Source organism: Bradyrhizobium sp. 33ap4 (assembly GCF_032654765.1).
GTDB classification, from domain to species: domain Bacteria; phylum Pseudomonadota; class Alphaproteobacteria; order Rhizobiales; family Xanthobacteraceae; genus Bradyrhizobium; species Bradyrhizobium australafricanum.
The window spans coordinates 1-56,274 of sequence record NZ_JAUMTJ010000059.1; the positions used below are offsets into that span (position 1 = coordinate 1).

The following is a 56,274-nucleotide window of genomic DNA, read 5'->3' on the forward strand; positions in this document are numbered from 1 at the left end:
CGTAGCCATGTCGTTCTGTGAGCCAAGGAGTTGAGTGTTATAGTTGTCTTCCTAAGACCGCTTGGCCTCCGACTTGATCTTGCTGTGCTTGAACAACAGCCCGAGCGAGGCGGTTGCCTTGCGGTGACGTCCCAGGACGAGGCAGCCCGAGGTGTCCTTGTCCAGCCGATGCGCCAGCACCGGCGGCCGCGGCAGGCCGAACCGCAGCGCTTCGAACGAGGCCTCCAGATTGGGGCCGCCCTTGGGACCGCGATGCACCGGCAGGCCGGCCGGCTTGTCGATCACCAGCATCAGGCCGTCGCGGTGGAGCACCCGGCCCAGGATTTCTTCCGCGGTTAGTTGGGGAACATCGATCAATTCGTCGAGACTTTCGTTTATGGGCCGAAACGGCTAACACGTCCGCGCCATGAACGATACCACTGCGGGAACTCCAAAACAGAGCTGGTGGCAGCGGCTGAAGGGCGGCCTGAAGCGGACCTCGAGTTCGATCGGGACCGCGGTCGCCGACCTCGTCACCAAGCGCAAGCTCGATTCGGCCATGCTCGATGACATCGAGGATGTGCTGCTGCGCGCCGATCTCGGTACCGATGTCGCGGTCCGCATTGCGGAGGCTGTCGGCAAGGGGCGCTACGACAAGGCGATCTCGGCCGACGAGGTCAAGGACGTCGTCGCGACCGAGGTCGAGAAGGTGCTGTCGCCGGTGGCGAAGCCGCTCGAGATCGATACCGCGAAGCAGCCGTTCGTCATCTTGGTGGTCGGCGTCAACGGCTCCGGCAAGACCACGACGATCGGCAAGCTGGCCGCGAAATTCTCCGCCGAGGGCCGCAAGGTCATGCTGGCCGCCGGCGACACCTTCCGCGCCGCGGCGATCGAGCAGCTCAAGGTCTGGGGCGAGCGCACCAAGTCGCCGGTCATATCAGGCGCCCAGGGCTCGGATTCGGCGAGCCTTGCCTTCAGCGCGCTGACCGCGGCCAAGGAGCAGCAGCGCGACGTGCTGCTGATCGACACCGCCGGCCGCCTGCAGAACAAGTCCGAACTGATGAACGAGCTGGAAAAGGTCGTGCGCGTCATCAGGAAGGTCGATGCGTCGGCGCCGCACGCGGTGCTGCTCGTGCTCGACGCCACGGTGGGACAAAATGCGTTGTCGCAAGTCGAGGCGTTTCATCGTACGGCAGGCGTCACGGGGCTCGTGATGACCAAGCTTGACGGCACGGCGCGCGGCGGCATCCTTGTCGCGCTGTCGGAGAAGCACAAGCTGCCGGTGCATTTCATCGGCGTCGGCGAAGGCGTCGAGGACCTCGCGCCCTTCGCGGCGAAGGATTTTGCCAAGGCAATTGCTGGAATCGAGGCATGACCCCGACCCGAAGGGCCGCGTTAGCGCAAAGTGGACACCGGTTTTCGGATCGGGTCATGCCTCAAATCAAAGTAGAGAGTTGATGGACAAGACCCAGCCGCATCCGCTGTTCAAGCTGGCGACCGAACTCGGGCCACTGCTCGTGTTCTTTATCGCCAACGCCAAGTACCATCTGTTCGTCGCGACCGGCGCGTTCATGGTGGCGATCGTGGCCGCGATGATCGCATCCTATGTGGTGACCAGGCACGTGCCGATCATGGCGCTGGTGACCGGCGCGATCGTCTTGGTGTTCGGCACGCTGACGCTGGTGCTGCACGACGAGACCTTCATCAAGGTCAAGCCGACCATCATCTACGGGCTGTTCGCGGCCGTGCTCGGCGGCGGGCTGTTGTTCGGCCGGTCCTTCATCGCCATCATGTTCGACCAGGTGTTCAACCTGACGCCGCAGGGCTGGCGCATCCTCACCCTGCGCTGGGCGCTGTTCTTCGCCGGCATGGCGGTGCTCAACGAGCTTGTCTGGCGCACGCAGACCACGGATTTCTGGGTGAACTTCAAGGTGTTCGGCGTGACGCCGCTGACCATGATCTTCGCCATCGCCCAGATGCCGCTGACCAAGCGCTATCACCTTGAGCCGGTCTCGCTGGAGGCGAGCGAGGCCGACGCGGGCGACGTGCGGAAGGGGTGATCAGCACTCTGCTCCCTCGCCCCGCTCTCTTGTCCGCCGAAGCCCGCCTTCGGGCGAAGGCGGATGCGGGGAGAGGGTTGGGGTGTCTCCACGGATAGGCTCGGAGTTTGTTACAAACACCGTCCAAAGCCCCTCACCCGAAATTCCCGCTTCGCGCGAATTTTCGACCTCTCCCCGTAAGGAACGGGGAGAGGTGAGGGCCAATAAGCCGCTGTCGCTAACTGCCCGCCGCGAGCGCCTTCTCGATCTCGGCCTTGAGCACGCGGTTGACGTTGTCCGGCGTCACCGGGCCGACCAGCTTGTAGACGATGGTGCCCTCGCGCCCGACCAGGAAGGTCTCGGGCACGCCATAGACGCCCCATTCGATCGAGGCGCGGCCGTTGCCGTCGACGCCGACGATGCCGAACGGATTGCCGTAGCGGCCGAGGAAGCGCCGGGCATTCTCGGGCGAGTCCTTGTAGTTGATGCCGATGATCTGGAAGCGCTTGTCCTTGCCGAGCTCGGTCAGCAGCGGCGCCTCGTCGTGACAAGGCACGCACCACGACGCCCAGACATTGACGACCGAGACCTTGCCCTTGAAGGCGGCGGGATCGAGCCCCGGGACCGGCGCGCCGTCCCGCACCAGGCCGTCGAGCGCGGGCAGGGCGGTCTGCGGCGCCGGCCGGCCGATCAGCGCCGACGGGATTTTCGAGGGATCGCCGCCATAGAGCCGCAGCAGGAACAGCCCGGCGAGGCCGAGGAAGATCAGCAGCGGCAGCACCACCAGCAGGCGGCGGGCTTGCGGCGGGCTGTTGGTTGCCTGATCGCTCATCTTATATCCGCCGCGCTGCGGCCGGAGCGACGCGTCACGCCGCTGGCCTCGATCTCCCTGAGGCGCGCCTGTTGCCGGCGATAGTCGGCGATGATCCAGACGATCAGCAGCAGCACGACCGCCGCGACCAGCGCGTAGGAGGTCACGATGAAGGAGGCGTAGGGACCAAGCGCCATCGTGTCACGCCGCTCCAATTTCGTTTGACGCGCTTTGATCGCGCGAACCGGTCGTGAACGAGACGCGGCTGGCCTGTATCATCTGCAGGCTGCGCACGCGCCGGCGCAGGATCTCGTTGCGCATCGCCGCCAGGTGCAAGGTGATGAACAGCAGCGAGAACGCGATCGCCATCACCAGCAGCGGCCACAGGAACGCCTTGTCGAGCGTCGACCCGCCGGCGCGAAACACCGAGGCCGGCTGATGCAGCGTGTTCCACCAGTCGACCGAGAACTTGATGATCGGGATGTTGATCGCGCCTACCAAGGTCAGCACCGCCGCCGCCCGTGCCGCACGTGACGGATCCTCCACCGCGCGCCACAGCGCCATCAGGCCGAGATACATCAGGAACAGGATCAAGACCGAGGTCAGGCGCGCATCCCACTCCCAATAGGTGCCCCACATCGGCCGGCCCCACAGCGAGCCGGTGACGAGCGCAAGGAAGGTGAAGGCGGCGCCGATCGGAGCGGCGGTCTTTCCGGCGACGTCGGCGAGCGGATGCCGCCAGACGAGCGTGCCGAGCGCGGCCACGCTCATGACGCCCCAGACGAACATCGACAGCCACGCATTCGGAACGTGGATGAACATGATCTTCACCGTGGCGCCCTGCTGGTAGTCGTCGGGCGCCATCGCCGACTGGTAGAGCCCGATCGCGAGCAGGATCGCGGTCACGCCCGCGAGCCACGGCAGGATGCGCGCGGTCAGCGCCAGAAACTTGGTCGGGTTGGCGAGGTCGGTCAGCGTCATGGCACCCTGATAATCGTCCGACGTGTCGCAGGCAATTGGCCGATTTCCTCCGGGCGAGATTTGATCGGGCTCATTTCAGTCCAGCCCGTGCCGCAGGCTCGCGGCGGCGGCAAAGGGGCCGATCACGAGGCTGGCAAGCGACAGCGCGCAGAGGATCGAGAACGGCGTTCCAAACGGCAAAGGGCCCGATATCGCCGCCTGCGAGGCCGCAACCCCGAAGATCAGCACCGGGATCGACAGCGGCAGCACCAGCACCGCCAGCAATAGCCCGCCGCGATGCAGCGTCACCGCCAGGGCCGCGCCGATCATGCCGGTGAAGGTCAGCGCCGGTGTTCCCGCCAGCAGCGTCGCGGCGACCGCAAGCGTCGCGGTGCCGTCGAGATTGAGCAGCAGGCCGAGCACCGGGGTTGCGATGATCAGCGGCAGGCCGGCGGCGATCCAGTGCGCCAGTGCCTTGGCGGCGCAGGCGAGTTCCAGCGGCGTCCGGCTCATCACGATGAGGTCGAGCGAGCCGTCCTCGTGGTCGGCCGTGAACAGGCGGTCGAGCGTGAGCAGGCTCGCCAGCAACGCGCCGAGCCAGAGGATGGCGGGCCCGAGCCGCGACAGCAGCGCGAGATCCGGTCCGACCGCGAACGGCATCAGCACCGTGACGGTGAGGAAGAACAGCACGCCGATCAGCGCACCGCCGCCGACGCGCAGCGCGATGCGGATGTCGCGCCGGATCAAGGCGCCAAGCGCGCTCATGCCGCGCCTCCCATCCGCAGATCGCGCGCATCGATGCCGAGCGGCAGATGCGTCGCCGCGACGATCAGGCCGCCCCGTGCGAGATGGTCGCGCATCAGGTCGATGAACAGCGCCTGTCCGGCCGCATCGAGCGCCGATGTCGGCTCGTCCAGCAGCCACACCGGTCGCCGCACCGAGAGCAGGCGCGCGATCGACAGGCGGCGGCGCTGCCCGGCGGAGAGGTAGGCCGCCGGCAGATGCGCGGCGTGGTCGAGCGCCACGGCGGCAAGGCACTGCCCGGCATCCTTGGTCTCGCCGCCGAGGAATTCCCGCCAGAAGGACAGATTTTCCGCAACGCTCAGCGCCGGCTTCAGGGCGTCGCGGTGGCCGAGATAGTGGGCCTGCTCAGGCAGGCTGAGCTCGGCGTCGCCGCCTTCGAGCGCGACCACACCCTCGGCGGGAACCAATAGCCCGGCGAGGACGCGCAGCAGCGAGGTCTTGCCGGCGCCGTTAGGGCCGCTGATGGCGAGCGCCTCGCCTGACGTGGCCGACAGATCGAGGCCGGAAAACACCTCGCGTCCGCCGCGCACGCATTTCAGATTTCGTCCCGAGAGCCGCATGGTTCGTCTTGTCACAGCCCTCTGAAATCTTTCGCTACCGCGTGAGAATTTTTGGGTCGCGCAACGCTGTCGCACGCTTGTCGGTGTGGCGGCGCTTCTAGAAAGGTTCTATAAGCCCGGAACTTGATGCAGCACACACAATCGGCGGCCGCAACCCACCCCAGGCCATCCCTTGGCCAGTGTCGATCGCCGGTGTTTAGTTACCCTTGCCGGGTATAACTGAGAATTGGGATTCCTCGCATGACCTCGCTCGACAGCTTCAAATGCCGCAAGACCCTGAAGGTCGGCGGCAAGTCCTACGTCTATTACAGCCTGCCCCAGGCAGAGAAGAACGGACTGAAGGGGATTTCGAAGCTGCCGTATTCGATGAAGGTTCTGCTGGAGAACCTGCTGCGCAACGAGGACGGCCGCACCGTCAAGAAGGAAGACATCGTTGCGGTGTCGAAGTGGCTGAAGAAGCGCCAGCTCGAGCACGAAATCGCGTTCCGCCCGGCGCGCGTCCTGATGCAGGATTTCACCGGCGTCCCGGCCGTGGTCGACCTCGCGGCGATGCGCAACGCGATGCAGAACCTCGGCGGCGATGCCGAGAAGATCAACCCGCTGGTGCCGGTCGATCTCGTCATCGACCACTCGGTGATCGTCAACTTCTTCGGTGACAACAAGGCGTTCGCGAAGAACGTCACCGAGGAATACAAGCAGAACCAGGAGCGCTACGAGTTCCTCAAGTGGGGCCAGAAGGCGTTCTCGAACTTCTCGGTGGTGCCGCCCGGCACCGGCATCTGCCACCAAGTCAATCTCGAATATCTCGCGCAGACGGTGTGGACCAAGAAGGAGAAGATGACGGTCGGCCGGAAGACCGGCACCTTCGAGGTCGCCTATCCCGACTCGCTGGTCGGCACCGACTCGCACACCACGATGGTCAACGGCCTCGCCGTGCTCGGCTGGGGCGTGGGCGGCATCGAGGCGGAGGCCTGCATGCTCGGCCAGCCGCTGTCGATGCTGCTGCCCGAAGTGGTCGGCTTCAAGCTCAAGGGCCAGCTCAAGGAAGGCGTCACCGCGACCGACCTCGTGCTGACCGTCACCCAGATGCTGCGCAAGCTCGGCGTGGTCGGCAAGTTCGTTGAATTCTTCGGCCCGGGCCTCGACTATCTCTCGGTCGCGGACAAGGCGACCATCGGCAACATGGCGCCCGAATACGGCGCGACCTGCGGTTTCTTCCCGGTCGATGCCGCGACCATCGATTACCTGAAGACCTCGGGCCGCAAGGCCGATCGCGTCAAGCTGGTGCAGTCCTACGCCAAGGCGCAGGGCCTGTTCCGCACCGCCAAGTCGACTGACCCGGTGTTCACCACCACGCTGACGCTCGACCTCGGCGACGTCGTGCCGTCGATGGCCGGGCCGAAGCGCCCCGAAGGCCGCATCGCGCTGCCGGCGGTGTCGACCGGTTTCGCGACCGCGCTGGTCGGCGAATACAAGAAGCCCGAGGGCGAGCAGAAGCGTTATGCGGTCGAGGGCCGTGACTTCGATCTCGGCCATGGCGACGTCGTGATCGCGGCGATCACCTCCTGCACCAACACCTCCAATCCGAGCGTGCTGATCGGCGCCGGCCTGCTGGCGCGCAAGGCGGCCGCCAAGGGCCTCAAGGCCAAGCCGTGGGTGAAGACCTCGCTCGCGCCGGGCAGCCAGGTGGTGGCGGAGTATCTCGCCAATTCTGGCCTGCAAGCCGATCTCGACAAGGTCGGCTTCAACCTCGTCGGCTTCGGCTGCACGACCTGCATCGGCAATTCCGGCCCGCTGCCGGAAGACATCTCGAAGTCAATCAACGAAAACGGCATCGTCGCCGCCGCCGTGCTGTCGGGTAACCGCAACTTCGAAGGCCGCGTCTCGCCCGACGTGCAGGCGAACTACCTCGCCTCGCCGCCGCTCGTCGTCGCGCATGCGCTCGCCGGCACCGTGACCAAGGATCTCGCGGTTGAGCCGCTCGGCATCGGCAAGGACGGCAAGCCGGTGTTCCTCAAGGACATCTGGCCGACCGCCAAGGAGATCAACGCCTTCATGAAGAAGTACGTCACCGCGACGATCTTCAAGAAGAAGTACGCCGACGTGTTCAAGGGCGATACCAACTGGCGCAAGATCAAGACCACGGAAAGCGAGACCTATCGCTGGAACATGAGCTCGACCTATGTGCAGAACCCGCCCTATTTCGAGGGCATGAAGAAGCAGCCGGATCCGGTCACCGACGTGGTCGACGCGCGGATCCTCGCGATGTTCGGCGACAAGATCACCACCGACCACATCTCGCCGGCCGGTTCGATCAAGCTGACCTCACCCGCCGGCAAGTTCCTCAGCGAGCACCAGGTGCGTCCCGCCGACTTCAACCAGTACGGCACGAGGCGCGGCAACCATGAAGTGATGATGCGCGGCACCTTCGCCAACATCCGCATCAAGAACTTCATGCTGAAGGGTGCCGACGGCAATATTCCGGAAGGCGGTTTGACCAAGCACTGGCCCGACGGCGAGCAGATGTCGATCTACGACGCCGCGATGAAGTACCAGCAGGAGAGCGTGCCGCTGGTGGTGTTCGCCGGCGCCGAATACGGCAACGGCTCGTCGCGCGACTGGGCCGCAAAGGGCACGCGCCTGCTCGGCGTGCGCGCGGTGATCTGCCAGAGCTTCGAGCGCATCCATCGCTCCAACCTGGTCGGCATGGGTGTGCTTCCGCTCACCTTCCAGGACGGCACGTCGTGGTCCTCGCTCGGCCTCAAGGGCGACGAGAAGGTCACGATCCGCGGGCTGCAGGGCGACCTGAAGCCGCGCCAGACGCTAACGGCCGAGATCGTCTCCGCTGACGGCGGCAAAAAGGATGTCCCGCTGCTCTGCCGGATCGATACGCTGGACGAGCTCGACTACTATCGCAACGGCGGCATCCTGCATTATGTGCTGCGCAAACTCGCGGCCTAAGGCCCCTTTGTTTGAGCATGGTCTGTCCGGAAAACCGTTTCACACTTTTCCGGACCATGCTCCAACGCGGATTTGTGATCGGTGCCTCACTGCTTAGTGAGTAGCGGCTAAAAAGAAGGCGGCCTATGAAAAGGCCGCTTTCTCGCGTTTTGGGGCACGCAAGTTCAGGGACAGACTTCATGCTCCGTACAATTACGGATGGAAATCATCACGACTGGTTCGCAGTATGACAGCGATGATGGCCTATAACTGTATCTCGCGATGGTCCAGCGCCCTTGGTATCTGCGCAATCGTCGCGATCATCCGCCCCGCCCACGCCGATCCGCGTGCCGTCGTCGAACTCTTCACCTCGCAGGGATGCTCGTCCTGTCCGCCCGCGGACAAGATCATCGGTGACCTCGCGAAGGACCCCAACGTCATCGCGCTGAGCATGCCGATCGACTATTGGGACTATCTCGGCTGGAAGGACACGCTGGCCGATTCCCGTTTCAGCGCGCGCCAGAAGGCCTATTCGCATGTTCGCGGCGACCGCGACGTCTACACGCCGCAAGCCGTGATCAATGGCTCCGCGCATGTGATCGGCAGCGATCGCGCCAGTATCGAGGACGCCATCAAGGACACCGAAAGGAGCGGCAGCGTGATGTCGGTGCCCGTGACGATGACGCTGAGCGGCAAGCAGATCAACGTGTCGGTCGCCGCATCGAAGTCGCCGGCCGTGTCGCGCGGCGAGGTCTGGATCTGCTCGATCTCGAAGTCGGTGCCGATCTCGATCGCGCGCGGCGAGAACCGCGGCCGCGAGATCACCTACCACAACGTCGTGCGCAATCTCCTCAAGGTCGGTGACTGGAACGGTTCGTCCGGGAGCTGGACCGTGCCGCTGGAGAACATCACGCGTGACGGTGTCGATGCTGCGGCGGTGTACGTCCAGGACGGCAACCGCGACAAGCCGGGCCCGATGCTCGGCGCTGCCTTCACCTCACTTCACTAGCGCCTCGCTGCGGTAAGGCGCGATGCGCTGGCTTCCGCCGGTCGCACGCATGTTTTCGTGCAGCCGCATGGCGACAAACCTGCATTCAGTGATCTGCCGAAAGGAAGGCGCCGGTGCTTGGCGCGCGCGTCTTGCTTGCGCAGGTCCCAAAACAAAAAGGACCAACTTTCGTTGGCCCAGTGTTGGGATTTGACTCCCCTGCGAACAGGCCCGATCCCGACGGCCCCGGGGGGCTGGGGGCTGAGGAATCCGGAACCGAAAGGACCGGGCCAACGCAGGATTTCCTTTTCGCAGGGCAGCGGGGCGGGCGATGGGCGGAAGTGGGGCAGCAATATGATTCCGCTAACGTTCCCGTGACTCTGCGGTTTTTCGGACAATCCGCCGCGCGCGGCGGTGGTTAAGGCCCGGTTGCATTGCGATTGGCCCCTTGCGGGCCCGCGCGCTTAGCGCGATCATGTTACTCTCGTGACGATCCCGAAGAGGGGCCTTCGGAACCCGATCGCCACCGAGGTGACAGGAGGCGCTCGATGAGTTTGATCTCGGAGGACACTGATCCGAGCGGGAGTCGTGCCGCGGCGCGCACCGCCGCCGCGACCCCTCAGCCCAATCGCGTGACTTTCAATCGACTTGAACTCAACCGCATTCTCAATCTCTACGGCCGCATGGTCGCCGACGGCGAGTGGCGCGATTATGCGATCGACTTCCTGAAGGACCGTGCCGTGTTCTCGGTGTTCCGGCGCGCGTCGGAAGTGCCGATCTACCGGATCGAGAAGGACCCCCGGCTTGCGCGCAAGCAGGGCATGTACAGCGTGATTTCCGCGACCGGCCTGATCCTCCGTCGTGGCCATGAACTCGAACGCGTGCTGTTCGTGATCGATCGCAAGCTGTCGCTGGTGTAAGCGCGTCAGGTCAGTCCGCTTGTAGCCCGGATGGAGCCAAGGGGCCGCGCGAACGCGCGCCCGATGACAGGCTCCGCGCAATCCGGGGAAGCTGTACTCGCGTGGTAAGACCGTCCCGGATGTCGCTTCGCTCATCCGGGCTACAAATCCGCTGATCCGGCGGCACAGTTGTGCCCGAGTTTCGTAGCCCGGAGGAGGCAACAGGGCGCGCGAACGCGCTCGATGGCAGGCTTCGCGCAATCCGGGGCCGTTGAAGCCCGGATGAGCCTGTCCCGGATTTCGCTTGCGCTTCATCCGGGCTACATCACATCTCGCCTCGCCCAAAAGAAAAGCCCCGGCGGAATGGCCGGGGCTTGGATTTGATCGGCTCGCTCGAGGCGCTTAGTCGCGCTGGCCGAGCAGCTGCAGGAGCAGCGTGAACAGGTTGATGAAGTTCAGGTAGAGCGACAGCGCACCAGTGATTGCCGCACGCTCTGCCATCACGCCACCCTGCGAGGCGTAGCCGTAGATGTAGTCGTTCTTCAGCCGCTGGGTGTCCCAGGCGGTGAGGCCCGCGAACACCAGCACGCCGACCACCGACACGATGAACTGCAGCGCCGAGCTCGCCAGGAACAGGTTGACCAGGCTCGCGATGATGATGCCGATCAGACCCATGAACAGGAACGAGCCCATGCCGCTCATGTCACGCTTGGTGGTGTAGCCGTAGAGGCTCAGCGCACCGAACGTTGCCGCGGTGATGAAGAACACGCGCACGATCGAGGTGTGCGTGTACACCAGGAAGATCGACGACAGCGACAGACCCATCAGCGCCGAGAACACCCAGAACAGGAGTTGGGCGGTCGCGGGCTGCAGGCGGTTGATGCCGGCCGAGATGACGAACACCATCGCCAGAGGGGCGAGGATGAACAGCCACTTCAGCGGGCTCACGAACATCGCGTAGCCGAACTGCGTCAGATAGGCGTTGCCGAACTTGGCGACGGCGGCCGACTGGTCGGTCGTCACCGCACCCATGTAGACGCCGAGCGCGGCGAGGCCGGTGATGGCCAGGCCGATACTCATGTAGTTGTAGATGCGCAGCATGTAGGCGCGCAGACCGGCGTCGACGGCCGCAGCGTCAATGCGCCCGGCGGCCCGGCCGAAAGGAGAAGCGTAGTTGCGGTCTAGGTCCGACATGGTCGAATTCCCGTGGTTGGTCCCGGTGGAGCGCAAGGGATTTGCGGCGCCGGTCGTAAATCTATCTCAGATGGCTCGGTTTGCGGAACATTAATTCCGTGTCATTCAAACCGACTATCCGACCCGATTGGTATGTGGGAAATTAACACATCCGACGCAAGCTTCCACGCGCGGCCGAATGTCGCTCTGCCCTAGCATCATAGGCAAAAACGGCGCTCGCGCCGCTACATTTTGTCACAAATTCCGCAACACTGAGGCCGGCTTCTGGTTTAGCGCGAGCAGCGTCCCGGCGAGCCCCAGTCCGACCGTGACGACCAGCGCGGCGACCACGACCAGCGCGGCGCTGCCGGCCTGCCAGATAAAACTCAGCGTCATCAGCCTAGTCACGATCAGCCAGGCCGCGATCGAGCCGGCGATCACCCCGAACACCGCGGTTGCAAAACCGATCATCAGATACTCCAGCGCGTAGGCGCCGAGCAGTCGCACCCGCGTGGCGCCGAGCGTCTTGAGAATCACGGCGTCATAGACGCGGTGGCGGTGTCCGGCGGCGAGCGCGCCGCCGAGCACCAGGATCGCGGAGATCAGCGTCACGGCGCTGGCGCCGCGGATCGCCAGCACCAGATTGCTGACCACGCTGCCGACCGTCTCCAGCGCCTCGCGGACCCGCACGCTGGTCACCATCGGGAACGCGTCGGCGACCTGCTTGATGATGCGCGCGTCGTCGGCGGAATCGGCGTGTGGTTCCGTCAGGGTCGCGACATGGCTGTGCGGCGCACCCCTGAAGGCATTCGGCGAGAACACCAGCACGAAATTGATGCCGAGGCCCTGCCAGTCGATGTTGCGCAGGTTGGCGATTTTCGCCGGCACGTCGCGTCCGAGCACGTTGACGACGATCTCGTCGCCGATCTTCAACGACAGGCCGTCGGCGATCTTCTTCTCCATCGAGACCAGCGGTGGCCCGCTGTAGTCCGGCCCCCACCATTCGCCCTCGACGATCTTCGAGCCCTTGGGAATTTCGCCGGTGTAGGTCAGGCCCCGGTCGCTCTGCAGCACCCACTCCGAATCGACCGACGGCTTGAGCTGGTCGGCCTTGACGCCGCGCGCGGCCACGATCCGTCCGCGCAGCATCGGTACATCCTCGACGGTCGAGCCGGCGGCGACCTTCGCCAGGAAGGCATTGAAGCGGTCGGCTTCGGTGGAGGGGATGTCGATGAAGAAGAACGACGGCGCCCGCTCCGGCAGGGCGGCCAGGAATTGCCGGCGCAGATTGCCGTCGATCTGGGTGATGGTGACGAGCACCGCCAGCCCGAGCCCCAGCGACAGCACCACCGACGGCGTCAGCGCGCCCGGCCGGTGGATGTTGGCGATCGCGAGCCGCAGCATGGTCATGCGGCTGCGCGGCAGCCGCCGCGCCACCGCCATCAGGAGCTCGGCGATTCCGCGCAGCAGCAGGAACACCGCGATCGACGAGGCGACGAACACGGCAGCGACCCGCTTGTCATAGGCAAGCCCGATCGCGACTCCGATCAGGAGCGCGATCACCACGGCCATCAGCGCCAGATAGCTCCAGCGCGGGCGATGCCACTCGCTGGCGACGGTCTCGCGGAACAGCGCGGCGACCGGCACGTCATGGACACGGCCGAGCGGCCACAGCCCGAACGCCAGCGCGGTGAGCTGGCCGTAGAGGAAGGACAGCGCGAGCTCGTCGGGATGCAGCGCGGGCACCACCGGCAGCGGCAGCAGCTTGCCGAACAGGCCGACGATGACGAGGGGGAGCGCGGCGCCGAGCACGAGCCCGATCACCGAGCCGATCCCGGCCAGCACCACCACCTGCGTGCAGTAGATCGTGAAGACGTCGCGGCCGGTGGCGCCGAGCGCCTTGAACGAAGCGATGACGTCGCGGCGCCGGTCGATATGGCTCTTCACCGCGTTGGCGACGCCGACACCGCCGACCAGTAGCGCCGCGAGGCCGACCAGGGTCAGGAACTGGGTGAAGCGGTTGATGGTGCGCTCGAGCTGCGGCGAGGCATTGCTGCGGCTGCGGACCTCCCAGCCGGCCTCCGGCGCGGCGGTCCGCGCGCCGTCGATCAGCGCGGTGGTGGCGCGATCGTCGTTGGCGCCGTCAGGCAGCTTCACGCGGTAGATCCAGCGCACCAGGCTGCCCGGTTGCAGCAGGTCGGTGGCGTGCAGGCTGGCTTCGCTGACCAGGAAGCGCGGCCCGAGGCCGACGCCGCCGGCAAGCTTGTCGGGCTCGGCCACCACCACGCTGCGGATCTGGTAGGTCGCACTGCCGATGGTGACGCGGTCACCGAGCTTCAGGTCGAGCCGCGCCAGCAACGTCGAATCGGCGGCCGCGCCGTAGACGCCGTCGCGTTCGGCAAGCAGATCGGCGACCGGCATGTTCGGCTCGAGCGTCAGCTCGCCGAGCATCGGATATTTGCCGTCGACGGCCTTCAGCTCGACCAGCGCCAGCTTGCCGTCATTGCTGCGGGCCATCGCGCGCAGCGTGGCCGCGATCGAAACCTCGCCGCGCGTGCGCAGATAGGCGACCTCGTTGGGTTTGGCCTCGCGCGAGATCAGCGAGAATGCGACGTCGCCGCCGAGCAGCGTACGTCCCTCGCGGGACAGGCCGTCGCCAAGGCTCGCGGCGACCGAGCCGACGCCGGCAATCGCCATCACGCCGAGCGCGATGCAGGCGATGAACACGTAGAAGCCGCGCAGGCCGCCGCGCAATTCGCGCAGCGCATAACGGAAGGCAAGCGACGACGCGCGGCTCTGCACCGCGGCTTCGGACGCGATGCTCATGTCGTGGATTGTCCGTCGATGCGGCCGGAGCGCAGCCGCACGACGCGGTCGCAGCGCTGCGCGAGCGCGAGATCGTGCGTCACCAGCACCAGCGTCATGCCGCGCTCGGCGTGCTTGGTGAACAGCAGGTCGACGATCTGCTTGCCTGTCGTCTCGTCGAGATTCCCGGTCGGCTCGTCGGCAACGAGGATCGCGGGATCGGGCGCGAGCGCGCGCGCGATCGCGACGCGCTGCTGCTCGCCGCCGGAGAGTTGCGTCGGATAATGATGCAGCCGCTCGCCGAGCCCGACCGATTGCAGCTCCTGCGCGGCGCGCGCAGCGGCATCGGGATTGCCGGCGAGCTCGAGCGGCACCGCCACGTTCTCCAGCGCCGTCATGGTCGGGATCAGATGGAATGACTGGAAGACGATGCCGACCTGGCGGCCGCGGAAGCGCGCCAGCGCATCTTCGTCGAGGGCATTGAACGAGGTGCCGTTGACGACCACTTCTCCACTGTCAGGACGTTCGAGCCCCGCCATTACCATCAGCAAGGTCGACTTGCCCGAGCCCGACGGGCCGATCAGGCCGATGGCCTCACCCGCTGCCACACGAAGGCTGATATCTTTGAGGATATGGACCCGTGCCGCGCCGGTGCCGAGCGAGAGATTGACGTTCCTGACGGCAATGGTGTCCGGCTCGACGTCGGTCAGTGAAGAGGATTCGATGAGACTGTCCATGGTTCGGTCATATGGCACTTCCGCGTCTGCGGTCGAGGGCCGGTTGAGAATCTTCGTGCACATACTCGTGTTGCTTATGGGCTTGATGACGGCGGCCAGCGCGCAGACGCCAAGGCTGGAGAATGGCCCGGAGAAGGGCCCGGCGAAGCCGATCAAGATGGTGGTTCTGGGCGATTCCCTGAGCGCCGGGTACGGCCTCCCGGGCCCGGCGGCATTCCCGATCCGGCTGCAAAAGGCGTTGGAAGCCAAGGGGATAAAGGTCGAGATGAGCAATGCCGGGGTGTCCGGCGACACCGCCTCGGGCGGCCGCGAGCGGCTCGACTGGTCGGTGCCTGATGGAACCGATGCCGTGATTGTCGAGCTTGGCGCCAATGATGCCTTGCGCGGCATCGATCCCGCCGTCACGCGTGCCGCGCTCTCCGACATCATCACAAAGTTGCAGGCGCGCAAGATCGCCGTGCTCTTGTGCGGCATGCTCGCGCCACCGAACTATGGCAGTGAGTATGCAGCGAAGTTCAACGCGATCTATCCGGATCTCTCGAAGACCCTTGGCGTGCCGCTCTATCCGTTCTTACTCGATGGGGTTGCCGCCGACGCGAAACTCAACCAGGCCGACGGCATGCATCCGACGGCAGCAGGTGTGGACATCGTTGTGAAAAATATCCTGCCCACAGTGGAGGCATTTCTCGGCGCAATATCAGGGCAACGCAGTTGAAGCGCAGGCAGTGAGCCGTGCCGTGTCCGTAGGTTTACGAGCTGTTAACGGGTCATGCTTCGCAGAGTCACATATCTCGGGTACAAATAGGCATCGGTGATTCGTCGCCGGGCCGTTACAGGGTGCGGGCTCCCAAAACCCGCGCCAAGCATCGAGGATTATTGCGATGCCGCGTCTGTTCACTGGACTGGAAATTCCGGCCGATATCGGCCAAACCCTCTCCAGCTTGCGTGGCGGCCTTCCCGGCGCACGCTGGATCGATCCCGAAAATTATCACGTCACTCTGCGCTTCATCGGCGATATCGATGGCATGTGGGCCAACGAGATCGCGACGATGTTGTTTCGGGTAAACCGCAAGCCGTTCGAGGTCAAATTGCAGGGCCTGTCGAGCTTCGGCGGACGCAAGCCGCGCGCGGTGGTTGCCGCCGTCGAGCCGAGCCGGCCGCTGATCGAACTGCAGGCCGAGCTCGAGCGGATGATGCAGCGGATGGGGCTCGATCCCGAGGGCAGGAAATTCACGCCACATGTCACGCTCGCTCGTCTGCATGACGCTTCGAGCCAGGACGTCGCGGATTATCTGTCCGTGCGCGGCTACTTCCCGAGCCGCAGCTTCCTGGCGGACCGCTTCGTGCTGTTCTCGTCGCGCGCGTCGACAGGCGGCGGCCCCTATGTGGTCGAGGATTCCTACGCGCTCTGCGCGTGAGCCTCTTCACCTCGCCCCGCTTGCGGGGAAAGGTCGGATCGCATCGAAGATGCGATCCGGGCGAGGGGGTACGGGTCCGTCGATAGAGCGCGTCGGGTGGTGAGAGCCCCTCACCCCGGCCCTCTCCCCGCAAGAGTGGGGCGAGGGAGAGGAAAGTGCATACCCCACTGGCACAATTCACGGCTTGCAATTTGCCGCACACTAGGGCCGTAAGGTGGGCTCATGCTGTCCACCTCGCCCAGTTCCTTTCTCGAGCTCTACAAATCCCTGGTCGCCTCCGGCGCGATCGAGGCCGATCCCGCCCAGGCCCGCGCCGCCGAGGCATTCGGCGCGCTGGATGAGCGGCTCGCGAGCTACAAGCCGCAGCGCAAGCAAGGCCTGTTCGGGCGGCTGTTCGGCGGCGACAAGGACGACAAGCCGCCGCGCGGGCTCTACGTCCACGGCGAGGTCGGTCGCGGCAAGACCATGCTGATGGATCTGTTCTTCCAGCAGAGCCCGGTCGAACACAAGCGCCGCGCGCACTTCCACGAATTCATGGCCGAGGCGCATGAGCGCATCTACGGCTACCGTCAGCAGATCGCGCGCGGCGAGATCGCGGACGGCGACGTGATCGCGCTCACAGCGCAGGCGATCTTCGACGAAGCCTGGCTGCTCTGCTTCGACGAATTTCACGTCACCGACATCGCCGATGCGATGATCCTCGGCCGGCTGTTCGCCAAGCTGTTCGATCTCGGCACCGTGGTGGTCGCGACCTCGAACGTTGCGCCTGACGATCTCTACAAGGGCGGGCTCAATCGCGCGCTGTTCGTGCCGTTCATCGCGCAGATCTCCGACCACATGGACGTGCTGCGGCTCGATGCGCGCACCGACTTCCGGCTGGAGAAACTCGTCGGCGTCAAGATGTGGCTGGTGCCCGCGGATGACGCGGCCGATGCCGCGCTCAACGCGGCCTGGCGGAAGATGACCGGCAATGCCCCGTGCAAGGCACGCCTCATTCCGATCAAGGGACGCATCCTGAACGTGCCCTGCTCGGCGCACGGCGTCGCGCGCTTCAGCTTCATGGACATCTGCGAGAAGCCGCTTGCCGCGTCCGATTATCTCAGGCTCGCGCACGACTACCACACGATCCTGATCGACCACATTCCGGTGATGGATTACGCCGAGCGCAATGCCGCCAAGCGCTTCATTTCGCTGATCGACACGCTCTATGACAATGCCGTGAAGCTGATGGCCTCGGCCGAGGCCGATCCGGTGTCGCTGTACCTTGCGACCGACGGCGTCGAGGCGATGGAGTTCAAGCGCACATCCTCGCGCCTGATCGAGATGAGCTCGGAATCCTACCTGGCGCTGCCGCACGGCCGGAAGGACTCCTCGGCGAGCGGCGCGTCGACTGGCCTTGTCGAGACCTGAATTCAGTCTCGATATTTCGTCTTGCGCGCGGTCCGGTTCGGCGCAACTTTTCGTGTCTCCGGGGCGGATGTTGCTGGCATGCCTGATCGAATTCCAGGCAGGGCCCGCAATCGGGCAGGCCGTGACTTGAATGGATCATTCGAAAGGGATAACCACCCTTGCAACCGACTTCCCTCCCTCCCGTACACAGTTCAAAGGACTGATTTCCCATGGCACGCGACAAGATTGCTCTGATTGGCTCCGGACAGATCGGCGGAACGCTGGCGCACCTCGTCGGCCTCAAGGAACTCGGAGACGTCGTGCTGTTCGATATTGCCGAGGGCGTGCCGCAGGGCAAAGCGCTCGACATTGCGCAGTCGTCGCCGGTCGACGGTTTCGATTCCAATCTGGTCGGCGCCAATTCCTATGAAGCGCTCGACGGCGCCAAGGTCTGCATCGTCACCGCCGGCGTGCCGCGCAAGCCCGGGATGAGCCGCGACGATCTCCTCTCCATCAACCTCAAGGTCATGGAGCAGGTCGGCGCCGGCATCAAGAAGTACGCGCCCGACGCCTTCGTCATCTGCATCACCAACCCGCTCGACGCCATGGTGTGGGCGCTGCAGAAGGCCTCGGGCCTGCCGCACAAGAAGGTGGTCGGCATGGCCGGCGTGCTCGACTCCGCGCGTTTCCGCTATTTCCTGGCCGACGAATTCCACGTCTCGGTCGAGGACGTCACCGCCTTCGTGCTCGGCGGCCACGGCGACACCATGGTGCCGCTGACCCGCTACTCGACTGTCGCCGGCATTCCGCTGCCCGACCTCGTCAAGATGGGCTGGACCTCGCAGGCGCGCATCGATGAGATCGTCGATCGCACACGCAACGGCGGCGCCGAGATCGTCAACCTGCTCAAGACTGGCTCCGCCTTCTACGCGCCGGCTGCGTCCGCGATCGCGATGGCCGAGAGCTACCTGAAGGACAAGAAGCGCGTGCTGCCCTGCGCCGCCTATCTCAACGGCGAGTACGGCGTGAAGGACATGTATGTCGGCGTGCCGGTCGTGGTCGGCGCCAAGGGTGTCGAGCGCATCGTCGAGATCGAACTGGCGGGCAAGGACCGCGAGGCTTTCGACAAGTCGGTCGGTGCGGTGCAGGGCCTGGTCGACGCCTGCAAGAAGATCGCGCCCGATCTGCTCGGCAAGTAATCTCGATTGGCAATGGCCCGATAGGCGGTTTCAATCGCCTGTCGGGTGCAAGGCGATGAAATTCCGGCGGATTTTTTAGTTGCGCGAGCTTTGGTATATGGTATGCCAGTCTCAAGGCTGACGTAAAAGGTCGCCGCACGAGGGTTTGGGAGCGTCTTTCCATGAATATCCATGAATACCAGGCCAAGGCTTTGCTGCATGAATTCGGCGTGCCGATCTCGCGCGGCGTGCCGGTGCTGAAGCCGGAAGAGGCCGACGCGGCGGCCAAGCAGCTGCCCGGCCCGATCTGGGTAGTGAAGAGCCAGATCCATGCCGGCGGCCGCGGCAAGGGCAAGTTCAAGGAAGCATCGGCCGGCGACAAGGGCGGCGTCCGCATCGCCAAATCGGCCGCCGAGGTCGCCGAATTCGCCAAGCAGATGCTCGGCGCGACGCTGGTCACGGTGCAGACCGGTCCGCACGGCAAGCAGGTCAATCGCCTCTACATCGAGGAAGGCTCCGACATCGACAAGGAGTTCTACCTCTCGATCCTGGTCAATCGCGAGACCTCCGAAATTTCCTTTGTGGTGTCGACCGAAGGCGGCGTGAATATCGAAGAGGTCGCGCATTCGACCCCGGAAAAGATCGTCTCGTTCTCGGTCGATCCCGCGACCGGCATCATGCCGCATCACGGCCGCACGGTTGCCAAGGCGCTGAAGCTGACCGGCGATCTCGCCAAGCAGGCCGAGAAGCTGACCGGCCAGCTCTATGCCGCCTTCGCCGCCAAGGACATGGCGATGCTCGAGATCAATCCGCTCGTCGTCACCAAGCAGGGCCAGCTGCGCGTGCTCGACGCCAAGGTGTCATTCGACAGCAACGCGCTCTATCGTCATCCGGACGTGGTCGCGCTGCGCGACGAGACCGAGGAAGACGCCAAGGAGATCGAGGCGTCGAAATACGACCTCAACTACGTCGCGCTCGACGGCACGATCGGCTGCATGGTCAACGGCGCCGGGCTCGCCATGGCGACCATGGACATCATCAAGCTGTATGGCATGGAGCCGGCGAACTTCCTCGACGTCGGCGGCGGCGCCAGCGTGGAGAAGGTCGCGGCCGCGTTCAAGATCATCACCGCCGATCCGAACGTGAAGGGCATCCTGGTCAACATCTTCGGCGGCATCATGAAGTGCGACGTGATCGCCGAGGGCGTGGTCGCCGCGGTGAAGCAGGTCGGCCTCAAGGTTCCGCTGGTGGTGCGCCTCGAAGGCACCAATGTCGAGCAGGGCAAGAAGATCATCCGCGAGAGCGGCCTCAACGTCCTGCCCGCCGACAACCTCGATGACGCTGCACAGAAGATCGTGAAAGCCGTCAAGGGAGGCTAACGATGGCCGATCATCTCGACGCTCCGACACCGCTGGACGAACACCGCAAGCTCGCGGCGTTTGCGGGCGAGTGGAGCGGCGAAGAGATGGTCTATCCGTCGCGCTGGACCGCGGGCGGTCCGGCCACCTCGCAGGTCGTTGCGCGCATCGCGCTCAACGGCTTCTACCTGATCCAGGACAGCGTGCAGACCCGCGACGGCAAGGAGAGCTTCGCCACCCACGGCGTGTTCACCTACGACCGCGACGATCGGGCCTACAAATTGTTCTGGCACGACTCGCTCGGCTACTACCCGCCGTCACCGGCGTCCGGTAGATGGGCGGGCAAGTCGCTGATCCTGGTGCGCGGCTCGCTGCGCGGCAATGCCCGTCACGTCTACGAGGTCGTCGACGACAACACCTACAACATGAAAATCCAGTTCTCGCCTGACGCGGAAGGGTGGGCCGACGTGCTCACCGGCGTGTACCGGCGTATTCACTGAGCATGATCCGGAAAAGTGGTCTCCGGTTTTCCGACAAGATCATGCTCAAACCATAGAGTCCCATCACCGATCGTCTCGCGAAAGCATCTCGAACCATGTCCATTCTGATCGACAAGAACACCAAGGTCATCTGCCAGGGCTTCACCGGCAAGAACGGCACGTTCCATTCGGAAGCGGCGATCGCTTACGGCACCAAGATGGTCGGCGGCGTGGCGCCGGGCAAAGGCGGCTCGACCCATCTCAACCTGCCGGTGTTCGACACCGTCGCCGAAGCGCGCGAGAAGACCGGCGCCGACGCCAGCGTGGTCTATGTCCCGCCGCCGGGCGCAGCCGACGCGATCTGCGAGGCGATCGACGCGGAAATCCCGCTGATCGTCTGCATCACCGAGGGCATCCCGGTGCTCGACATGGTGCGCGTGAAGCGCTCGCTGTCGGGCTCGAAGTCGCGGCTGATCGGGCCGAACTGCCCCGGCGTGATGACCGCCGGCGAATGCAAGATCGGCATCATGCCGGCCAACATCTTCAAGCCCGGCTCGGTCGGCATCGTCTCCCGCTCCGGCACCCTGACCTATGAGGCGGTGTTCCAGACCACCCAGGAGGGTCTAGGCCAGACCACCGCGGTCGGCATCGGCGGCGACCCTGTCAAGGGCACCGAGTTCATCGACATGCTGGAGATGTTCCTGGCCGACGAGAAGACCAAGTCGATCGTGATGATCGGCGAAATCGGCGGCTCCGCCGAGGAGGACGCCGCCCAGTTCCTCAAGGACGAGGCCAAGCGCGGCCGCAAGAAGCCGATGGTCGGCTTCATTGCCGGTGTCACCGCACCTCCCGGCCGCCGCATGGGCCATGCCGGCGCGATCATCTCGGGCGGCAAGGGCGACGCTGGTTCCAAGACCGCGGCGATGGAAGCCGCCGGCATCAGGGTGTCGCCGTCGCCGGCGCGCCTCGGGCACACGCTCGCGGAAATGCTGAAGTAACCGCCGTCCGGCGAGTTCCCTTCGAGGTTTGGCGTGATTTGGGGCGGGTTCTCCTTGGGGAACCCGCTCTTTTATTGCGTTTTGGTGCCGGAATGCCGATCAATAAAAAATGAAAATAAATTCATTTCTTAGTTCTTTTAGGCAGGAATATCTGTCCTACATAGGGTAAAGGGTATCAATCCAGCCGGCGCACTTCCAGACCGGCATCAGCGCCGTCTCCTACGCGCGAACCGAAAAAATCACCAGGACTGCCCATGTCTCGCCAAGACGCGAACGCCGCTTTTGCACTCTCATCATTCCTGCAGGGCACCAACGCCGCCTACATCGACGACCTCTACGCCCGCTACGAGCAGGACCCGTCGTCGGTCGACGCCGAATGGCAGGATTTCTTCAAAAGCCTGAAGGACGCCCCGGCCGATGTCCAGAAGAACGCCGAGGGCGCCTCGTGGGGCCGCGACAACTGGCCGGTGACGCCGCGCGACGAGCTGACCTCGGCGCTCGACGGCAACTGGGCCCAGGTCGAGAAGGCGGTCGGCACAAAGCTCGCGGCCAAGGCGCAGGCCAAGGGCGCCGAACTGTCCGATGCCGACGTCCATCAGGCCACCCGCGATTCGGTTCGCGCACTGATGCTGATCCGCGCCTACCGCATGCGCGGCCATTTCCACGCCAAGCTCGATCCGCTCGGCATCGAGGCGCCGCGCGACCGCGAGGAGCTCGATCCGCGCTCCTACGGCTTCACCGAGGCGGACTTCGATCGCAAGATCTTCCTCGACCACGTGCTCGGCCTCGAATACGGCACGCTGCGCGAGATCGTGCAGATCTGCGAACGCACCTACTGCCAGACGCTCGGCGTCGAATTCATGCACATCTCGAACGCCGCGCAGAAGGCGTGGATCCAGGAGCGCATCGAGGGGCCGGACAAGGAGATCTCGTTCACGCCCGAGGGGCGCCGCGCGATCCTCAACAAGCTGATCGAGGCGGACGGCTTCGAGAAGTTCTGCGACACCAAGTTCACCGGCACCAAGCGCTTCGGCCTCGATGGCGGTGAATCGCTGATCCCGGCGCTCGAGCAGATCATCAAGCGCGGCGGCAATCTCGGCGTGAAGGAGATCGTGGTCGGCATGCCGCATCGCGGCCGCCTCAACGTGCTGACCCAGGTGATGGGCAAGCCGCACCGCGCGCTGTTCCATGAGTTCAAGGGTGGTTCCGCCAACCCCGACTCGGTCGAAGGCTCGGGCGACGTCAAGTATCACCTCGGCGCCTCCTCGGACCGCGAGTTCGACGGCAACAACATCCATCTGTCGCTGACCGCAAACCCGTCGCATCTCGAGATCGTCGATCCGGTCGTGATGGGCAAGGTGCGCGCCAAGCAGGACCAGCACGGCGATCCGCCGGATATGCGTATCTCCGTGCTGCCGCTGCTGATGCACGGCGACGCGGCATTCGCAGGCCAGGGCGTGGTGGCTGAATGCTTCAGCCTGTCCGACCTGAAGGGCTATCGCACCGGTGGCTCGCTGCATTTCATCGTCAACAACCAGATCGGCTTCACCACCTACCCGCGCTACTCGCGCTCGTCGCCCTATCCGTCCGACGTAGCGAAGATGATCGATGCGCCGATCTTCCACGTGAATGGCGACGATCCGGAGGCCGTGGTGTTCGCGGCCAAGGTCGCGATCGAGTTCCGGCAGAAATTCCACAAGCCGGTCGTCATCGACATGTTCTGCTACCGGCGCCACGGCCACAACGAGGGCGACGAGCCGGCCTTCACCCAGCCGGTGATGTACAAGAAGATCGCTTCTCACCCGTCAACGCTCGAGATCTACGCCAAGCGGCTGGTCGCTGACGGCGTGTTGACCGAGGGCGAGGTCGAGAAGGCCAAGGCCGACTGGCGCGCGCGGCTCGACGCCGAGCTTGAAGCCGGCGCCGGCTACAAGCCGAACAAGGCCGACTGGCTCGACGGCAAGTGGGCAGGCTTCAAGATCGCCGACCAGGAAGAGGACGCCCGCCGCGGCGTCACCGGCGTCGATGTCGCCGTTCTCAAGGATATCGGCCGCAAGATCACCAAGGTGCCGGACGGCTTCCGCGTCCACCGCACCATCCAGCGTTTCCTCGACAATCGCGCCAAGGCGATCGATAGCGGTGTCGGGATCGACTGGGCCACCGGCGAGGCCCTGGCATTCTGCACGCTGCTGCAGGAAGGTCATCATGTGCGACTGTCCGGCCAGGATTCCGAGCGCGGGACCTTCTCGCAGCGCCATTCAGTGCTGATCGACCAGGAGGACGAGAGCCGCTACACGCCGTTCAACCATCTCGGCGGCGAAGACACCGGCCACTACGAGGTCATCAACTCGCTGCTGTCGGAAGAGGCGGTGCTCGGCTTCGAATACGGCTACTCGCTGGCCGAGCCGAATGCGCTGGCGCTCTGGGAAGCGCAGTTCGGCGACTTCGCCAACGGCGCGCAGGTGGTGTTCGACCAGTTCATCTCCTCGGGCGAACGCAAGTGGCTGCGCATGTCGGGCCTCGTCTGCCTGCTGCCGCACGGCTACGAAGGGCAGGGACCGGAGCATTCCTCCGCGCGCCTCGAGCGTTACCTGCAGATGTGCGCCGAAGACAACATGCAGGTGGTCAATCCGACCACGCCGGCGAACTACTTCCACGTGCTGCGGCGCCAGCTGCATCGCGAGATCCGCAAGCCGCTGATCCTGATGACGCCGAAGTCGCTGCTGCGCCACAAGCGCGCGGTGTCGCAGCTCGAGGAGCTCGGCAAGAACGCCACGTTCCACCGCATTCTGTACGATGACGCGCAGATGCTGCCGGACGAGAAGATCAAGCTGGTGCCGGACGACAAGATTCGCCGCGTCGTGCTGTGCTCCGGCAAGGTCTACTACGATCTCTACGAGGAGCGTGAGAAGCGCGACATCGATGACATCTATCTGATGCGCGTCGAGCAGCTATATCCGGTGCCGCTGAAGGCGCTGGTGCAGGAGCTCGGCCGCTTCAAGAACGCCGAAGTGGTCTGGTGCCAGGAAGAGCCGCGCAATATGGGCTCCTGGCACTTCATCGAGCCCTATCTGGAATGGGTGCTCAACCAGATCCACGCACCCAACAGGCGTCCGCGCTATGCAGGCCGTCCGGCATCGGCGGCAACCGCGACCGGCTTGATGTCGAAACATCTGGCGCAGCTCAAGGCGCTGCTCGACGACGCACTGAACTAACGACTTTCATTGAAGCCATGCCCCGCGAATGCGGGGCATCCGGTATCCCGCGTCATCCAGCAGAAGTGCTGTCGTCACGGAGTACCGGATCGCTCGCTTTGCGGGCGGTGGCGGACAAGTTTCACGACCGCAAATTTTGCGACCGCAGGGTTATCGAGGAAAAGACCATGACTGAAATTCGCGTTCCAACGCTCGGCGAATCCGTGACCGAGGCCACGATCGGCCGCTGGTTCAAGAAGGCCGGTGAAGCTGTCGCGGTGGACGAGCCGTTGGTGGAGCTGGAGACCGACAAGGTCACCATCGAGGTGCCCGCGCCGGTGGCCGGTACGCTCGGCGAGATCATCGCCAAGGACGGCGAGACGGTCGCCGTCGGCGCGCTGCTCGGACAGATCAATGACGGCGCCGCTCCGGCCGCCAAGCCGGCTGCTGCGGCTCCCGCCAAGGCCGCCGCACCGGCTGCCGCTGCTGCGCCGGCTGCTGCCGCTGCGCCGAAGGCGCCGCCGGCGGATGCGCCGCTGGCACCCTCGGTCCGCAAGCTGTCCGCTGAAAGCGGCATCGATGCGTCCACCGTTCCCGGCTCGGGCAAGGACGGCCGCGTGACCAAGGGCGACATGCTGGCCGCGATCGAGAAGGCCGCCTCGGCGCCGACCCCGGTCAACCAGCCGGCCGCCGCCGTGCAGGTTCGTGCGCCGTCGCCGGCGGACGACGCCGCGCGCGAGGAGCGCGTGAAGATGACCCGGCTGCGCCAGACCATCGCGCGCCGCCTCAAGGACGTGCAGAACACCGCCGCGATGCTGACGACCTTCAACGAGGTCGACATGACCGAGGTGATGAAGCTGCGGGCCCTCTACAAGGACACGTTCGAGAAGAAACACGGCTCGAAGCTCGGCTTCATGGGCTTCTTCACCAAGGCGGTCGTGCAGGGGCTAAAGGACATTCCGGCGGTCAACGCCGAAATCGACGGCTCTGACCTGATCTACAAGAACTACTATCACATCGGCGTTGCGGTCGGCACCGACCGCGGCCTCGTGGTGCCTGTGGTGCGCGACTGCGACCACAAGTCGATCGCCGACATCGAGAAGTCGATCGCCGACTACGGCCGCCGCGCCCGCGACGGCCAACTCAAGATCGACGAGATGCAGGGCGGCACCTTCACCATCACCAATGGCGGCATCTACGGTTCGCTGATGTCGACGCCGATCCTGAATGCGCCGCAGTCCGGCATCCTCGGCATGCACAAGATCCAGGAGCGGCCGATGGTGGTCGGCGGCAAGATCGAGGTGCGCCCGATGATGTATCTGGCGCTGTCCTATGATCACCGCGTCATCGACGGCAAGGAAGCGGTTACCTTCCTGGTGCGCGTCAAGGAGAGCCTGGAGGATCCGGCCCGCCTGGTGCTGGACCTCTAAGGTCGTATCGCGCGCGGCGTCCGATCGGCTCGGGCGCCGCGATCTGTTGGTTGCTCACATTTGGGGATCAAAGTGACGGATAAGGTCGTTGTCATCACCGGCGGCAGCCGCGGCATCGGCCGCGCCACCGCGCTCGCTGCCGCCGCGCGCGGCTATCGCATCGTGGTCGGCTATGCATCCAACAAGACCGCGGCGGACGAGGTCGTCGCCGCGATCGAAGCCAGCAACGGCAAGGCGATCGCGGTGAAATGCGATGTCGGCAGCGAGCAGGACATCCTGGCGCTGTTCAAGGCGGCCGACGGCTTCGGCACGCTCGGCGCGCTCGTCAACAATGCCGGCATCGTCGGCAAGAGCGGCGTGCGTGTCGACGAGATGTCGGCCGAGCGTATCCAGCAGATGATGGCAGTGAATGTCACCGGCAGCATCCTGTGTGCGCGCGAGGCGGTGAAGCGCATGTCGACCAAGCACGGCGGCAAGGGCGGCGTCATCGTCAACCTGTCCTCGGTGGCGGCGAAGCTCGGTGCGCCCAACACCTATGTCGACTATGCCGCTTCCAAGGGCGCGATCGATTCCTTCACGATTGGCCTCGGCTACGAAGTCGCGAATGAGGGCATCCGCGTCGCCGGCATCCGGCCCGGACTGATCGACACCGACATCCACGCCGCGGGGGGCGAGCCCGATCGCGCGCACCGGCTTGCCCATATGGTGCCGATGAAGCGTGTCGGCACCGCCGATGAAATCGCCAACGCCATCGTCTGGCTGATCTCGGACGAGGCTTCCTATGTCACCAGCGCGATCCTCGACGTGTCGGGCGGTCGCTAGCACACGATCAAGAGCGGGCGGCGGTCTGCCGTCACGATCGCGCCCCGCGTAATTGTCACAGAGCTTAGCTACAGGACCTTCCATCATGGCTTCTTACGATCTCGTCGTCATCGGCACCGGCCCGGGCGGATATGTCTGCGCGATCCGCGCGGCGCAACTCGGCATGAAGGTCGCCGTCGTCGAGAAGGACGCGACGCTGGGCGGCACTTGCCTCAACGTCGGCTGCATGCCGTCGAAAGCGCTGTTGCACGCCTCCGAGATGTTCGAGGAAGCCGGGCACTCCTTCGCCAAGATGGGCGTCAGCGTCCCGGCGCCGAAGCTCGATCTGCCTGCGATGATGAACTTCAAGCAGCAGGGCATCGACGGCAACGTCAAGGGCGTCGAGTTCTTGATGAAGAAGAACAAGATCGACGTGCTCAAGGGGACCGGCAAGATCCTCGGTGCCGGCAAGGTCGAGGTCTCCGGCGACGGCAAGTCCGAGACCGTCGAGACCAGGAACATCGTGATCGCCACCGGCTCCGATATCGCCCGCCTGAAGGGTATCGACATCGACGAGAAGCGCATCGTGTCCTCGACCGGCGCGCTGTCGCTGGAGAAGGTGCCGGAGAAATTGCTGATCATCGGCGCGGGGGTGATCGGGCTCGAGCTTGGCTCGGTCTGGCGGCGTCTCGGTGCGGACGTCATGGTCGTGGAATTCCTCGACCGCATCCTGCCCGGCATGGACGGCGAGGTGGCAAAGCAATTTCAGCGCATGCTCGAGAAGCAGGGCTTCGTCTTCAAGCTCGGCGCCAAGGTCACCGCGGTCGATAGCTCCGGCAAGACGCTGCAGGCCAAGGTCGAGCCCGCCGCGGGTGGCGCTGCGGAAACCATCGAAGCCGACGTCGTGCTCGTCTGCATCGGCCGGGTGCCCTACACCGAGGGGCTCGGGCTGAAGGAAGCCGGCGTTGCGCTCGACAATCGCGGCCGCGTCGAGATCGACGCGCACTTCTCGACCAACGTGAAGGGCATCTACGCGATCGGCGACGTCGTGGCCGGGCCGATGCTCGCGCACAAAGCGGAAGACGAAGGCGTTGCCTGTGCGGAGATCATCGCGGGCCAGGCCGGCCACGTGAACTACGACGTCATTCCAGGTGTTGTGTATACCACGCCGGAAGTGTCGTCGGTCGGCAAGACCGAGGAAGAACTCAAGCAGGCCGGCGTCGCGTACACCGTCGGCAAATTCCCGTTCACGGCGAACGGCCGGTCCAAGGTCAATCAGACCACCGACGGCTTCGTGAAAATTCTCGCAGATGCGAAGACGGATCGGGTGCTTGGCGTCCACATTGTCGGCCGCGAAGCCGGCGAAATGATCCACGAAGCCTGCGTTCTGATGGAATTTGGCGGATCTGCCGAGGATCTGGCACGCACCTGCCACGCGCACCCGACCCGTTCGGAGGCGATCAAGGAAGCCGCGCTTGCGGTGGGCAAGCGCGCCATCCATATGTGATGATCGAAAGTCCGGCGTCAGCCGGGTTGAGATCATAGCGATGCTGCGCCGCCTGCTTCAGCCGTTCTGGGTCCTGCTTGCGATCATCTTCCTGGTCGAGGCTTGGCTATGGGACCATCTCGAGCCGATCGTGGCGCGGGCGGTGGCGTGGATTCCGCTCCGCGCGCTCAAGCAATGGCTTGCCGACCGGGTCGATTCGCTGTCGCCGGCGATGACCCTGATTGTCTTCGTCGTGCCGGTGATCCCGCTGTTTCCGCTCAAGCTGATCGGGCTCTGGCTGCTGGCGAACCAATACTGGTTCAGTGCGGTCTCGCTGATCCTGTTCGCCAAGTTCGTCGGCGTCGGCGTGACGGCCTTCCTGTTCGACGTGACGCGGCCGAAACTGCTGGAGATGCCCTGGTTCGAGGCACTCTATAATTTCGTGATGGCGCTGCGGGCCAAGGCCACCGCGCTGGTCGAGCCAATCAAGCGGCGCATTCGCGAGATGATTAGTGGCGACGGCGAGGGCTGGGCGGCGCGCACGCTGCGCGTGATCGCGCGCTTCCGCAAAAGCGTGCATCAGACCAGCAAGCCTCTTTGATCAAAACTTTCTATTCCGTCATCCTGAGGAGCGCGGAACGCGCGTCTCTAAGGATGCACGGCCCGGCCGGTGGCCGTCGATCCTTCGAGACGCGCGCAAGGGCGCGCTCCTCAGGATGACGGTTCGAAAGCGGCGCGCTGCGCTCAATGCAGATGCAGCAAGTGCGGCTGGAACAGGCCGAGCGCCGTCATCACGATGCCGGCGAGCGTCACCAGGCCGGAGACCCAGGCCAGCGCGATGATGCCCGTAATGATGGTTGCCGACGCCAGCACGATGGCGATCTGGAAGGCGGCGGAGGCAAGCTCGAAATGATGATATTTCGCGGTGGCCTCGTCGCGCTCATGCTCGGCGTGCTTGGCGCGTTCGGAGAGCTGCTCTGAACCCTCGCCGGTTTCCGGCTCCGAGCGGTAGCGCGCCGCGGTCTTCTGCCAATCGTCGATCTGCTTCTGCAGCGCGGCCCTGGCCGCCTCGTCGGTGGTGGTCGCGAGGTTCAGCTTGCCCTGTTCTGCCGCGATCTGCACCGTGGTACGGCGGATGCTCTTGGCCTGGAAGAAAGCCCACAGGTTGGAGGCCTCGACATTCTTGCTGATCGATTCGGTCTGGGCGCCCTTGCCGAGCGTTTCCGACAGCGCCAGGCACAGGGCGATCACGGCGATCAGGAGCGCGATCTTCTTGTTCTCGCCCGAGGCATGCTCGGCATGCTCCGCGTGCTCCATACTTTCATGTGCGCTCATGATTCCCCTCCGGATGAGACCGCGCCACGATTGCCGAATGCGGCGCACAAGGCAAGGGCCGAAGGGTTTTGGGTAACCGTCTGAAGATGAACGGCGCATGACGGCGGCCAAAGCCCGCGCTTTATTTTTTCAGAACCGAACGTTCAACCTCGGGGATGCGCGGAGCGATAGACTTCGAGCAGGCGCTCGCTGTCGATGCCGGTGTAGATTTGCGTGGTCGACAGCGAAGCGTGGCCGAGCAATTCCTGGATCGCGCGCAGATCGCCGCCGCGGCTCAGCAGATGCGTGGCGAAGGAATGCCGCAGCGCATGCGGCGTTGCGCTGTCGGGCAGGCCGAGCGCGCCGCGCAGCCGCTCCATGGTGAGCTGGATGATGCGCGGGCTCAAGGGGCCGCCGCGCGCGCCGACGAACATCGGCCCCGCGGGGCTGAGCTGATGCGGGCAGATCGCGGCATAGTCCGCGATCAATTGCAGCACGTTCTGCAGCACCGGCACCATGCGGGTCTTGTTGCCCTTGCCGGTCACCACGAGCACGTCGCCTTCGCCAGGTTTCGGCACGTCGCGGCGCTTCAGCCCCAGCGCCTCGGAGATGCGCAGGCCCGAACCATAGAGCAGCGCCATGACGGCGGCGTCGCGCACCAGGATCCAGGTCTCGCGGGTTTCGTCCGCGCGCTCGTCGGCGTCGGCAAAGCGTTTCGCCGCTTCCATGTGAATCGGCTTCGGCAGGCTCTTCGCCACCTTGGGCGCGCGGATCGCCGAGAGCGCGCCGACCTTGCCCTTGCCCTCGCGTTCCAGGAATCGTCCGAACGAGCGCAGGCCCGCCAGCGCCCGCATCAGCGACCGCCCGCCGATCTCCTCGGTCCGGCGCATCGCCATGAAGGCGCGCACATCGCTCGCCTCGAGCGCGGAAAATGCCTCAAGCGTCACCCGCGCGCCCCAGTGCCCGGCCAGGAAGGCGAGGCATTGGCGCACGTCCCGGGCATAGGCCTCAAGCGTCTTCGGCGACAGCCGCCGCTCCGCACGCAGATGCGACAGCCAGCGCGTCATCTCCTGCGTGATCGATGCATCGGCGCAGTCGAGCTCGAGTGGTTGGATGGGCTGATCGGTCCGGGCCATGTCCGTGTCTTAAGTCCGTGTCTTAAGGGCTATTGGCGCTGCTCATCTCCTGATTATATCGCACTGCCTTCGTTTACCGTTCGCTAAGACCGCGTAGCGGTGCTAGCCCGGCGCAAAGTTCGGATTCAATGGACCACACCACGCGCCACAACCCAGCCTCCGCATCGACGACACGTGTCGTCGACGTGCTGGTGCCTGTCGCGCTGAACCAGACTTATTCCTACCGCGTTCCGCGCGGCATGGAGCTTGCGCCGGGCGACGTGATCGGCGTTCCGCTCGGGCCGCGCGAGGTGGTCGCGGTGGTGTGGGCGGAAAATGCCAATCCGGATCCGCGGCTGCACAACCGGCTCAAGGACGTCAGCGAGAAGCTCGATGTTCCGCCGCTGAAACCGGAGCTGCGCCAGCTGGTCGACTGGGTCTCCAATTACACGCTGTCGGCACGCGGCATGGTGCTGCGGATGACGCTGCGGATGGGCGAAAATCTCGGGCCGGAGCGGATGCGGCTCGGCGTGCGGCTGGTCGGCGAGCCGCCGCGGCGCCTGACGCCGGCACGCCGGCGGGTGATCGAGGTGCTGTCGGACCGCTTGCTGCACGGCAAGTCGGAGGCGGCCCGGGAGGCCGGCGTCAGTTCCGGCGTGATCGACGGCCTGGTCGACGAAGGCACCCTGACGGTTGAGGCGATGCCGCCGCCGGCACCGCCGCCCGTTCCGGATCCCTCCTACGCGCAGCCGGATTTTTCGCGCGAGCAGCGCAGCGCCGTCGACGTGATGCGGACGCTGGCCGCGAGCGGCAGCTTTCACGTCGCGCTGCTCGACGGCGTCACCGGTTCCGGCAAGACCGAAGTCTATTTCGAGGCGATCGCCGAGAATATCCGCCGCGGCAAGCAGACGCTGATCCTGATGCCGGAGATCGCGCTGACCGGCCAGTTCCTCGATCGTTTCGCGCAGCGCTTCGGCGTGCGGCCGCTGGAGTGGCATTCGGAGCTGACGCCGCGCACGCGCGCGCGCAACTGGGCCGCGATCTCCGAGGGCAAGGCGCCGGTCGTGGTCGGCGCCCGCTCCGCGCTGTTCCTGCCCTATGCCGATCTCGGTCTCATCACCGTCGATGAGGAGCACGACCAGGCCTACAAACAGGACGACGGCGCGCATTATCACGCGCGCGACATGGCGGTGGTCCGCGCCCATATCGCAAAGATTCCGATCGTGCTGGCGTCGGCGACCCCGTCGGTCGAGAGCGAGGTCAATGCGCGCAAGGGGCGCTACCAGCGCGTGGCGCTGCCGTCGCGGTTCGGCGGCCAGCACATGCCGCATATCGAGGCGATCGACATGCGCCGCGCGCCGCCGCCGCGCGGCCGCTTCATTTCGCCGGTGCTGGCCGAGCAGATCGGCCATGCCATCGAGCGCCGCGAGCAGGCGCTGCTGTTCCTCAACCGCCGCGGTTACGCACCGCTGACGCTGTGCCGGGCCTGCGGCCACCGCTTCGCCTGCACCATCTGCGATGCATGGCTGGTTGATCACCGGTTCCGGCAGCGGCTGGTCTGTCATCATTGCGGCTTCTCGATGCCGCGCCCGAATATCTGCCCGCATTGCGCGGCCGAGGAATCGCTGGTCGCGGTCGGGCCCGGCGTCGAGCGCCTGCAGGAGGAGGCCGCCCACATCTTCCCCGAGGCACGGACGATGGTGCTGTCGAGCGATCTCATCACCTCGATCGAGACCATGCGCAGCGAGCTCAACGAGATCGCCGAGGGCCGCGTCGACATCATCATCGGCACCCAGCTGGTGGCGAAGGGCCACAACTTCCCGCGGCTCAATCTGGTCGGCGTCATCGACGCCGATCTCGGCCTGAGCAATGGCGATCCGCGCGCCGCCGAGCGGACGTTCCAGCTGCTGAACCAGGTGGTCGGCCGCGCGGGCCGCGAGCAGGGCCGCGGCGTCGGCTTTCTGCAGACCCATCAGCCGGAGCATCCGGTGATCAAGGCCCTGATCGCCAATGACCGCGAGGCGTTCTATGCCAGCGAGATCGAGATTCGCGAGCGCACCGGCTACCCGCCGTTCGGCCGGCTGGCGAGCCTGATCGTCTCCGCCGGCGACCGTCCGACCGCGGAAGGCTTCGCCCGCAAGCTCGCCGCGGTGGCGCCGCTCGATGAGCGGATCCAGGTGCTCGGCCCCGCCGAGGCGCCGCTCGCCGTCATCAAGGGCCGCTATCGCTTCCGCCTGCTGGTGAAGTCGCTGCGCAATGTCGATCTGTCGCAATATCTGCGCGAATGGCTGGAATCCGGTCCCAAGACCAAGGGCAATCTGAAGCTCGAGGTCGACGTCGATCCGCAGAGCTTTTTGTAAGCAGCTTCAATCTTGACCGTCATTTGCGAGGAGCGAAAGCGACGAAGCAATCCATCGCTCCGCGCATGCGGGTCCATGGATTGCTTCGCGGAGCCTGTCATCCGGCGGCGCTTCGCGCCGACCGGGTGGCTCGCAATGACGCAGGCTGGCGGCCGCAGCCCGCAAAAGAAAAAGCCTGCCGTCATTTGCGACGGCAGGCCATTTTTTGGCGCGAAGCAGGCCTCGCGGCCGTTACGCAACGCAACGCTTACTGAAGGCGCTTACGAGACGACCTCAGCGGTGACGCGGCCGACGCCGGCACCGGTCAGGCCGATGGCGCGTGCTGCGCCGGTGGAGAGGTCGAGCACGCGGCCGCGGATGAACGGGCCACGATCGTTGATGGTGACGACGACGCTGCGGCCGCCATGGGTGACGCGGAGCCTGGTGCCGAACGGCAGCGAGCGGTGGGCCGCGGTCATGGCGTTCTGGTTGAAGCGCTGGCCGGAAGCGGTGCGGCTGCCCGACTCATTGCCGTAGAAGGAGGCCATCCCCGAGAACGAGTGGCCGCCGGACGGCTGGATCGATGCATTGGCGTCGCGCCAGGACGAGCCTTCGGCGCGGGCGTGGTGATGATGGTGGTGGCGATGATGGTGGTGCCGGGACTTCGCGGACGCCTCGGTCACGCTGCCCCCGACCAGAATAGTTGCGGCTACAAAAGCAAGCGCCGTACGCGAGCGGGTTACGTTGCCCGCCGCCTTCTTGATATTCAGCATTGATAAGACCCTCAGACAGTATTGCCGCTAACGCGGCAAGTGGAACCCCCGTCCCTTCGTTGACCAAGGCCGTTTGGTTTCCCAATGAGGCACGAATTGGGCAGTAAATCCGGATTATCTCGTGCTGAAATATCTTGTTACCGCCTTGGGGTAGTCAATCGATGTTCAGTAATCTTGCTGTTTAACCAATTTTTAACGACCAATATACTTGCCAATACTGATTATCGAGGCGACGGTAAGTTTTCGGTAAGTAATCGCTAAATGAAACAGCAGCCGGCCAGGAGTTCCCTGCGCGCTCGGCCATAGGCCCATGCAAATTTCGATGGAACAAAATCGCGGCGGCGCGAATCGGGTTCGGCGCGCCGCATTTCCGCGCGCCAAATTTTCCGGTTCGGCCACCGGCTGCGGTCGGCAAAAAGCGCATGCGACAAGGCGGCACTCACGATGCCGTCATGTTGCACCTGCGCGATTGCTATGTTAGCAAAGCCGCGATTTTAACGGTCCCGGCACGTCCTGTGCCGGTCGAAAATCGAAGTCCCGCTTGAATTCCAAGGGCTTGGATCGCTAGGCGCTGCTTTGGTGGCGACGGTTTTTCCCTTGCGAATTTGACAGCAAAAAAGAGCGAGCTCGTGGCTGCTGAAGATCCGTCCGTTTCGGGAGTGTCCGGTCGTTATGCAACGGCCCTGTTCGAGTTGGCGCGCGACGAGCAATCCGTCGATCAAGTCCGGGCCGACCTCGACAAGTTCGAGGCCTTGCTCAACGAGAGCGCCGATCTCAAGCGCCTCGTCCGCAGCCCGGTGTTCGCCGCCGACGCCCAGCTGAAGGCGCTGACCGCGGTGCTCGACAAGGCCGGCATCTCGGGCACGTCGGCCAAATTTCTCAAGGTGCTCACCGCCAATCGCCGGCTGTTCGCCGTTGCCGATGTGATCCGCGCCTATCGCGCGCTGGTGGCGAAGTTCAAGGGCGAGGCGACTGCGGAAGTCACCGTCGCCGAGCAGCTCAGTGACAAGAATCTCGACGCGCTGAAGGCCGCACTGAAATCAGTGACGGGCAAGGACGTCGCGCTCAACGTGAAGGTCGATCCCTCCATTATTGGTGGCCTGGTGGTCAAGCTCGGCAGCCGCATGGTGGATAGTTCGCTTCGCACCAAACTCAATTCGATCAAGAACGCGATGAAAGAGGCAGGCTGATGGACATCCGCGCCGCAGAAATTTCTGCGATCCTCAAGGACCAGATCAAGAATTTCGGCCAGGAAGCCGAGGTCACCGAAGTTGGCCAGGTGCTGTCGGTCGGTGACGGTATCGCCCGCGTCTACGGTCTCGACAACGTTCAGGCCGGTGAAATGGTCGAGTTCGAGAACGGCACGCGCGGCATGGCGCTCAACCTCGAAACCGACAACGTCGGTATCGTGATTTTCGGCGCCGACCGCGAGATCAAGGAAGGCCAGACCGTCAAGCGCACCCGCGCGATCGTGGACGCGCCGGTCGGCAAGGGCCTGCTCGGCCGCGTCGTCGACGCGCTCGGCAACCCGATCGACGGCAAGGGCCCGATCCAGGCCACCGAACGCAAGCGCGTCGACGTCAAGGCGCCCGGCATCATTCCGCGCAAGTCGGTGAACGAGCCGATGGCCACCGGCCTCAAGGCGATCGATGCGCTAATCCCGATCGGCCGCGGCCAGCGCGAGCTGATCATCGGCGACCGCCAGACCGGCAAGACCGCGATCGCGCTCGACACCATCCTGAACCAGAAGCCGCTCAACGCCCAGCCGGACGAGAACCTCAAGCTGTATTGCGTCTACGTCGCAATCGGGCAGAAGCGCTCCACCGTCGCGCAGTTCGTCAAGGTGCTCGAAGAGCAGGGCGCGCTGGAATACTCGATCATCGTCGCGGCCACCGCGTCCGATCCGGCGCCGATGCAGTACATCGCGCCGTTCACCGCCTGCACCATGGGCGAGTACTTCCGCGACAACGGCATGCACGCCGTGATCATCTATGACGACTTGTCCAAGCAGGCCGTCGCCTATCGCCAGATGTCGCTGCTGCTGCGCCGCCCGCCGGGCCGCGAAGCCTATCCGGGCGACGTGTTCTACCTGCATTCCCGCCTGCTCGAGCGCGCCGCCAAGCTCAACAAGGAGCATGGCTTGGGCTCGCTGACGGCGCTGCCGGTCATCGAAACCCAGGCCAACGACGTGTCGGCCTACATTCCGACCAACGTGATTTCGATCACCGACGGCCAGATCTTCCTGGAAACCGATCTGTTCTTCCAGGGTATCCGTCCCGCCGTGAACGTCGGTCTGTCGGTGTCGCGCGTCGGTTCGTCGGCGCAGACCAAGGCGACCAAGAAGGTCGCCGGCAAGATCAAGGGTGAGCTCGCGCAGTACCGCGAAATGGCGGCGTTCGCGCAGTTCGGTTCGGACCTTGACGCTTCGACCCAGCGCCTGCTCAACCGCGGCTCGCGTCTGACCGAACTTCTGAAGCAGCCGCAATTCTCGCCGCTGAAGATGGAAGAGCAGGTCTGCGTGATCTGGGCCGGCACCAACGGCTATCTCGATCCGCTGCCGCTCAACAAGGTGAAGGCGTTCGAGGACGGTCTGCTGTCGCTGCTACGCGGCAAGAACGCCGACATCCTCGATGCGATCCGCACCAGCCGCGATCTGTCCGACGACACCGCCGCCAAGCTCAAGACGGCCGTCGAGGGCTTCGCCAAGACGTTTGCATAACGAATGGGGCGTCGCCCGGCTCGCCGCCGGGCGTGACGAACGGAGGCTTGCGATCTGACCATTGTGGTCGGATCGCCGGGGTGAACGAAGAATGGCGTCACTAAAAGACATGCGGGTCCGCATCGCCTCGACCAAGGCGACGCAGAAGATCACCAAGGCTATGCAGATGGTCGCAGCCTCGAAGCTGCGCCGCGCGCAGAACGCCGCCGAAGCGGCGCGGCCCTATGCCACCAAGATGGATGCGGTGATTTCCAACATCGCCGCGGCAGCCAACGGCACGCCCGGCGCGCCGGCGCTGCTCGCCGGCACCGGCAACGATCAGGTGCACCTGCTTCTGGTCTGCACCGGCGAGCGCGGCCTGTCCGGCGCGTTCAACTCCGCCATCGTGCGCCTGGCGCGCGAACGGGCGAACGCGCTGCTCGCGCAGGGCAAGGAAGTGAAGTTCTTCTGCGTTGGCCGCAAGGGTTACGAGCAGCTGCGGCGGACCTTCGAGAAGCGCATCGTAGAGCATCTCGACCTGCGTTCGGTGCGCCAGATCGGCTTCGTCAATGCCGAGGATATCGCCCAGAAGGTGCTGGCGCGGTTCGAGGCCGGCGAGTTCGATGTCTGCACGCTGTTCTACTCGCGCTTCCAGTCGGTGATCGCGCAGATCCCGACCGCGCAGCAGATCATCCCGCTGGAGGTGGCTGCGCCCGCGGCCAATGCGGCGCCCTCCACGTCCTACGAATACGAGCCTGAGGAAGACCAGATCCTCGGCAGCCTGTTGCCGCGCAACCTCGCGGTGCAGATCTTCCGCGCGCTGCTGGAGAACAACGCCTCGTTCTATGGCGCGCAGATGAGCGCGATGGACAGCGCGACCCGCAATGCCGGCGAGATGATTCGCAAGCAAACCCTGATTTACAACAGAACCCGTCAGGCCCAGATCACGAAGGAGCTGATCGAGATCATCTCCGGCGCTGAGGCGGTCTAAGGCAGATTTCGAAGGAGAACAGTCCATGGCTACAGCAGCCAACCAGATCGGTCGCGTTACCCAGGTCACGGGCGCCGTGGTCGACGTGCAGTTCGAAGGCCACCTTCCGGCGATTCTGAACGCGCTCGAGACCAAGAACGGCGGCAACCGCCTGGTGCTCGAAGTCGCGCAGCATCTCGGCGAATCGACCGTCCGCACCATCGCGATGGACATTACCGAGGGCCTCGTGCGCGGCCAGGAAGTGACCGACACCGGCGAACCGATCCGGGTGCCGGTCGGCGAAGGCACGCTCGGCCGCATCATCAACGTCATCGGCGAGCCGATCGATGAAGCAGGCCCGATCAAGTCCGACGGCCTGCGCGCCATCCATCAGGAAGCGCCGACCTATACCGACCAGTCGACCGAAGCCGAAATTCTCGTCACCGGCATCAAGGTCGTCGACCTTCTTGCTCCGTATGCGAAGGGCGGCAAGATCGGCCTGTTCGGCGGCGCCGGCGTCGGCAAGACCGTGCTGATTCAGGAGCTCATCAACAACGTCGCGAAGGCGCACGGTGGTTACTCGGTGTTCGCCGGCGTCGGCGAGCGCACCCGCGAAGGCAATGACCTCTATCACGAGTTCATCGAATCGAAGGTCAACGCCGATCCGCACAATCCGGATCCGAGCGTGAAGTCGAAGTGCGCGCTGGTGTTCGGCCAGATGAACGAGCCGCCGGGCGCCCGCGCCCGCGTCGGTCTGACCGGTCTCACCGTTGCCGAGCACTTCCGCGACCAGGGCCAGGACGTGCTGTTCTTCGTCGACAACATCTTCCGTTTCACCCAGGCCGGCTCGGAAGTGTCGGCGCTGCTCGGCCGTATTCCTTCGGCGGTGGGTTATCAGCCGACGCTCGCCACCGACATGGGCGCGCTGCAGGAGCGCATCACCACCACCCAGAAGGGCTCGATCACCTCGGTGCAGGCGATCTACGTGCCGGCCGACGACTTGACCGACCCGGCGCCCGCCACCTCGTTCGCGCACTTGGACGCCACCACGGTGCTGTCGCGCGCGATCTCGGAAAAGGGCATCTATCCGGCGGTGGATCCGCTCGACTCGACCTCGCGCATGCTGTCGGCGCTCGTCGTCGGTGACGAGCACTACAACACCGCGCGCATGGTCCAGCAGATCCTGCAACGCTACAAGTCGCTGCAGGACATCATCGCCATTCTCGGCATGGACGAATTGTCGGAAGAGGACAAGCTGACGGTCGCCCGCGCCCGCAAGGTCGAGCGCTTCCTGTCGCAGCCGTTCCACGTCGCCGAAGTGTTCACCGGCTCCCCCGGCAAGTTCGTCGACCTCGCCGACACCATCAAGGGCTTCCGCGATCTCTGCCAGGGCAAGTACGACCATCTGCCGGAAGCGGCGTTCTACATGGTCGGCACCATCGAAGAAGCCGTCGAGAAGGGCAAGAAGCTGGCGGCCGAAGCCGCTTAAGCTTTGGGATGTCGTCATCGCCGGACTTGATCCGGCGATCCATCGCACGAGCAGTATTTTGATTGATGGACCCGCGGGTGACAGCGCAAAGAACGGAAAGACCATGGCCACCTTCCACTTCGATCTCGTCTCTCCCGAAAAGCTCGCCTTCTCCGGCGAGGTCGATCAGGTTGACGTCCCCGGCGTGGAGGGTGATTTCGGTGTGCTCGCCGGACACGCTCCGGTCATCGCCACGGTTCGTCCGGGCATCCTGACGATCACGACCGCCGGCAAGCGCGAGAAGGTGATCGTGCTCGGCGGCCTTGCCGAGGTGTCGGACAAGGGCCTCACCGTGCTCGCCGACGTCGCGACCGCGCTTGCGGACATCGATCGCGCGAAATTCGCCGAGACGATCAACGAGATGCAGGAGAAGCTCGCCGAGAAGGAGGGCTCCGAGCTCGACCACGCGATCGAGCGGCTCGACCACTTCAAGAGCATCCAGCAAGAGCTCAACACGACGGCTATGCACTAAGGCGCGGTTGCCGACCGGCGATCGCGCCGCCATGTCGAGTGAGCCGACCCCTTAGTGGAATAGCTCACACTTTTTCTATCATAGCCTGAGAAGGCTTGAATAATTCAACGCTCGCCACGCCCTGGCGAGCGTTTCAATGCTTGTTGCGCGCGGGATCGTCTGGCGGCATTCTCCCCGGCATATCTGGGTTCGGGGGCCGCTACTCATGAAGCGCAAGGTCGCAGCGATCCTCGCGGCCGATATCGCAGGTCAGAGCCGATTGGTTGCCGACGATGAGGAAGAGACGCTGCGGCGGCTCGCCTCTTCTCGACAAGTCCGCTTCTTCGCGGTCGGCCCGAACGAACGACCTGCAAATATGTGAAGCAGCTTGCAGCAAGGATCGTGCACAAATGACAAGCTGCAGCGCGATGACGATTTGGCCCGACCGCATCGCGATTTCATTCCTGACATAACGGACAAGCTGCCGTGCTGACCTTCACCACCGATGCTCTCCGCCCCCAGGACCGTTTCGAGCACTGGTGCGAGGTGCGCGGCAAGAGCCTGTTCGGGGTCACGATCGAGCTCGAGCGCGACAAGAGAGCCGATTTCCGCGGACACTTCTCGGCGACGCCGGTGGGCAGTGCCGTGCTGGCGCAAATGTCGGCTTCCTCCTACCGCGTCAGCCGGACCGCATCCGACATCGCGCGCGTTCCGAGCAACAGCCTGCATCTCGCCTGGCAGGTGCGCGGCCCCGGCCACATGAATATCGGTCGCGATCGTGTCCAGTTCGTGCGCAACGGCGACCTGGTGTTCGGCCATTCCAATCTTCCGTTTGCCTCGACACCCGAACGGACCGACGGCTTTGACTTCTTCAGCCTCAAGATCCCGGTCACCGACGAGCTCGTGCTCGGCGCGCGGATCGAGGATGCGCCGCCGGTCGCGCTGGCGCGTGATGCGAGCCTGACCCGGCTTGTCGGCGCCATGTTCCGCTCGATGACGCGAGATCTCGCGCAAGCCGGGCAGTTCGCCGACGACGTTGCGCATATGGTGCGCCTGGCGCTGCTCGCGCGCGGACGCGTGCGGCCACGCCAGGACGAAATCCGTGCCGCGCTGCATGCGGGCTACCTTCATGCCGCCCGCGAAATTCTGTTCCGCGACCTGCATCGCGCCTCGCTCACGCCGGCCGCGGTTGCCGCCGAGCTCGGCATCTCACTGCGGCAATTGCATGCGCTGTTCGAGCCGACCGGCCTGTCATTTGCGCGGACGCTGACGGCGGCAAGGTTGAAGGCGGCGAGGCGCGCGCTCTACGCCATACGGGAGCGCAGCATCGACGAGATCGCGTTCTCGTGCGGCTTCGACAGCATCGCGACCTTCTATCGCGTCTTCCGTTCGACCTACGGCATGACACCGGGCGACGCGCGGCGCATACCGCCGCAGGATCAGCCGGCGAATTCCGCGAACCGGGTCGCGACCGCGCGATAGACGTCGCGGCGGAACGGCACCACGAGATCGGCGACGCGGTCGAGGCGCTCCCAGCGCCATTGATTGAATTCGGCGGGCTGGCCGTTGCGCGGCGTCAATGGATCGATCTCCTCGTCGCGTCCGGTGAAGCGCAGCGCAAACCATTTCTGCCGCTGGCCGCGGAACTTGGCGAGCCGGTGCGATGCCGGCCCGTCATAGGCGGGGAATTCGTAGGTCATCCAGTCGGTCTCGCTGAGATAGTCGGCGTTGACCGCCCCGGTCTCCTCCCACAATTCGCGCATCACGGCCTGGCGCGGATCCTCGCCGGCGTCGATGCCGCCCTGCGGCATCTGCCATTCGAGGCCGGGCAGCACGATCTCCGGACCGTCGTCCTTGATCCGGTGGCCGATCAGCACGCGTCCGTCGGCGTTGAACAGCGCGATGCCCACATTGGGGCGATAGGGCTTATCTGATGACATTCAGTGGGTACGTCGCGCGTTGACCCGGTCGGCTACTTGGCCGCCAGACCGGCAAATTCCTTCACGACGCGCTCATAGACCGGACGCTTGAACGGCACAATCAGCCCCGGCAGATTCTTCATCGGCTCCCAGCGCCAGGTGATGAACTCGGCCTTGTGGCCTCCGCCCGGATTGGCGACGTTGATCTCGTTCTCATCGCCGGTGAAGCGCAGCGCGAACCATTTTTGCCGCTGTCCGCGATAGCGGCCCTTCCAGGCGCGGCCGGCGACGGTGCGCGGGATATCATAGATCAGCCAGTCCGAGACCTCGCCGAGCTTCTCCACGGACTTGATGCTGGTCTCCTCATAGAGCTCGCGCCGCGCCGCCTGAAACGTATCCTCGCCGGGATCGACGCCGCCTTGCGGCATCTGCCAGACATGCGCGTCGTCGACATGCTCGATGCCGCCCGCGCGGCGTCCGATGAAGACCAGCCCCGCAGTATTCAGCAGCATGATGCCGACGCAGGTTCGATAGGGCAGGTCTTCATAACGTGCCATGCTGCCGCTACCTCGCACATTTTCTGGAGCCGCCCGACCCGGCCCCCCCGGCAAGGTCTCGAGCTGCTCCAACGGATTGAATCTTTAGCCCGATTTTGATTTCAGCATCGCCGTTGTCAATGGCACAAGCATAATGCCCTTGGAGTCCAGTGTCTTGAGCCAGGCGCCGAGCCGCTCGATCGAGACCGGCAACGCCGAGGCGACGCCCACCGCTGCGCCGCGTTCCTTGGCGATGGTTTCCAGCTTGACCAGGGCGCGGTCGATTTCCGCCGACGTCGGCACCGCGTCGATGGCGAAATCGGCCTTGGCGAACGGCAATGCCTGCCCCGCGGAAAGGTTCTGCGCGACGCTACGCGGGGTGGAACCGTCGTCGAAATAGCTCAGGCCGCGCTTTGCCGCTTCGCGGACGATGGGCTGCATCACGGGATCGGCCGCAACGAACCGGCCTCCCATGAAATTGGCGATCCCGGCATAGCCCTGCAGGCGGCTGAGGTGCCAATAGAAGCGGTCGAGGTTCTGCTCGCTGCTCAGCGTGGTCAGCAGGGTTTGCGGCCCGGGATCATTGTCGGGATAGTCGAACGGCTCCATCGGGATCTGCAGCAGGATCTCGTGACGCTGGGTCCGGGCACGTTCCGCAAGCTTGCCCGGATCGGAGCCATAGGGCGTGAAGGCCAGCGTCACCGCCGGCGGCAGCTTCATGATGGCGTCGGTGGTCTTGGCGGCGCCGACGCCGAGGCCGGCGACCACGATGGCGACCACGGGCATCCGGGCGGCCTTGGCGCGGTCAGCCTCGGCCGCGTAGACCGTGAACGGCTTCAGGCCGTCGGCGATCACCGGGATCATGCCGTAGCGTGACTTTTCCAGCAGGCGCGGATCGATGCCGGTCATCGCAAGTGGCGGCGTATCGCCGTCGGCCTTGTCGGCCGGATCGCCGGCGCCGATCACCACGTCTTGGCGCTTGCCGCTGGAGCCGTCGATGATGGTGACGGTTCTCGCGTCGCTGGCTGCGGCCGGGGCCTTGGCGGCGGATTTGGCCGCCGGTTCGGCCGCCGCCTGGGCGGCTGGAGCGTGCTTGTCGTCGTCGGCGGCGGGCGGGGGATTGCGCAGCGTGACACGGGCGATCGGCTCGCCCCCGAGCGGGTTGTCGTTGAACAGCGCGATGCCGACAAAGCCGACCAGCACGAGCCCGAGCAGCACGGCGAGCGCCTGCATCGCCGTGAATGGCAGGCGAAACCGGCGCGTCCTGCCCACGGTCGTCTGCCCAAGCGGCGTGCTCAGTTCGTCGGCCGCTTCTGCCATGACCCTCCCCGAATCAACAGCGCGAACGATAGCACGATGCGGTGCAATCCCGCGCGTGCCGGCCTGCCCGGCAAAGCACGGTTACGGGCGGACACCGAAAGCAGAAAGGGCGGCCCGCGGGCCGCCCTGTTCGCCGAATCGATCGGATTAAATCAGTTCGCGGCCTTGTTGCCCGGCTTGTCGACCGCGGCCTTGTCGCGCGCGGCCTCCGGCGCCGCTGGCGCGCTCGAGGTCGACTTGATGCCGTGCAGCAGGTCGTCGGCCATCTTCAGCGCCTTGTCGTCCTTGGCGTCCGGCGGGACGTAGGACTGCGAGCCGGTCTTCTCGTCGCCGTCGTTCTTCAGATGGCCGCGCAGCGAAGCTTCGCCCTTGGTGTCGGTGCGCGCCTTCAGCTCTTCCGGCACGTCCTGCAGCACCTCGATGTCGGGCACGATGCCCTTGGCCTGGATCGACTTGCCCGACGGCGTGTAGTAGCGCGCGGTGGTCAGGCGCAGCGCGCCATTGCCCGAGCCGAGCGGGATGATGGTCTGCACCGAGCCCTTGCCGAACGAACGGGTGCCGACCAGCGTCGCCCGCTTGTGGTCCTGCAGCGCGCCGGCGACGATTTCGGAGGCCGATGCCGAGCCGCCGTTGATCAGCACGATCACCGGCTTGCCCTTGGTCAGGTCGCCCGGATGGGCGGCGCGGCGCTGGGTTTCCTCGGCGTTGCGGCCGCGGGTCGAGACGATCTCGCCACGCTCCAGGAAGGAGTCGGACACCGTGACCGCTTCTTCGAGCAGGCCGCCGGGGTTGTTGCGGAGATCGATGACGTAGCCCTTCAGCTTGTCGCCGATCTGGCCCTGCAGATTGGTGATCTCCTTCTTCAGGCCTTCGGTGGTCTGCTCGTTGAAGGTGGTGATGCGGATATAGGCGATGTCATCGGCCTCGACGCGCGCACGCACCGAGCGGACGCGGATGTTGTCGCGCACCAGCGTGACGTCGATCGGATTGTCCTGGCCCTTGCGGATGATCTTGAGCTTGATCTTGGTGTTGACCGGACCGCGCATCTTCTCGACGGCCTGGTTCAGCGTCAGACCCTGCACCGCCTCGTCGTCGAGGGTCGTGATGATGTCGTTGGCCATGATGCCGGCCTTCGAGGCCGGGGTGTCGTCGATCGGCGAGACGACCTTGATCAGGCCGTCTTCCATCGTGACCTCGATGCCGAGGCCGCCGAACTCGCCGCGGGTCTGCACCTGCATGTCGCGGAAGCTCTTGGCGTCCATGTAGCTCGAGTGCGGGTCGAGGCCGGTCAGCATGCCGGAGATCGCGGATTCGACCAGCTTGCTGTCATCGGGCTTCTCGACATAGTCGCTGCGCACCCGCTCGAACACGTCGCCGAACAGATTGAGCTGGCGATAGGTGTCCGACGTCGCGGCGCGCGCGCTCGATCCCATCAGCACAGCGCGGGGCTGCGTAACGAAAAGCGTCAGGGCCGCGCCGGTGGCGGCGCTAAGGAGAATTACCGAAGTCTTGCGCATCATCCGCGAACCTTTTCGCCTTCATTTGCGGCCCACCATGGACCTGGATCGATTGGAGTGCCGTCTTTCCGGAACTCGACATAGAGCACTGGCTGGCTCGCATTTGTCGCGAGAATGGATGCAACTTGGGACGTCGACCCCATGGTCGCAACCGGCTCCCCCGTAAGTACAAACTGGCCGATGTTTACCGAAATACGCTCCATCCCGGCGATCAGGACATGATACCCGCCCCCGGCATTGAGGATCAAGAGTTGTCCATAGCTACGGAAAGGACCAGCGTAAACAACCCAGCCGTCACACGGGGTTGTGACCTGCGCGCCCGGCTTGGCTGCCAAAGAAATGCCTTTTTGTACGCCCCCCGCGCCGTCGGAACCGCCAAATTCGCGAATCTTGGTACCGTTCACGGGATAGGAGAACAGGCCCTTGGCCGAGGCGAAAGCGACCGCCGGGCTCATGCGGGCCGGGTCCTTGAGCGCCCCCAGATTCGGCTTGCCGTTAACCGTCGCCGGCGCTCCCTGGAGGCTGGCGGTGGCGGCGGCCTTGGCCGCGCTCTTGAGATCCTGCTCCATCTTGGCGATCAGGGTCTGCAGATTGTCGGCCTGCTTCGACAGCGCGATGGCACGGGCGCCTTCGGCCTCCATGTCCTTTTCGGCCGCGCTCTGCTGCCGTTGCCGTTCGTCGACCAGCGCCGCCAGCCGGGTCTGGTCTTCCTTCAGCTTGTCGCGGTCGGCCGCCAGCGCATCGCGTTCGGTCGAGATGGTCTTGCGCAGCGCCACCAGCTCGCCGAGATCGGCCGCAAGCTTCTCGGCGCGGACGCGCAACTCCGGCACCACGGCGCCGAGCAGCATTGCGGTGCGCAGCGATTGCAGCGCGTCCTCGGGCCGCACCAGCAGCGCCGGCGGCGTGCGTCGCCCGGCGCGCTGCAGCGCGGCCAGCACCTCGATCACCTCGGAGCGGCGTGAATCGAGCGAGGCGCGGATTTCGCGCTCACGGCCGTCGAGCGGCTGCAGGCGTGCCTCGGCGTCAGCGATCCGCGTCTCGACGCCGCGGACCTGGCCGGCAATATCGATCAGCTGCTGATTGAGCTTGCTGCGGTCCTGGCCGATCGCGGCGATGTCGGCCTTCAGCTTCTCCTGCAGCTCGGTCGCCTTGCGCTGCTGCTCGCGCGCGGCCTCGAGTTCCTGTTCGCGCTGCTTGATCGCATCGGGCGATGGCTCCGCGGTTGCGGCCTGCTGCGCCGGCGGCGCGGATTGCTGCGCTGGTGGTGTCGCTTGCGCGTGCGCCGCGGCCAGCGGATAGGCGGCGAACATCGCGATCGACAGCGGCAGCGATGCCGGCAGCCGGCGGCGGCGCGCGGTGCCGGCATACGAAGCCGAATACGAAGCTGTGTCCCGCTTGTGCTGCATTCGCGTGAGTTCAGTGGTTTCGACTGTCCGTCACCACGCCTTACGCGCGATGATAGGGGTGGCCGGCCAAAATGGTTGCGGCGCGATAAATCTGTTCCAGAAGCATGACGCGGACCATTTGATGCGGCCAGGTCGCGGAGCCGAATGCAATTCGCAACAAAGCCTTGCGCTGCAATTCAGGCGAAAGTCCGTCTGCGCCGCCGATCACGAAGACAGTATGTGCTGTTCCCTCGTCGCGCCAGCGGCCGAGCTGCCGGGCAAAGGTCGCACTGTCGATGCTCTTGCCGCGTTCGTCGAGGGCGACCAGCGCGTGCTTCTCAGGCAGCAATGCGGAGATCGCCGCAGCCTCCTCGGCAATGCGCGCGGCGGTGTCGCGCGCGCGGCTTTCCGCGATCTCGTGGATCTCGAGGCCGCGAAACCCGAGCTTGCGGCCGATATCCTCGAAGCGCTCGCGGTAACGCTCGGCGAGCTCCCGTTCAGGGCCCTGTTTCAGACGGCCGATGCAGATCACGACAAGGCGCATCAACGCAGACTAGCTGCGCTGCAGCCGATTCGCATCGGCCTCGAACCCCCTTAGACCGCCGCGACCGCCGGGTTCTGAGTCCACAACCGCTCGAGGTTGTAGAACTCGCGCACCTCAGGCCTGAACACGTGCACGATCACCTCGCCGGAATCGATCAGCACCCAGTCGCAATTGGGCAAGCCCTCGACATGGATGTTCTTGACCCCGTTCTCCTTGAGGCTCTTCGTCACATTTTCCGCGATCGCGCCAACGTGCCGGTTAACCCGGCCGGTGGTGACGATCATGTAGTCGGAATATGCGGATTTGCCCCGAAGGTCGATGGTGACCGTCTCTTCCGCCTTCATGTCCTCGAGGCGGGAGAGGATCAGGCTCAGCGTCTTGTTGGCATCCGGTTTGTCGGCGTCCGGTTGCGCCTGCAAGGCCGCGGTTTTCGTCGATGTTTTACGCGCAGTCTTTGGAACCTTGGGTAAAACAGACTTTGACAATACAGATGTGGCCAGGGACCATTCCTTTCACTGTATCGCGGGTGCCGAATCCTCGGCCCCACGCGCCATACTACGCATGTGGGGTTAATGGTTTCAATATTCCAGTAACCCTTTTGCGCTTCATGCCGTTCTCCAGCTCCCGTCCGGGTTCCGAAGTCCGGTCGAAGACAGATTGGATTTCATTCCTGTCAGGAACACCCATGCCGGCGCCTGCTGGTCGGCCAGCCGTGTCGCCTGATTTTCGGGCATGCGATAGCGCGCGAGCGCCTGCGCCGCCGGTGCGGCAAGGGCGCGGAAGCTTTGGGGCGGACGGTCGATCACGGCAATCGGGACATCGGACGCGATGCGCCGCCAATCTTTCCAGCGATGAAATTGCGCGAGATTGTCAGCGCCCATGATCCAGACGAAGTGCACGCCGGAGACACGGCGGCGCAAGTGGATGATCGTGTCCACAGTGTAGCTGACGCCAATGACAGCTTCGAGACAGCTGATGTCGATGCGCGGATCATCGGCAACGCGGCGCGCGGCCTCGGCGCGCTCGGCAAGCGCATGCAGGCCGTCATGGTTCTTCAGCGGGTTGCCCGGCGTCAGCAGCCACCACACGCGGTCGAGCTGCAGGCGCTTGAGCGCAAACAGGCTGATGGCGCGATGCGCGGCGTGCGGCGGATTGAACGAGCCGCCAAGCAGCCCGATGCGCATGCCGTTGGTATAGAACGGAAGCGCCTGGGCTGCGGATAACGACACGCTCGATGCTTGCTGCAATGGCTTACCGTGCGCGTGCGACAATGATCACGGCCGCGTCTGCCCGGTGCCGTGGACGCGGTACTTGAAGCTCGTCAGCTGCTCGGCGCCAACAGGCCCGCGGGCGTGGAATTTGCCGGTAGCAATTCCGATCTCAGCGCCGAAGCCGAACTCGCCGCCGTCGGCGAACTGGGTCGAGGCGTTGTGCAGCACGATCGCCGAATCGACTTCGTTGAGAAACCTTTGCGCGGCAGTGGCATCCTCCGTCACGATCGCATCGGTGTGATGCGAGCCGTGATTTTGAATATGCGTAATCGCTTCATCGAGACCGTCGACGATCCTCGCCGAGATGATCGCGTCCTCGTATTCGGTGTCCCAGTCCTCGTCGGATGCGGGCTTCACCCTGGCATCGACGCCCTGCACGGCGTCGTCGCCGCGCACCTCGCAACCGGCATCGATCAACAGCTCGACCAGCGGTTTCAGCTGCGTCGCGGCAGCGTTGCGATCGACCAGCAGGGTCTCGACGGCGCCGCAGACGCCGGGACGGCGCATCTTGGCGTTCAGCACGACCGCCTTGGCCATATCGAGCCTGGCGCTGGCATCGACGTAGATGTGGTTGACGCCCTCGAGATGCGCGAACACCGGAACGCGTGCCTCCGCCTCGACGCGTGCGACGAGACTCTTGCCGCCGCGCGGTACGATCACATCGATGCCGCCGTTCAATCCCGTCAGCATCAGGCCGACGGCCGCACGGTCACGGGTCGGCACCAGGGTAATCGCGGCCTCGGGCAGGCCGGCTTCACGCAGGCCCTGCACGAGGCAATCATGGATCGCACGGCAGGAGCGGAAACTGTCCGAGCCGCCGCGCAGGATCACGGCGTTGCCGGACTTCAAGCACAGCACACCAGCGTCGGCGGCGACGTTGGGGCGGCTCTCGAAGATCACGCCGATGACGCCGAGCGGCACGCGGACGCGTTCGATGGTCATGCCGTTCGGCCGCTGCCAGCTTTCGGTGACGGCGCCGACCGGATCGATGATCTCGCGCACGGTCGCAACGCCATCGGCCATGCCGGCAACGCGCGCCTGGGTCAGCGTCAGGCGGTCGACGAAGGCGGAGGTCATGCCGCTCGCGCGCGCCTCGGCAACATCCTCGGCATTGGCGGCGAGGATGGCCGGCGCGTCGGCGCGGATCGCGCGCTCGATCGCGGCGAGCGCCCGGTCCTTCTGCTCCGGCGGCGCCAGCGCCAGCACGCGCGCCGCGGCGCGCGCCTTGGCGGCGAGGTCGGTCATCAGGGCAGTAAGATCGGCGTTGCCGTCGATCGCCTTCAGGGGGGCGCTCATGAAACTACCAGCTTTGGACTAAGGCCATGTTCTAGCATGGCAATTGAAGGGTGGCGAGGCGCGGAACCGGCATGGCAGGTGGGCGGCAGGCCGCCTCGCTCGGCCAATGGCCTATCCAGTGGCTTATTTGGGCGGGATCGCCCCGGCCGGGCCGATCACGAGGTCGTCGCGATGGATCATCTCGGACCGGCCGCTGATGCCCAGAATGGTCATCACGTCGGGCGAGGAGCGGCCCATGATCTTCTCGGCGTTCTCGGCGTCGTATGCGACCAGGCCGCGGCCGATCTCGTGGGTGTCGGGGCCGCGCACCACCACGGCATCGCCGCGGGCGAACTGGCCGTCGACCCGGATCACGCCAGCCGGCAACAGGCTCTTGCCGGCGCGCAGCGCCGCCACCGCGCCGGCATCGATGGTCAAGGTGCCCTTTGGCTCGAGTGAGCCCGCGATCCAGCGTTTGCGCGCGGTGACGGGATTGGCGGGGGTCAGGAACCAGGTGCAGCGGCCGCCGTCGGCGATCGCAGCAAGCGGATGCTCGATCTTGCCCGATGCGATCAGCATGTGGGTGCCGGCCGTGGTCGCTATCTTCGCGGCTTCGATCTTGGTGGTCATGCCGCCGCGCGACAATTCGGACCCGGCCGAGCCGGCCATCCCCTCGATCTCCGAGGTGATGCTTTCGACCACCGGGATCAGCCTGGCGTCGGAATCGAGCGCGGGCGGCGCGGTGTAGAGGCCGTCGATATCGGACAGCAGGATCAGAAGATCCGCGCTCGCCATGGTGGCGACGCGGGCGGCGAGGCGATCATTGTCGCCATAGCGGATCTCGGTGGTCGCGACCGTGTCATTCTCGTTGATCACGGGCACCGCGCCCCATTCCAGCAGCTTTGCGATCGTCGAGCGCGCGTTGAGATAGCGGCGGCGCTCTTCGGTGTCCTGCAGCGTCACCAGAATCTGCCCGGCGCCGATGCCGTGATGGCCGAGCACCTCCGACCAGATTCGCGCCAGCGCGATCTGGCCGACCGCTGCGGCAGCCTGGCTCTCTTCGAGCTTCAGCGGGCCGCGCGGCAGCTTCAGGCGGCTGCGGCCGAGCGCGATCGAGCCCGACGACACCACCATGACCTCGCAGCCTCGCTTGTGCAGCTTTGCGATGTCCTCGACCAGCGCGGCGAGCCAGGACGCGCGCACCTCGCCGGCCTGCGAGTCGACCAGCAGCGATGAGCCGACCTTGACGACGATGCGGCGAAAGTTCTTGAGCGCGGGGCGTTTCATGGATTTGGTCTGGCAGGAAGGTGGAAGCAATAGACGCCACAATGTGGCTTGGGAAGTCCAGGCGTTGCGCGGCTTGTGCCGTTCAACCCTGCGGCACCGGCGTCGCCCACGGCTCCGCCTGACCCTTGGCCTTGTTGGACACCGGCGCTTCGCCGATCACGTCGACCAGCGCGCGCAGCGCATCCTGCACGCCTTCGCCGGTCGCGCCTGACAGCAACAGCGGCGTCTTCTTCGCCGCCCGCTTGAGGCGGTCCTTCTGCTTCTTCAGTTCGTCGGGCGCGACCGCGTCGATCTTGTTGAGCGCGACGATCTCGATCTTGTCGGCGAGATGGCCCTCATAGGCTTCGAGTTCGGTGCGCACCGTCTTGTAGGCCTTGCCGGCATGCTCGCAGGTCGCATCGACCAGATGCAGCAGCACGCGGCAGCGCTCGACGTGACCGAGGAAGCGGTCGCCGAGCCCGGCGCCTTCATGCGCGCCCTCGATCAGGCCGGGGATGTCGGCGAGCACGAATTCGCGGCCGCCGAAATTCACCACGCCCAGCTGCGGATGCAGCGTGGTGAAGGGATAGTCGGCGATCTTCGGCCGTGCCGCGCTGACCACCGAGAGGAAGGTCGATTTGCCGGCATTGGGCAGGCCGACCAGCCCGGCGTCGGCGATCAGCTTCAGCCGCAGCCAGATCCAGCGCTCTTCGCCGGGCGCGCCGGGATTGGCGTTGCGCGGCGCGCGGTTGGTGGAGGATTTGAAATGCGCGTTGCCGAAGCCGCCATTGCCGCCTTCAGCCAGCACGAATTTCTCGCCGAGCTCGGTGAAGTCGTGCAGCAGGGTCTCGCGGTCCTCGTCGAACACCTGGGTGCCGACCGGCACCTTCAGCACGATCGGCTTGCCGTTGGCGCCATGGCGGTCCTTGCCCATGCCATTGGTGCCCTTCTGTGCCTTGAAGTGCTGCTGGTAGCGGTAATCGATCAGCGTGTTCAGTCCGTCGACGGACTCGATGATGACGTCACCGCCGCGACCGCCATTGCCGCCGGAGGGACCGCCGAACTCGATGAACTTCTCGCGCCGGAACGCGACGCAGCCGTTGCCGCCGTCGCCCGAGCGAATATAGACCTTGGCTTCATCGAGGAATTTCATGATTTTCACTAGTTAGGGCAGGGTGGCCGCGGCGGCAACCCGGAAAGGCCCTGACTTCTGCGAAAAGCCTTAATTTTCGGGCCTTTTTACGGCCCTTGCGGCTAACTCGGCCGCCGCCGGACCAGGAATTTCTGCATCCCCTCGAGCACCAGCTCGCGGCGCTGGTTGTGCACGGTCGAGCGCAGCGTCACGACGCCGGTGGTCTTGCCCGGCGACAGCTCGATCACCTCCAGCGCGGGGTAGATGGTATCGCCGGCATAGACCGGTTTCAGGAACTTGCTCGATTGCTCGAGGAAGCCGATCAGCGACTCCTCCACGACATAGGGGAACAATCCCGCGCCGGGCGCGGTGTGCACCAGGGTCTGGAAGCCGTGCGCGAGCAAATCAGGCATGCCGCGCGCGCGGCAATATTCGACGTCGTAATGGATCGGATGTGTGTCGCCGCTGGCGGTCTGGAACGCCGCGAACACCGCCGAGGTCTGGGTCCGGCTCGGAATCACGAAGCGCTCGCCGAGCACGAAATCCTCGAACCAGCGCTGCGCGGGGACCATGCGATGCTGGGTGGGGTCGAATTCGCTCATGCGGCGTTTCCTGCTCTTTTTGTTGCCGGGATGAGCTACCGGTATCGCAGCGGCGCAGGTGCGGCAATCCGTTCAATTCGTCATGCCCGGGCTTGTCCCGGGCATCCACGTCTTTAAAACCGGACGACTCGGGAACAAAAGCGCAAGTCTGCTCATGAGCCTGTTCGCAAAGCTGTCCTCCTACGACGACCGATCGGCGCGGCTCGCCGGCATCGGGTTGATGCTGCTGTCGATCTTCATGTTCTCGTTCGGCGATGCGATGGGCAAATTCATCGTCGCCACCTATTCGGTCGGGCAATTGCTGTGGCTGCGCGCCTGTGCGGCGCTGCTCGTGCTGCTGCCGATCGTGTGGCAGCGGCGCGCGGATTTTCTGCATCTGGAACGCCCGTGGCTGCAATTGCTGCGCGTCACGCTGTCGACGGTGGAGGTTGCGGCGTTCTTCCTGGCGACCGTCTATCTGCCGCTCGCCGACGTCATCACCTACTATCTGGCCGGACCGATCTTCGTCACCGCGATGTCGGGCCTCGTGCTCGGCGAGCATATCGGCTGGCGGCGCTGGACCGCGATCCTGGTCGGCTTCTGCGGGGTGTTGATCGCGCTTCGGCCGTCGGCGCAGACCATCAGCTGGCCGGCAATGATCGCGCTCGGCGGCAGCCTGTCGTTTGCGGTGCTGATGCTGATCACGCGCTCGCTGCGCGCGACGCCCGATATCGTGCTGGCGACGTCGCAATTCGGCGGCACCTTCATCCTGGGCCTCGTGCTCTCGCCGTTCGGCTGGGTGACGCCGTCAGCCGGCAGCCTCGTGCTGTTCTTCACCGCCGGCATCATCTCGGTCGCGGCGCTGCTTTGCGTCAATCGTTCGCTGAAGCTCGCGCCGGCGAGCGTGGTGGTGCCGTACCAGTATTCGATGATCGTCTGGGCGGTGATCTTCGGCTTCGTGGTGTTCGGCGACGTGCCGTCCTGGGCCACCATCGTCGGCGCCGCTGTCATCATCGCGGCCGGCCTCTACATCTTCGTGCGCGAGCAGCAGCTCGGACGCACGGATTCCGCGATCAATCCGCCGGCGTGATGTTTACCCTCCCCTGGAGGGGGAGGGTCGACGCGAATGCAATGAGCGGCGGGGTGGGGTGAAGGTCTCTCCTCATCCAACGGTGCCCGAGTGGAGAGATCACCCCACCCCGTTGCGCCTTCCGCTGCGCTTCATGCGCAACGACCCTCCCCCTCCAGGGGAGGGTGAAGCCAAAAGCCTCAGCTCTCCCGCCGGGTCGAGTTGTTCCAGCGCTTCAGCGACGTCCAGACACCGCGTGACAGGCGGAAGCAGTCGACCGGGCTCGAGGAGCCCAGCGCCTCGAAGCGGTGCAGCTCGACGCCGCCCCACTGGAAGCCGCACTTCTCGAGAATGTTGCGCGACGACGGATTGACGACGCGGGCGCCCGAGATCAGCTGGTCGAGATCGAACTCCTCGAAGAAGTAATCGATCACCGCGCGCGCAGCCTCGGTGCCGAAGCCCTGGCCCCAATAGTCGACGCCGAGCCAGTAGCCGAGTTCGGCCGATGTCTCCTCGCGCCAGTCGATGCCGACCATGCCGATCGGCGTGTGATTGTTCTCGATCAGGAAAACGGTTTCGCGCCCGCCGGCGCCGAGCGCGCGCACGAAGTCGATGGCGTCGTCCTGGGTATAGGGATGCGGCAGGCGGCGTGTGTTCTCCGCGATGCGGCGGTCATTGGCGAGGCGTGCGATTGCTTTTACGTCCGCGAGCGTCGGCTTGCGCAATGTCAGCCGTTCTGTCTCGAGGACGCAAGCTCTTGCCTCGCGCAAGGTCGGCGTCGGGATGTCCTGCAACATGTCGAGCTCCTGTGATGCGAAAAAATCGGTACGCAACGCTTGGAACGTCACGCGCGGTCGAAGTGGAATGCGCGCAACAAAAAGGGGAGGCCGGTCATCCCGCCTCCCCTTGGAGCCCTTTGCGACTCCGCCGGTTCAACAGGACCCGGCGGACTCATGTGTGTCCACCGTCTACTCGGCCGCCTCTGCCATCGGAATAACCGATACGAATGTGCGGCCGTTGGCTTTGGCACGGAACTCGACATGACCCTCGACCTTGGCGAAGAGAGTATGATCGGTGCCCATGCCGACATTAAGGCCAGGATGCCAGGTGGTGCCGCGCTGACGCGCGATGATGTTTCCGGGGATCACGCGCTCGCCACCGAACGCCTTGATGCCAAGGCGCTTGCCCTTGGAATCACGCCCGTTGCGCGATGAACCGCCTGCTTTTTTGTGAGCCATGGCTCGTCTCCGACTTCGCTTTGATCTCTAGATCAATTCCTTGACGGAATCATTTCACGTTTTGTCACGCTTCACATCTGAAAGCGCGACGATCACTTCTTCTTAAGCCTTGGCCGCGGCCTTCTTGGCCGGAGCCTTCTTGGCGGCCGGCGCCTTTGCGGGCGCCTTCTTCTTGGCCGCCTTTGGCGCTGCATCCTCGCCATCGGCGGGCGCTGCGACCTTTTCCTTCTTCGGCCGCGGGCCGACGGTCGGCTTGGCGTTATCGGCGAGGATCTCGGTGATGCGAAGCACCGTGAGCTCGTCGCGATAGCCGCGCTTGCGGCGTGAATTCTTGCGGCGACGCTTCTTGAACGCGATCACCTTGGCGCCGCGCTTGTGCTGCAGCACTTCAGCTGCAACGGACGCGCCTGCCACGGTGGGCGTTCCCAGCACCGGCGTATCACCGCCGAGCACCAGAACTTCGCCAAGCTGCACGATCGTGCCGACATCGCCGGCGATCTTGCCTATCTCGAGTACATCATTCGGAGCGACACGGTATTGCCGGCCGCCGGTTTTGATGACTGCGAACATCGTTTGATTCCTTCGTGTTCGATCCCGGCCTCGGACGATTCGCCCGGGTCGGCTTTTTGTTCAGTCGCTATGGGTTGCGTGTCTCGTGCGAAGGGAATGAATTCCCAAATGGTCCGCACAAAAACGATCGGCGCGAGAAATCCCCGCGCCGGATGGGGGGACTTATAGCCGCAAACGACCGAGAGTCAAGGTAAAGCAAGGCAAAAACCGGCCAAAAATGAAGGGTTTGGCATGGTTTTGGCCGAAATTGGCGGCTCAAGCCTGCGCCTGGGCCGCGATCCTCGCGTGGCGTCGGATTGTCTGGGGCGGCTGGCCCAGCACCCGCAAGAACGCCCGCCGCATCCGTTCGCGGTCGGCAAAGCCGGTCTCTACGGCAATTTCGTCCATCGAATGGCGGCCGTCACCGATCAATTCGCGCGCCGCCTCGACCCTAAGATGCTCGATCGCCTTGGCCGGTGACTGGCCGGTCTCTGAACGGAAGGCGCGGCTGAACTGGCGCGGGCTGAGCCGTGCGACGGCGGCCAATTCCTCGACCGAGAGCTCGTTGCGCAGATGCGCCTTGGCGTAATTGAGCGCGTTCTGGATACGATCGGATTTCGGGTCGAGCTCGAGCAGCGCCGAAAACTGCGACTGTCCGCCGGTGCGGCGGTGATAGACGACGAGCTTGCGCGCCACCGAGCGGGCGACCTCGACGCCGAGGTCATGCTCGACCATCGCCAGCGCCAGATCGATCGTCGCGGTCATGCCGGCCGAGGTCCAGATCGGCCCGTCGACGATGTAGATGCGGTCCTGCTCGACTTTCAGCTTGGGAAAGCGCGCCTGCAGCTCGGCGGCGTATTGCCAATGCGTGGAGACGCGCCGGCCGTCGAGCAGGCCGGCTTCGGCGAGCGAGAAGGCGCCGACGCAGGGCGCGGCGATGCGCTGTGACGCCGTCAGGGCGCGGCGAACATAGTCGGTCAGCTTCGGTGACGCTGGATGCAGCTCGGTGCCCGCGCCGACGAACAGCGTGTCGAAGCTGCGCGCGCTGAACGCTTCGG

At 64.9% G+C, this 56,274-nt stretch carries 53 protein-coding genes and 1 pseudogene (1 of these 54 only partly in view); 26 read left to right on the top strand and 28 right to left on the bottom strand.

Translation table 11 applies throughout. From position 1 onward, the window contains the following. Window positions 1-75: 75 nt before the first annotated feature. A pseudogene (locus Q2M23_RS34065) lies at window positions 76-357 on the bottom strand (pseudouridine synthase); the annotation flags it as partial. 49 nt (window positions 358-406) lie between these two features. On the opposite strand from Q2M23_RS34065, the gene ftsY reads away from it, so the two are divergent. Both ftsY and Q2M23_RS34075 read left to right on the top strand, forming a co-directional pair. After that, window positions 407-1,354, top strand: coding sequence for a signal recognition particle-docking protein FtsY (gene ftsY / locus Q2M23_RS34070; RefSeq protein WP_038384709.1), 948 nt, complete (start codon window positions 407-409; stop codon window positions 1,352-1,354). Between the two features lie 82 nt (window positions 1,355-1,436). Beyond that, window positions 1,437-2,039 (top strand): septation protein A, encoded by a 603-nt coding sequence (locus tag Q2M23_RS34075; RefSeq protein WP_057020937.1) that lies wholly within the window; start codon window positions 1,437-1,439, stop codon window positions 2,037-2,039. A 217-nt stretch (window positions 2,040-2,256) separates the two neighbouring features. Here the strand turns inward: Q2M23_RS34075 and Q2M23_RS34080 are convergent, their stop codons facing one another. The 5 genes from Q2M23_RS34080 to ccmA all read right to left on the bottom strand — a co-directional run bounded on the left by Q2M23_RS34080 (window position 2,257) and on the right by ccmA (window position 5,153). Further along, a complete protein-coding gene (locus Q2M23_RS34080) occupies window positions 2,257-2,850 on the bottom strand; it encodes a DsbE family thiol:disulfide interchange protein (protein WP_057020936.1) in 594 nt (197 codons plus the stop codon). After that, a complete protein-coding gene (ccmD, locus tag Q2M23_RS34085) occupies window positions 2,847-3,026 on the bottom strand; it encodes a heme exporter protein CcmD (RefSeq protein WP_057020935.1) in 180 nt (59 codons plus the stop codon). The genes Q2M23_RS34080 and ccmD overlap by 4 nt, the downstream gene beginning before the upstream one ends. Window positions 3,027-3,030: 4 nt before the next feature. Next, window positions 3,031-3,810: a heme ABC transporter permease gene (locus tag Q2M23_RS34090; protein ID WP_057020934.1), complete on the bottom strand. Its 780-nt coding sequence runs from the start codon at window positions 3,808-3,810 to the stop codon at window positions 3,031-3,033. Between the two features lie 75 nt (window positions 3,811-3,885). Then, window positions 3,886-4,554: a heme exporter protein CcmB gene (ccmB, locus tag Q2M23_RS34095; RefSeq protein ID WP_057020933.1), complete on the bottom strand. Its 669-nt coding sequence runs from the start codon at window positions 4,552-4,554 to the stop codon at window positions 3,886-3,888. Continuing rightward, a complete protein-coding gene (gene ccmA / locus Q2M23_RS34100; RefSeq protein ID WP_253638307.1) occupies window positions 4,551-5,153 on the bottom strand; it encodes a heme ABC exporter ATP-binding protein CcmA in 603 nt (200 codons plus the stop codon). Before ccmA ends, ccmB begins: the two co-directional genes overlap by 4 nt. A gap of 240 nt (window positions 5,154-5,393) precedes the next feature. On the opposite strand from ccmA, the gene acnA reads away from it, so the two are divergent. The 3 genes from acnA to Q2M23_RS34115 all read left to right on the top strand — a co-directional run bounded on the left by acnA (window position 5,394) and on the right by Q2M23_RS34115 (window position 10,001). Beyond that, window positions 5,394-8,114 (top strand): aconitate hydratase AcnA, encoded by a 2,721-nt coding sequence (acnA, locus tag Q2M23_RS34105; RefSeq protein ID WP_229190000.1) that lies wholly within the window; start codon window positions 5,394-5,396, stop codon window positions 8,112-8,114. 226 nt (window positions 8,115-8,340) lie between these two features. After that, complete coding sequence (locus tag Q2M23_RS34110) at window positions 8,341-9,102, top strand: DUF1223 domain-containing protein (protein ID WP_057020930.1); 762 nt, start codon at window positions 8,341-8,343, stop codon at window positions 9,100-9,102. 527 nt (window positions 9,103-9,629) lie between these two features. Further along, the gene (locus tag Q2M23_RS34115; RefSeq protein ID WP_028340822.1) at window positions 9,630-10,001 is read left to right on the top strand and encodes a DUF2794 domain-containing protein; all 372 of its coding nucleotides are present in this window, start codon (window positions 9,630-9,632) and stop codon (window positions 9,999-10,001) included. A 381-nt stretch (window positions 10,002-10,382) separates the two neighbouring features. On the opposite strand, the gene Q2M23_RS34120 is transcribed toward Q2M23_RS34115, so the two are convergent. The 3 genes from Q2M23_RS34120 to Q2M23_RS34130 all read right to left on the bottom strand — a co-directional run bounded on the left by Q2M23_RS34120 (window position 10,383) and on the right by Q2M23_RS34130 (window position 14,695). Beyond that, entirely contained in the window at window positions 10,383-11,174 is a 792-nt protein-coding gene (locus Q2M23_RS34120) for a Bax inhibitor-1/YccA family protein (protein WP_021078796.1), read from the bottom strand. Window positions 11,175-11,408: 234 nt separating this feature from the next. After that, window positions 11,409-13,979: an ABC transporter permease gene (locus Q2M23_RS34125; protein ID WP_316398398.1), complete on the bottom strand. Its 2,571-nt coding sequence runs from the start codon at window positions 13,977-13,979 to the stop codon at window positions 11,409-11,411. Further along, window positions 13,976-14,695, bottom strand: a complete 720-nt coding sequence (locus Q2M23_RS34130; RefSeq protein WP_028336302.1) for an ABC transporter ATP-binding protein — start codon at window positions 14,693-14,695, stop codon at window positions 13,976-13,978. Before Q2M23_RS34130 ends, Q2M23_RS34125 begins: the two co-directional genes overlap by 4 nt. 55 nt (window positions 14,696-14,750) lie before the next feature. Here Q2M23_RS34130 and Q2M23_RS34135 point away from each other — a divergent pair, with 55 nt between their 5' ends. From Q2M23_RS34135 to Q2M23_RS34190, 12 genes are all read left to right on the top strand, one after another. Next, window positions 14,751-15,410, top strand: a complete 660-nt coding sequence (locus Q2M23_RS34135; protein ID WP_410469806.1) for an arylesterase — start codon at window positions 14,751-14,753, stop codon at window positions 15,408-15,410. Window positions 15,411-15,576: 166 nt separating this feature from the next. Further along, window positions 15,577-16,113: an RNA 2',3'-cyclic phosphodiesterase gene (thpR, locus tag Q2M23_RS34140; protein ID WP_057020928.1), complete on the top strand. Its 537-nt coding sequence runs from the start codon at window positions 15,577-15,579 to the stop codon at window positions 16,111-16,113. A 222-nt stretch (window positions 16,114-16,335) separates the two neighbouring features. Continuing rightward, complete coding sequence (gene zapE / locus Q2M23_RS34145; protein WP_316398399.1) at window positions 16,336-17,523, top strand: cell division protein ZapE; 1,188 nt, start codon at window positions 16,336-16,338, stop codon at window positions 17,521-17,523. Window positions 17,524-17,732: 209 nt separating this feature from the next. Continuing rightward, a complete protein-coding gene (gene mdh, locus Q2M23_RS34150) occupies window positions 17,733-18,701 on the top strand; it encodes a malate dehydrogenase (RefSeq protein ID WP_028336306.1) in 969 nt (322 codons plus the stop codon). 161 nt (window positions 18,702-18,862) lie between these two features. Next, window positions 18,863-20,059: an ADP-forming succinate--CoA ligase subunit beta gene (gene sucC, locus Q2M23_RS34155; RefSeq protein WP_057020926.1), complete on the top strand. Its 1,197-nt coding sequence runs from the start codon at window positions 18,863-18,865 to the stop codon at window positions 20,057-20,059. A 2-nt stretch (window positions 20,060-20,061) separates the two neighbouring features. Continuing rightward, window positions 20,062-20,538, top strand: a complete 477-nt coding sequence (locus tag Q2M23_RS34160; protein ID WP_076834630.1) for a DUF1579 family protein — start codon at window positions 20,062-20,064, stop codon at window positions 20,536-20,538. 95 nt (window positions 20,539-20,633) lie between these two features. Then, window positions 20,634-21,515, top strand: a complete 882-nt coding sequence (gene sucD / locus Q2M23_RS34165) for a succinate--CoA ligase subunit alpha (RefSeq protein ID WP_028340814.1) — start codon at window positions 20,634-20,636, stop codon at window positions 21,513-21,515. A gap of 254 nt (window positions 21,516-21,769) precedes the next feature. After that, the gene (locus Q2M23_RS34170) at window positions 21,770-24,730 is read left to right on the top strand and encodes a 2-oxoglutarate dehydrogenase E1 component (protein ID WP_076834628.1); all 2,961 of its coding nucleotides are present in this window, start codon (window positions 21,770-21,772) and stop codon (window positions 24,728-24,730) included. 167 nt (window positions 24,731-24,897) lie between these two features. Further along, a complete protein-coding gene (gene odhB, locus Q2M23_RS34175; protein ID WP_076834705.1) occupies window positions 24,898-26,139 on the top strand; it encodes a 2-oxoglutarate dehydrogenase complex dihydrolipoyllysine-residue succinyltransferase in 1,242 nt (413 codons plus the stop codon). Between the two features lie 72 nt (window positions 26,140-26,211). Continuing rightward, window positions 26,212-26,961, top strand: coding sequence for an SDR family oxidoreductase (locus tag Q2M23_RS34180; RefSeq protein WP_057020974.1), 750 nt, complete (start codon window positions 26,212-26,214; stop codon window positions 26,959-26,961). Between the two features lie 85 nt (window positions 26,962-27,046). Then, window positions 27,047-28,447, top strand: coding sequence for a dihydrolipoyl dehydrogenase (gene lpdA, locus Q2M23_RS34185; protein ID WP_057020923.1), 1,401 nt, complete (start codon window positions 27,047-27,049; stop codon window positions 28,445-28,447). Between the two features lie 40 nt (window positions 28,448-28,487). After that, entirely contained in the window at window positions 28,488-29,027 is a 540-nt protein-coding gene (locus tag Q2M23_RS34190) for a hypothetical protein (protein ID WP_225163860.1), read from the top strand. A gap of 143 nt (window positions 29,028-29,170) precedes the next feature. On the opposite strand, the gene Q2M23_RS34195 is transcribed toward Q2M23_RS34190, so the two are convergent. Continuing rightward, complete coding sequence (locus Q2M23_RS34195) at window positions 29,171-29,761, bottom strand: DUF4337 domain-containing protein (RefSeq protein ID WP_316398400.1); 591 nt, start codon at window positions 29,759-29,761, stop codon at window positions 29,171-29,173. 143 nt (window positions 29,762-29,904) lie between these two features. After that, the gene (locus Q2M23_RS34200) at window positions 29,905-30,876 is read right to left on the bottom strand and encodes a tyrosine recombinase XerC (RefSeq protein ID WP_316398401.1); all 972 of its coding nucleotides are present in this window, start codon (window positions 30,874-30,876) and stop codon (window positions 29,905-29,907) included. A gap of 128 nt (window positions 30,877-31,004) precedes the next feature. Here Q2M23_RS34200 and Q2M23_RS34205 point away from each other — a divergent pair, with 128 nt between their 5' ends. Next, window positions 31,005-33,215 (top strand): primosomal protein N', encoded by a 2,211-nt coding sequence (locus Q2M23_RS34205; RefSeq protein ID WP_316398402.1) that lies wholly within the window; start codon window positions 31,005-31,007, stop codon window positions 33,213-33,215. Window positions 33,216-33,475: 260 nt separating this feature from the next. Here the strand turns inward: Q2M23_RS34205 and Q2M23_RS34210 are convergent, their stop codons facing one another. Next, on the bottom strand, window positions 33,476-33,967 hold the full coding sequence (locus tag Q2M23_RS34210; RefSeq protein WP_229189994.1) for a septal ring lytic transglycosylase RlpA family protein: 492 nt from the start codon (window positions 33,965-33,967) through the stop codon (window positions 33,476-33,478). A 629-nt stretch (window positions 33,968-34,596) separates the two neighbouring features. Here Q2M23_RS34210 and Q2M23_RS34215 point away from each other — a divergent pair. The 7 genes from Q2M23_RS34215 to Q2M23_RS34245 all read left to right on the top strand — a co-directional run bounded on the left by Q2M23_RS34215 (window position 34,597) and on the right by Q2M23_RS34245 (window position 41,096). Then, window positions 34,597-35,157 carry a F0F1 ATP synthase subunit delta gene (locus tag Q2M23_RS34215; protein WP_229189993.1) on the top strand — a complete coding sequence of 187 codons (561 nt, stop codon included), beginning with the start codon at window positions 34,597-34,599 and terminating at the stop codon, window positions 35,155-35,157. Beyond that, window positions 35,157-36,686 (top strand): F0F1 ATP synthase subunit alpha, encoded by a 1,530-nt coding sequence (gene atpA, locus Q2M23_RS34220; protein WP_028340804.1) that lies wholly within the window; start codon window positions 35,157-35,159, stop codon window positions 36,684-36,686. Before Q2M23_RS34215 ends, atpA begins: the two co-directional genes overlap by 1 nt. 91 nt (window positions 36,687-36,777) lie before the next feature. Beyond that, a complete protein-coding gene (locus tag Q2M23_RS34225; protein ID WP_092087080.1) occupies window positions 36,778-37,656 on the top strand; it encodes a F0F1 ATP synthase subunit gamma in 879 nt (292 codons plus the stop codon). Between the two features lie 25 nt (window positions 37,657-37,681). Then, complete coding sequence (gene atpD / locus Q2M23_RS34230) at window positions 37,682-39,124, top strand: F0F1 ATP synthase subunit beta (protein WP_016843821.1); 1,443 nt, start codon at window positions 37,682-37,684, stop codon at window positions 39,122-39,124. 103 nt (window positions 39,125-39,227) lie between these two features. Then, on the top strand, window positions 39,228-39,635 hold the full coding sequence (locus tag Q2M23_RS34235) for a F0F1 ATP synthase subunit epsilon (RefSeq protein WP_028336321.1): 408 nt from the start codon (window positions 39,228-39,230) through the stop codon (window positions 39,633-39,635). A 205-nt stretch (window positions 39,636-39,840) separates the two neighbouring features. Next, window positions 39,841-39,996, top strand: coding sequence for a hypothetical protein (locus Q2M23_RS34240; protein WP_225163875.1), 156 nt, complete (start codon window positions 39,841-39,843; stop codon window positions 39,994-39,996). 104 nt (window positions 39,997-40,100) lie between these two features. After that, a complete protein-coding gene (locus Q2M23_RS34245; protein WP_316398403.1) occupies window positions 40,101-41,096 on the top strand; it encodes a helix-turn-helix domain-containing protein in 996 nt (331 codons plus the stop codon). On the opposite strand, the gene Q2M23_RS34250 is transcribed toward Q2M23_RS34245, so the two are convergent. The 12 genes from Q2M23_RS34250 to Q2M23_RS34305 all read right to left on the bottom strand — a co-directional run bounded on the left by Q2M23_RS34250 (window position 41,054) and on the right by Q2M23_RS34305 (window position 52,381). Continuing rightward, window positions 41,054-41,554 (bottom strand): RNA pyrophosphohydrolase, encoded by a 501-nt coding sequence (locus Q2M23_RS34250; protein WP_316398404.1) that lies wholly within the window; start codon window positions 41,552-41,554, stop codon window positions 41,054-41,056. The genes Q2M23_RS34245 and Q2M23_RS34250 overlap by 43 nt on opposite strands. Before the next feature lie 32 nt (window positions 41,555-41,586). Continuing rightward, complete coding sequence (locus Q2M23_RS34255; protein ID WP_028336325.1) at window positions 41,587-42,090, bottom strand: RNA pyrophosphohydrolase; 504 nt, start codon at window positions 42,088-42,090, stop codon at window positions 41,587-41,589. Window positions 42,091-42,174: 84 nt separating this feature from the next. After that, window positions 42,175-43,389, bottom strand: a complete 1,215-nt coding sequence (locus tag Q2M23_RS34260; protein WP_168857719.1) for a divergent polysaccharide deacetylase family protein — start codon at window positions 43,387-43,389, stop codon at window positions 42,175-42,177. 152 nt (window positions 43,390-43,541) lie between these two features. Next, on the bottom strand, window positions 43,542-44,909 hold the full coding sequence (locus tag Q2M23_RS34265) for a S41 family peptidase (protein WP_057020912.1): 1,368 nt from the start codon (window positions 44,907-44,909) through the stop codon (window positions 43,542-43,544). Next, entirely contained in the window at window positions 44,906-46,312 is a 1,407-nt protein-coding gene (locus Q2M23_RS34270; protein ID WP_316398405.1) for a murein hydrolase activator EnvC family protein, read from the bottom strand. The genes Q2M23_RS34265 and Q2M23_RS34270 overlap by 4 nt, the downstream gene beginning before the upstream one ends. 40 nt (window positions 46,313-46,352) lie before the next feature. Continuing rightward, window positions 46,353-46,835: a 23S rRNA (pseudouridine(1915)-N(3))-methyltransferase RlmH gene (rlmH, locus tag Q2M23_RS34275; protein ID WP_057020910.1), complete on the bottom strand. Its 483-nt coding sequence runs from the start codon at window positions 46,833-46,835 to the stop codon at window positions 46,353-46,355. A gap of 50 nt (window positions 46,836-46,885) precedes the next feature. Further along, complete coding sequence (gene rsfS, locus Q2M23_RS34280) at window positions 46,886-47,254, bottom strand: ribosome silencing factor (protein ID WP_016847840.1); 369 nt, start codon at window positions 47,252-47,254, stop codon at window positions 46,886-46,888. 186 nt (window positions 47,255-47,440) lie between these two features. After that, the gene (locus tag Q2M23_RS34285) at window positions 47,441-48,064 is read right to left on the bottom strand and encodes a nicotinate-nucleotide adenylyltransferase (protein WP_080583350.1); all 624 of its coding nucleotides are present in this window, start codon (window positions 48,062-48,064) and stop codon (window positions 47,441-47,443) included. Window positions 48,065-48,109: 45 nt separating this feature from the next. After that, window positions 48,110-49,402 carry a glutamate-5-semialdehyde dehydrogenase gene (locus Q2M23_RS34290; RefSeq protein ID WP_316398406.1) on the bottom strand — a complete coding sequence of 431 codons (1,293 nt, stop codon included), beginning with the start codon at window positions 49,400-49,402 and terminating at the stop codon, window positions 48,110-48,112. Between the two features lie 123 nt (window positions 49,403-49,525). Next, window positions 49,526-50,668 (bottom strand): glutamate 5-kinase, encoded by a 1,143-nt coding sequence (gene proB, locus Q2M23_RS34295; protein WP_016847843.1) that lies wholly within the window; start codon window positions 50,666-50,668, stop codon window positions 49,526-49,528. Between the two features lie 82 nt (window positions 50,669-50,750). Beyond that, complete coding sequence (gene obgE, locus Q2M23_RS34300) at window positions 50,751-51,800, bottom strand: GTPase ObgE (RefSeq protein ID WP_038384668.1); 1,050 nt, start codon at window positions 51,798-51,800, stop codon at window positions 50,751-50,753. A gap of 101 nt (window positions 51,801-51,901) precedes the next feature. After that, on the bottom strand, window positions 51,902-52,381 hold the full coding sequence (locus Q2M23_RS34305) for a MaoC family dehydratase (protein ID WP_316398407.1): 480 nt from the start codon (window positions 52,379-52,381) through the stop codon (window positions 51,902-51,904). Window positions 52,382-52,535: 154 nt separating this feature from the next. Here Q2M23_RS34305 and Q2M23_RS34310 point away from each other — a divergent pair, with 154 nt between their 5' ends. Continuing rightward, on the top strand, window positions 52,536-53,450 hold the full coding sequence (locus Q2M23_RS34310; protein ID WP_092090040.1) for a DMT family transporter: 915 nt from the start codon (window positions 52,536-52,538) through the stop codon (window positions 53,448-53,450). Between the two features lie 179 nt (window positions 53,451-53,629). Here the strand turns inward: Q2M23_RS34310 and Q2M23_RS34315 are convergent, their stop codons facing one another. From Q2M23_RS34315 to Q2M23_RS34330, 4 genes are all read right to left on the bottom strand, one after another. Continuing rightward, window positions 53,630-54,226 carry a GNAT family N-acetyltransferase gene (locus Q2M23_RS34315; protein WP_028336336.1) on the bottom strand — a complete coding sequence of 199 codons (597 nt, stop codon included), beginning with the start codon at window positions 54,224-54,226 and terminating at the stop codon, window positions 53,630-53,632. Between the two features lie 171 nt (window positions 54,227-54,397). Then, window positions 54,398-54,667, bottom strand: a complete 270-nt coding sequence (gene rpmA, locus Q2M23_RS34320; protein WP_016847848.1) for a 50S ribosomal protein L27 — start codon at window positions 54,665-54,667, stop codon at window positions 54,398-54,400. A 102-nt stretch (window positions 54,668-54,769) separates the two neighbouring features. After that, entirely contained in the window at window positions 54,770-55,237 is a 468-nt protein-coding gene (gene rplU / locus Q2M23_RS34325; protein WP_316398408.1) for a 50S ribosomal protein L21, read from the bottom strand. Between the two features lie 255 nt (window positions 55,238-55,492). Further along, window positions 55,493-56,274, bottom strand: partial view of a GlxA family transcriptional regulator gene (locus Q2M23_RS34330; RefSeq protein ID WP_057020904.1) — the 3' portion only. Its footprint extends 169 nt past the window's final position; only the last 782 of its 951 coding nucleotides appear in the window; its start codon lies beyond the right edge, outside the window — the gene reads right to left on this strand; the stop codon is at window positions 55,493-55,495.

Excerpts from the sequence above, each read along its gene's own strand:
- ftsY (WP_038384709.1), top strand. The coding sequence starts at position 407 with ATGAACGATACCACTGCGGGAACTCCAAAACAGAGCTGGTGGCAGCGG.
- Q2M23_RS34075 (WP_057020937.1), top strand. The coding sequence starts at position 1,437 with ATGGACAAGACCCAGCCGCATCCGCTGTTCAAGCTGGCGACCGAACTC.
- Q2M23_RS34080 (WP_057020936.1), bottom strand. The coding sequence starts at position 2,850 with ATGAGCGATCAGGCAACCAACAGCCCGCCGCAAGCCCGCCGCCTGCTG.
- ccmD (WP_057020935.1), bottom strand. The coding sequence starts at position 3,026 with ATGGCGCTTGGTCCCTACGCCTCCTTCATCGTGACCTCCTACGCGCTG.
- Q2M23_RS34090 (WP_057020934.1), bottom strand. The coding sequence starts at position 3,810 with ATGACGCTGACCGACCTCGCCAACCCGACCAAGTTTCTGGCGCTGACC.
- ccmB (WP_057020933.1), bottom strand. The coding sequence starts at position 4,554 with ATGAGCGCGCTTGGCGCCTTGATCCGGCGCGACATCCGCATCGCGCTG.
- ccmA (WP_253638307.1), bottom strand. The coding sequence starts at position 5,153 with ATGCGGCTCTCGGGACGAAATCTGAAATGCGTGCGCGGCGGACGCGAG.
- acnA (WP_229190000.1), top strand. The coding sequence starts at position 5,394 with ATGACCTCGCTCGACAGCTTCAAATGCCGCAAGACCCTGAAGGTCGGC.
- Q2M23_RS34110 (WP_057020930.1), top strand. The coding sequence starts at position 8,341 with ATGACAGCGATGATGGCCTATAACTGTATCTCGCGATGGTCCAGCGCC.
- Q2M23_RS34115 (WP_028340822.1), top strand. The coding sequence starts at position 9,630 with ATGAGTTTGATCTCGGAGGACACTGATCCGAGCGGGAGTCGTGCCGCG.
- Q2M23_RS34120 (WP_021078796.1), bottom strand. The coding sequence starts at position 11,174 with ATGTCGGACCTAGACCGCAACTACGCTTCTCCTTTCGGCCGGGCCGCC.
- Q2M23_RS34125 (WP_316398398.1), bottom strand. The coding sequence starts at position 13,979 with ATGAGCATCGCGTCCGAAGCCGCGGTGCAGAGCCGCGCGTCGTCGCTT.
- Q2M23_RS34130 (WP_028336302.1), bottom strand. The coding sequence starts at position 14,695 with ATGGACAGTCTCATCGAATCCTCTTCACTGACCGACGTCGAGCCGGAC.
- thpR (WP_057020928.1), top strand. The coding sequence starts at position 15,577 with ATGCCGCGTCTGTTCACTGGACTGGAAATTCCGGCCGATATCGGCCAA.
- zapE (WP_316398399.1), top strand. The coding sequence starts at position 16,336 with ATGCTGTCCACCTCGCCCAGTTCCTTTCTCGAGCTCTACAAATCCCTG.
- mdh (WP_028336306.1), top strand. The coding sequence starts at position 17,733 with ATGGCACGCGACAAGATTGCTCTGATTGGCTCCGGACAGATCGGCGGA.
- sucC (WP_057020926.1), top strand. The coding sequence starts at position 18,863 with ATGAATATCCATGAATACCAGGCCAAGGCTTTGCTGCATGAATTCGGC.
- Q2M23_RS34160 (WP_076834630.1), top strand. The coding sequence starts at position 20,062 with ATGGCCGATCATCTCGACGCTCCGACACCGCTGGACGAACACCGCAAG.
- sucD (WP_028340814.1), top strand. The coding sequence starts at position 20,634 with ATGTCCATTCTGATCGACAAGAACACCAAGGTCATCTGCCAGGGCTTC.
- Q2M23_RS34170 (WP_076834628.1), top strand. The coding sequence starts at position 21,770 with ATGTCTCGCCAAGACGCGAACGCCGCTTTTGCACTCTCATCATTCCTG.
- odhB (WP_076834705.1), top strand. The coding sequence starts at position 24,898 with ATGACTGAAATTCGCGTTCCAACGCTCGGCGAATCCGTGACCGAGGCC.
- lpdA (WP_057020923.1), top strand. The coding sequence starts at position 27,047 with ATGGCTTCTTACGATCTCGTCGTCATCGGCACCGGCCCGGGCGGATAT.
- Q2M23_RS34190 (WP_225163860.1), top strand. The coding sequence starts at position 28,488 with ATGCTGCGCCGCCTGCTTCAGCCGTTCTGGGTCCTGCTTGCGATCATC.
- Q2M23_RS34195 (WP_316398400.1), bottom strand. The coding sequence starts at position 29,761 with ATGAGCGCACATGAAAGTATGGAGCACGCGGAGCATGCCGAGCATGCC.
- Q2M23_RS34200 (WP_316398401.1), bottom strand. The coding sequence starts at position 30,876 with ATGGCCCGGACCGATCAGCCCATCCAACCACTCGAGCTCGACTGCGCC.
- Q2M23_RS34205 (WP_316398402.1), top strand. The coding sequence starts at position 31,005 with ATGGACCACACCACGCGCCACAACCCAGCCTCCGCATCGACGACACGT.
- Q2M23_RS34210 (WP_229189994.1), bottom strand. The coding sequence starts at position 33,967 with ATGCTGAATATCAAGAAGGCGGCGGGCAACGTAACCCGCTCGCGTACG.
- atpA (WP_028340804.1), top strand. The coding sequence starts at position 35,157 with ATGGACATCCGCGCCGCAGAAATTTCTGCGATCCTCAAGGACCAGATC.
- Q2M23_RS34225 (WP_092087080.1), top strand. The coding sequence starts at position 36,778 with ATGGCGTCACTAAAAGACATGCGGGTCCGCATCGCCTCGACCAAGGCG.
- atpD (WP_016843821.1), top strand. The coding sequence starts at position 37,682 with ATGGCTACAGCAGCCAACCAGATCGGTCGCGTTACCCAGGTCACGGGC.
- Q2M23_RS34235 (WP_028336321.1), top strand. The coding sequence starts at position 39,228 with ATGGCCACCTTCCACTTCGATCTCGTCTCTCCCGAAAAGCTCGCCTTC.
- Q2M23_RS34240 (WP_225163875.1), top strand. The coding sequence starts at position 39,841 with ATGAAGCGCAAGGTCGCAGCGATCCTCGCGGCCGATATCGCAGGTCAG.
- Q2M23_RS34250 (WP_316398404.1), bottom strand. The coding sequence starts at position 41,554 with ATGTCATCAGATAAGCCCTATCGCCCCAATGTGGGCATCGCGCTGTTC.
- Q2M23_RS34255 (WP_028336325.1), bottom strand. The coding sequence starts at position 42,090 with ATGGCACGTTATGAAGACCTGCCCTATCGAACCTGCGTCGGCATCATG.
- Q2M23_RS34260 (WP_168857719.1), bottom strand. The coding sequence starts at position 43,389 with ATGGCAGAAGCGGCCGACGAACTGAGCACGCCGCTTGGGCAGACGACC.
- Q2M23_RS34265 (WP_057020912.1), bottom strand. The coding sequence starts at position 44,909 with ATGATGCGCAAGACTTCGGTAATTCTCCTTAGCGCCGCCACCGGCGCG.
- Q2M23_RS34270 (WP_316398405.1), bottom strand. The coding sequence starts at position 46,312 with ATGCAGCACAAGCGGGACACAGCTTCGTATTCGGCTTCGTATGCCGGC.
- rlmH (WP_057020910.1), bottom strand. The coding sequence starts at position 46,835 with ATGCGCCTTGTCGTGATCTGCATCGGCCGTCTGAAACAGGGCCCTGAA.
- Q2M23_RS34290 (WP_316398406.1), bottom strand. The coding sequence starts at position 49,402 with ATGAGCGCCCCCCTGAAGGCGATCGACGGCAACGCCGATCTTACTGCC.
- proB (WP_016847843.1), bottom strand. The coding sequence starts at position 50,668 with ATGAAACGCCCCGCGCTCAAGAACTTTCGCCGCATCGTCGTCAAGGTC.
- obgE (WP_038384668.1), bottom strand. The coding sequence starts at position 51,800 with ATGAAATTCCTCGATGAAGCCAAGGTCTATATTCGCTCGGGCGACGGC.
- Q2M23_RS34305 (WP_316398407.1), bottom strand. The coding sequence starts at position 52,381 with ATGAGCGAATTCGACCCCACCCAGCATCGCATGGTCCCCGCGCAGCGC.
- Q2M23_RS34310 (WP_092090040.1), top strand. The coding sequence starts at position 52,536 with ATGAGCCTGTTCGCAAAGCTGTCCTCCTACGACGACCGATCGGCGCGG.
- Q2M23_RS34315 (WP_028336336.1), bottom strand. The coding sequence starts at position 54,226 with ATGTTGCAGGACATCCCGACGCCGACCTTGCGCGAGGCAAGAGCTTGC.
- rpmA (WP_016847848.1), bottom strand. The coding sequence starts at position 54,667 with ATGGCTCACAAAAAAGCAGGCGGTTCATCGCGCAACGGGCGTGATTCC.
- rplU (WP_316398408.1), bottom strand. The coding sequence starts at position 55,237 with ATGTTCGCAGTCATCAAAACCGGCGGCCGGCAATACCGTGTCGCTCCG.